Genomic DNA, 56189 nt, shown 5'->3' on the forward strand with positions numbered 1-56189 from the left:
CCGCCATGCCCGCCCCCGTGCCCACCGCCATGGCCGCCTTTCGCCAGTACCGCTCCCGCCAGCATGCACGCAAATGCCACCGCGGCAATTCGAATGACCGGTCGCACCATTGTACCCTCCCGCGCAGAACCCGGCCATAAGGCGTCGGAACTGGCGGGAATTGGAACCGGCAGGACTGCCGAAAGTTCCCGGTCGTTAGCTGCGCAGACTCTACGCCTCCGGAACAATCTTGCCGGGGTTGAAGATGTTTTGCGGATCGAGCGCCTTTTTCAGCGCCCGCATCGCGTCGATCGCCTCGGGGCCGAGCTCCGCCTTGAGATATTTCTGCTTGCCCTGGCCGATGCCGTGCTCGCCGGTGCAGGTGCCGTCCATCGCCTGCGCGCGCTCGACCAGCCGATGCATGAACTCCTCGCCGCGCGCCATCTCGTCGGCATCGTTGGTGTCGCAGACCAGCGAGCAGTGAAAATTGCCGTCGCCGACATGGCCGACGATCGGCGACAACAGGTTGAGACGCTTGAGATCTTCCTCGGTCTCGCCGACGCATTCGGCAAGCCGCGAGATCGGCACGCAGACGTCGGTCGCAACCACGCCGATGCTATCGCCCGGCCGCAGCGCCTTCACCGACCAATAGGCGTCGTGCCGCGCCTGCCACAGTTTTGTGCGATCCTCCGGCTTGGTGGTCCAGGAGAAATCGCCGCCGCCGCAGTCCTTTGCGATCTCGCCGAAGGCCTTCGATTGCTCGCCGACCTCGATCTCGGTGCCGTGGAATTCCATCAGCAGCAGCGGCGTTTCCGGCAGGGTCAACTTCGAATAGGCGTTGCAGGCCCGCACCTGCGCGGCGTTGAGCAGCTCGATGCGCGCCACGGGAATGCCGGTCTGGATCGCCAGGATCACGGCCTGACACGCCCCGTGCACGGTCTCGAACGACACCGCGCCGGCCGCGATCGTATCGGGGATGCCGCGCAGGCGGATGGTCAGTTCGGAGATGATGCCGAGCGTGCCCTCGGCGCCGACGAACAGATGCGTCAGGTCGTAGCCGGCGGATGATTTCTTCGCGCGCGTGCCGGTCGTGATGATCTCGCCGTCGCCGCGGACCACCTTCAGCGCCAGCACACTGTCGCGCATTGTGCCGTAGCGCACCGCGTTGGTGCCGGAGGCCCGCGTCGAGGCCATGCCGCCGAGGGAAGCGTCCGCGCCGGGGTCGATCGGGAAGAACAGGCCCTGGTCGCGCAGATGCTCGTTGAGCGCCTTGCGGGTGACGCCGGGCTGGATCACGCAGTCGAGGTCCTCGGCATGCACCGCGAGCACCTTGTTCATGTCGCGCAGGTCGATGCAGATTCCGCCGGCGGGTGCGTTGACCTGGCCCTCGAGCGAGGTGCCGGTGCCGAAGGCGATGACGGGCACGCCGTTTGTCGCGCAGATCCGCACCACGTCCTGGATGTCGGCGGTCTCCTGCGCCATCACCACGCCGTCCGGCGGCTGGTTCACGAGCCAGGTGGTGGTGTGGCCGTGCTGCTCGCGGACGGCCTGCGAGGTGATGAGGCGGTTGCCGAACCGTCCGGCAAGCTGCTCCAGCGCGCTCGCGAGGGCTTTCGGCGCCGGCCGCGGCGGATTATTGGTGATGGTCGTACCCACGGACGTTCCTCCCGACGAGACGAACCGTGGCAAAGGACATCTCACCGGTCAAGTCAAGCGACCGGACGCATAGCTGGGGAAGGACACATGCCGGAGACTGCTGCCACAACGATCGAGGGCGCGCCGTTCCGCGCCTCGATCATGCAGATCGAGCCGCAATGGATCGACTACAACGGCCACCTCAACATGGCCTATTACAACGTGATGTTCGACCGCGCGATCGACCAGATGTGGCTGACGCTTGGGATCGGGCCGGGCTATATGAAGGAGCGAGGCGGCTCGACCTTCACTGCCGAGTGCCACGTGCGGTATTTGCGCGAAATCCACTTGGGCGATCCCGTGCAGGTCTCGGTCTGGCTGCTGGAGGCCGACGACAAGCGGCTGCACACATTCCAGGAGCTGCGGCACGCCACCGAGGGCTGGTTGTCGGCGACCTCCGAAAACATGTCGCTTCACATCGACATGGGCTCACGAAAGGTGGCGGCGTTTCCGCCAGACATCCGCGAGCGCATCGCAGCGGTGGTCAAGGCCCACAGTGCCGTACCGCGGCCCGAGGGCATCGGCCGGAACGTGGCGATGCCCTCGAAGCGGTAAGCGCGCTAGACCCTGTTACGGCCGCGGGCCAGACCGACAACGGCCGAGACCAGGAACAGCACGACCGCGATGAAGAAGATGATCTTGGCGATTTCGATCGACGCGCCGGCGAGGCCGCCAAAGCCCAGGATACCGGCGATCAAGGCGATAACCAGAAACGTCACAACCCAGCTAAGCATGGTCCGAACCTCTGTTTCGATGTCTGTCTGCGATCGGCGCGGCTGACGCGCCTCACTTGCAGAACCAATCGCCAACTCGGAACAATGGTTCCGGGCCGCTGGCGCCGGAAATTCGCCTGACCCGCAGGAACAAATTGGCTTTCCGCGCACGTGGAAAACCCCCGTCCGCGGCCCCATATAGGGACCAATCCCTGTTAAGAAGGCTCCCCTTTCACCACCCCGCGGTGCCAACGTGGGGCAAATGATTCGCATGACCGAGCCGAGCAAGATCACGTCCCAGAGCGTCCCCGACCACCAGCCCGCAGCCGGCGGCATCGCCGCGCGTGCGCGGGCCTCGGTGGGCCCGCAATACCTGTCCGGGCTCAATCCGGAGCAGCGCGAGGCTGTGGAGACGCTGGACGGTCCGGTTCTGGTGCTGGCCGGCGCCGGCACCGGCAAGACCCGCGTGCTGACCACGCGCATCGCCCATATCCTGAGCCAGGGCCGCGCCCGCCCCTCCGAGATCCTGTCGGTGACCTTCACCAACAAGGCCGCGCGCGAGATGAAGCATCGGCTCGGCCAGATGCTCGGCCATGCGGTGGAAGGGATGCCGTGGCTCGGCACCTTCCACTCCATCGGCGGACGCATCCTGCGCACCCACGCCGAACTGGCGCAGCTCAAGTCGAACTTCACCGTGCTCGACGTCGACGATCAGGTGCGGCTCTTGAAACAGCTCCTGCAAGCCGACAACATCGACGACAAGCGCTGGCCCGCGCGCATGCTGGCCGGCCTGATCGACGGCTGGAAGAACCGCGGCCTGACGCCGTCGCAGGTGCCGTCGGGCGAAGCCGCCGTCTTCGCCAACGGCAAGGGCGGCAAGCTCTATGCGAGCTACCAGGAGCGGTTGAAGATTTTGAACGCCGCCGATTTCGGCGATCTGCTGCTCGAGGACATCCGCATCTTCCGCGAGCACCCGGATATCCTGCGGCAGTACCAGCAGCGCTTCAAATTCATCCTGGTCGATGAGTATCAAGACACCAACGTCGCGCAGTATTTGTGGCTGCGGTTGTTGTCGCAAGCGCCGACGAAGCCAACCTCGCCCACTGTCATTCCGGGGCGGCTCGAAGAGCCGAACCCGGAATCCGGAGATGAGTCCTCAGCTCGAGATTCCGGGTCTGCGCCTTCGGCGCATCCCGGAATGACGGCTGTCCCTGTAGGCCCCACCAAAAACATCTGCTGCGTCGGCGATGACGACCAGTCGATCTATGGCTGGCGCGGCGCGGAGGTCGACAACATCCTGCGCTTCGACCATGATTTCCCCGGCGCCAAGGTTATCCGCCTCGAGCGCAACTACCGCTCGACCGGCCACATCCTCGCCGCTGCCTCGCACCTGATCGCCCACAACGAGGGGCGGCTCGGCAAGACGCTGCGCACCGAGGACCATGACGGCGAGAAGGTCACGGTGACAGGCTCGTGGGATTCGGAAGAGGAAGCCCGCGGCATCGGCGAGGAGATCGAGCAGATCCAGCGCCAGGGCGACAAGCTCAACGAGATCGCGATCCTGGTGCGGGCGTCCTACCAGATGCGCGAGTTCGAGGATCGCTTCGTCACGCTCGGCCTGCCCTATCGCGTCATCGGCGGCCCGCGCTTCTACGAGCGCGCTGAAGTCCGCGATGCGCTGGCCTATCTGCGCGTCATCAATTCGCCGGCCGACGATCTCGCCTTCGAGCGCATCGTCAACACGCCCAAGCGCGGCCTTGGCGATGCCACCGTGCAGATGCTGCACGATCACGCCCGCAAGCGCCGCATTCCGCTGTTCGAAGCGGCGCGCGCGGTGGTCGAGACCGACGAGCTCAAGCCGAAGGCGCGCGGCTCGTTGCGCGACGTCGTTGCCCAGTTCGACCGCTGGCGGGCCCAGCGCGAGGTCACGTCGCACACGGATCTCGCCCAGATCGTGCTCGACGAGAGCGGCTACACCGAGATGTGGCAGAAGGACCGCTCGGCTGACGCCGCGGGCCGGCTCGAGAACCTCAAGGAGCTGGTGCGCTCGATGGAGGAGTTCGAGAACCTGCAAGGCTTCCTCGAGCACATCTCGCTGGTGATGGACCGCGACAGCGGCGCCGATGAGGACGCGGTGTCGCTGATGACGTTGCATTCGGCCAAGGGGCTGGAATTCGACAACGTGTTCCTGCCGGGTTGGGAGGAAGGTCTGTTTCCGAGCCAGCGCACGCTGGACGAACAGGGCCGAGCCGGCCTCGAGGAAGAGCGCCGGCTCGGTCATGTCGGCCTGACCCGGGCCCGCCGCCGCGCCAAAATCTATTTTGCCACCAATCGGCGGATCCATGGCACCTGGTCGACCACGATCCCCTCGCGCTTCCTCGACGAATTGCCCGCGGCCAATGTCGAGATCACGGAATCCAAGGGCGGCTCGGCCTGGGGCGGCACCGGCGGCTACGGCGCCTCCCGCTTCGACGACATGGAAGCGTTCGGCTCCACCTATTCGACCCCCGGCTGGCAGCGCGCCCAGGCCAATCGCAATCGCGGCGGCGGCGGGGGCGGCAATGGCGGCCGCGGCAGCTTCGAGGAACAGGCCTCGTCGTTTTCGTCCCAGTCGTCCTCGCCCGATTTCGGCAGCTTCTCCTCGCGCCGTCGGGGGCCCCTGACGATCGAGGGCGAGCTGGTGGCCAAATCCACCGGCACGACCTCGGAATTCGCCCTCTCCGACCGCGTCTTCCACCAGAAATTCGGCTATGGCCGCGTCACCAAGATCGACGGCAACAAGCTCACCATCGCCTTCGACAAGGCGGGGGAAAAGAAGGTCGTGGACAGTTTTGTGCAGCGGGCGTGAGGCCTGCATGCCGCACTACATCGCCATCATCGAGGATGCCGGCCCGGACGAGGCCGTAGGCGTGTGGTTTCCCGACCTGCCAGGCTGCATTTCCGGCGGCGACGACGTCGATGAGGCCCTGGAGAATGCGCCCGAGGCACTCGCGTTCTATGCACAGGAACTGATCGCGGACGGCCGCCAGCTTCCGCCGCCGCGGACATTGGACGAGCTCAAGGCCGACCCTGATGTGGCCGACGACCTCGCGAAGCACACGGTCGCCCTGGTCGAATGGCCGCCCCTTGCCGACGCCCCGGAGTGAGGACTGTTCGCCGCACTGGTCGGACTCTCGACAGTTCTCGCCCGAACGCCCCTTGACCCCCGCGAACTTCCCCGTATCAGATGCGGCCATGGTCCGGGGCTCCATCACACTGATCTTGCTGGCATTGGGTATGCCGTCGCTTGCGGCGGCGGAGACCATGAGCTTTGGCGATGCGATCGGGATGCTGGCGAAAAGTTGCGGTGCGGAAATCGTTGCCAATTGCCGCGGCGTCAACCCGGATTCGACCCGCCTGAAGGAGTGCCTGTCGCGCAACCGCGACGTGCTCTCGCAGCAGTGCCAGAGCGACTATCTCGGCGCCTTCGATGCCATCCAGAAGCGCGTCGCCGCGCGAGTCACGGTCGCGAACGCCTGCCAGCGCGAGATCGTCAAGGTCTGCGGCGGCTCGACCAAGGAGACCAGCAAGGCGGTCCCCTGCCTGGTATCGACCCCTAAAGGCATCAGCAACAACTGCCTGAAGGCCGTCGACGACGCGGGGTATCGGTGATGCCAGCGAACAGGCTTACCACCGCCGGAATATGCATCGCGCTTGGCCTCGCTTTGCTCGCGGGCACAGCCGAGGCGCAGACGGCGCCGCCGACCCGCGACGACATCGTCGGCAAGCTCAACCATTTCGAACACCCCGCCGAGATCGATATCCCCGCGCTGAAGCTGCAGGTGATGGAGCGGGCCAAGGCCAGGATCAAGAACGATCCGGGTCCGGTGAACCGGCCGTTGATCGCGCCTGATCTGGCCAGTTTGCCGACGTTCACCGCGCAGATCCAGTTCGACGCCGACACTCCGATCATCCAGCCGGCGTCCTACCAGACCGTCGGCCGCCTCGCCGACGCGCTGGTCCATGCATCGCTACTGCCCTACACATTTCTGATCGTCGGCCACGTGGAATCCAATGCGAAAACGCGCGAGGCCAACGCCATCCTGAGCCAGCGCCGGGCGGACGCGATTCGCGACGTGCTGGTGAACACGTTCAAGATCTCGACCAAGCGGCTGCATCCGATCGGCCTCGGCGAGGAGCAGTTTCTCGACCGGGCCAAGCCAGGCTCGGCTGTCAACGGCCAGTTGCAAATCGCGACCTACGCCAAGGTACCGGAGGAAGCGCCTGCGCATCCGGCTGCGACACCTGCGCCTGCGGCGAAAAAGCCCGCTAGGAAGCACTGAGCGGACGCGCCACGGCGCCTGACGGAACCCTTTGAAGTCCCGATCGTTTTGTGACCTGTCTCACAGCGCGACGGCGCGGCTTCGCGCGACAATCGCGCCGGTTTGTGCACCGCCCTATCAGGTGCTATAGGCTTTTTTCGTCCTCCCCGACCCCATGCTGCACGAGACCGAGATGGCCAGTTATTTTCAACACCAACTGGCCGACTACGTCGAATATCATCGCGATCCTTGGAACTGCGCGATGCACGTGGTCGGCATCCTCTTGCTCTTCACCGGTGCTGTGCTGCCGCTGACGCAGGTGCATTTCCCGCTGTTCGGGATCGAGGTCAGCCTGGCCGTAATTCTTGCCCTGCCGGTGCTGGTCTACTGGCTGATGCTGGACGCCGGGATCGGGCTCGGCATCCTCGCCGCGATGATCGTGCTGCTTTTGGTCGCAACCGCGATCGGCAATCAGGTCTCGATCGTCATGATGTGGTCGATTTTTGCGGTGCTGATCGGACTTGGCGTCACTGCGCAGGTCGTCGGCCACAAGGTTTTCGAGGAGCGGCAGCCGTCGATGGTCGACCACCCCACGCATTTCCTGCTTGGACCGATGTTTGTCATGGCAAAATTATTCATTGCATTGGGCTTCCGTCGCGACCTTGCCGCGATTCTGGCGCCTGTTCCGACCAATTCCCTTTCAACCCGATAGTTCTAGACGCGAAACAGCAAACCTTCTGCATGGCTCTCGTACTGGTTACCGGTGGCAGCGGCTTCATCGGACATCATCTCGTAGAAGCGCTCCGCGCCCGTGGGCAGCGGGTGCGTGTTCTCGATGTTCGTGCGCCGGCCACGCCGTATGCCGACGTTGAATATGCCCGTGGCTCGGTGCTGGACGGCGCCGCGGTCGGTGCCGCGATGGCGGGTGTGGATCAGGTCTATCACCTCGCCGGCCTGCCCGGCATGTGGGTCGCCGACAAGCAGGCCTTTCACGATGTCAATTGCCGCGGCACCGAGATCATGCTCGCGGCCGCGATGAAGCGCGGGATCTCGCGCTTCCTGCACTGCTCGACGGAATCGATCCTGTTCCCCTATTCCGACCTCAACGGTGTTCCCGCCGAAGAGGCGCTGCAGCCGGCCGATGCGATGCCGGGCGCCTACACGCGGTCGAAATCGCTGGCCGAGCATTGCGCCGCGAAGGCCGCAGCCGCAGGCTTCCCGCTGGTGATCGGCACCCCGACCATGCCGATCGGTGCTGCCGACCATAATCTGACGCCGCCGACCGCGATGCTGTGGTACTTCCTGCAGAAGAAAGTGCAGCCGCATCTCGACTTCCCGGTCAATCTCGTCGACGTCCGCGACGTCGCCATGGGCCTCGTGCTGACCATGGAACGCGGGCGTAACGGCCAGCGCTACATCCTCGGCGGCGACTGCGTCAGGCTCGGCCAGATTCTGCGGATGATGTCCGCGATGAGCGGCCGCCGGCAATTCCCGGTCGTCGTTCCCGGCAAGATGGCCGAGCTGTCGGGCATCATGCTCGAATATCTCTCCGATCGTATCACGCGCCGGCCGCCCAACGGCACTGCCGAGGGCGTGCGCATCGCGCTCGCCGCTAGCGACCTCTCGATCGGCAAGGCGCGCACCGAGCTCGGCTACGCGCCGCGCCCGATCGAGCCGGTCCTGCGCGAAACCATCACCCATCTTCTCGCCCGCGGCGGCGCGCTTGCCTCCGGCGCCATCGAGCATCACGCGCTCTCCTCGCGCGCCAGCTGAGCTGCCGCCCAACCCAAAGAACCTTTCCGCATGTCCTTCGATTTCAGCAAGCTTCTCTCTGTCGCCTGGGGTGGTTGGACCACGACCTGGCCGACGCAACTGCTCGCCCTGATCTGGCTCGCCTGGCTCGCAAGCTGGGTCGGCGCCTCGTTCTGGCAGGGCCGTACCCAGAAGCAGGTGATGACGCTGGAGTCCGGCCGCTATCGCATCCCGATCCTGGTCGGCGGCATCCTGTTCACGCCCTGGACCGCCGAGGTGCTCGGTGAGAAGCCGCTCTGGGTGTTCAGCAATACAGCCGTCTACGTCGTGGCGCTGATCGTGCTGGCCGGCATCTCCTTCACCTGGTGGGGACGGCTGCATCTCGGACAGTTCTGGTCCAACACCATCACCCACAAGCAAGACCACCGCGTCATCGACACCGGCCCGTACGGCATCGTGCGCCATCCGATCTACACCGGCCTGATCCTCGGCATGCTGGTGACCGGCATCGCGGTCGGCACGGTCACTGCGATGCTCGGCGCGATCCTGATCTCGCTCGGCATGTGGCAGAAGGGCCGAATGGAAGAAGTGTTCCTGTCCAAGGAGCTCGGCGAAGACGCCTACGGCGCTTATTGCCGCCGCGTGCCGATGATCATCCCGTTCCTGTCGCCGCGGTAAGAGCGGGTATCGCTTCAACGCTGTCATCGCAAGCGTAGCGCAGCTGCACCTCCGGAGTCGTCCTGGCGAAAGCTAGGACCCATTACCCCAGGGAGCGGTTTGGCGAGGATTGCCCGGAACTGAGGTCGCACGCAATCGATGGATTCCGCGGTATGGGTCCTGGCTTTCGCCAGGACGACGTTGAGGAAGCTGGGTGCGCAACACATCGGCCCCCTGCTGCCAGGAACCCCTGCTGCCTGCGCCCGTTAGCCCCTCGATACCTGCCACCACTCGCAGAGCATCGAGCCATGTCCGACGCCTACGATTATTTTCGCGAGCACGCGATCGCCGCCGTCCGCAAGGCGCGGGCGCTGCCGCCCGGGCGGCCGAAGCAGAAGCAGCGCACGGTGGCGCGCGTCTATCATCTCCTGTCCAGGGAGGCCGCGCTCGCGCCGAACATCCATCATCTCGATGATTTTCGCACGGCACGCCGGGCCGAGCGGCAGATCGGCCGCTGATCTCCGGGCCCAGCCTTCCGGCGTTCGTCCCATGCAAATTCGAACGTCTGCCATTCCACGGGAATAGAGCCCCGCGGCCCGTCGCACAGGTTGACGTCTGCCCCGCCAGCCCGTTGGATGCGCGCGCAAACAGGGGCCTCTCATGACTTTTTCCAGCATCTTTGCGCAGTTCGTTGCGCTTCTCGGCGGCATCGCGCTGCAATGGCGAAAGCTGTCGGGCACCGTGCCTGCGCCGGCCTGGGGCCAGTCGCCCGCTATTCCCGAAGCCAAGCCGCAGGGCGCCATCCCGACACTGAAGATGCCGACGGCGCGGGGCTGGAGCGAAGGACAGAAGCCGACGGTCGCACCCGGGCTCAAGGTCAATGCGTTCGCGACCGGCCTCGACCATCCGCGCTGGATCGAGGTGCTGCCCAATGGCGATGTGCTGATCGCGGAGGCGACGCAGATCGCGGGGGCGCCGAGATCGGTGTTTCATTACGCGATGCAGGCGACGATGCGGCGCGCCGCCGCGCTCGGCGTCAGTGCCAACCGCATCACGCTGCTGCGCGACAAGGATGGCGACGGCGTCGCGGAGTATCGCGGCGCGTTCATGGAAAATCTCAGCCAGCCGTTCGGCATGGCGCTGGTCGGCGACACCTTCTATGTCGGCAACACCGACGGCGTGATGGCCTTCCCGTACGTGGCGAACGCCGATCGCATTACCGCGCCGGGCAAGCGCCTCACCAATTTCAAGCCAAGCGGCCACTGGACCCGCAGCCTGCTCGCAAGCCCCGACGGCAAAAAACTCTATGCCGGCGTCGGCTCGCTCAGCAACATCGCCGAGATGGGCATGGAGGTCGAGGAAGGCCGCGCCGCGGTCTACGAACTCGACCTCGTCGCCGGCACGCACCGCATCTTCGGCGCCGGCCTGCGCAATCCCGTTGGTCTTGCCTGGGAGCCGACGACCGGTGTGCTTTGGACCGTCGTCAACGAGCGCGACGGCCTCGGCGACGAAACGCCGCCGGACTATCTGACCTCGGTGCGCGACGGCGGCTTCTACGGCTGGCCCTATTGCTACTGGGGCAAGACGGTTGACGAGCGCGTGCCGCAGGATCCGGCGATGGTCGCCAAGGCGCTCACGCCGGACTACGCGCTCGGCGGCCACACCGCTTCGCTCGGCCTGTGCTGGATGCCGGCGGGCACGCTGCCTGGCTTCCCCGACGGCATGGCGATCGGCCAGCACGGCTCGTGGAATCGCAGCACGCTGTCCGGCTACAAACTGGTGTTCATCCCGTTCGAGAACGGAAAGCCTTCGGGTCCCGCACGCGACATCCTGTCCGGCTTCCTGGCACCCGACGAAAAGGAATCCTACGGCCGCCCGGTCGGCGTCGTGATCGGTCCTGACAAGAAGTCGCTGCTGATGGCCGACGACGTCGGCAATGTGATCTGGCGTGTCACCGGCGCTTGAAGGTTATGTTCCAACACTGAGCGTGGCGCGCTGCTTGCGGAGCAGGGCGATCACGGACAGCGCCGTGATCAACCCGGTCTTGGGATTTTCGGAGGGGATGTTCTCGATTGACATCGAGAAGCGCGCCGAATCCGCCTCGACCTCGATGCGGTGAACATTGCGCGTCACGGTCGGGTCGGCCCAGATTTGCACCCGGGTGCGATCCGGCCCGACGCCCGCGAGCGACAGCGCGACCGCGACGTTGAGATTGGCCGGAAAGCCTTTTGCGGCCTCGCGCGCCGTGCCTTCGAACAGCTTCAGCGGCTCGCGCAGATTGTCGATATCGATGTTGTTCTGGACGATGAACGGCGCGCCCTTCAAGCCGTCGATCGGCTTGCGCGTCATCATCCTCACCGAATGAATGGTGCCGATCGCAGCCGCGTTGACGGCGTCGAGTCCGATCAGCGCGCCGGTCGGCACGAGGATGCGGCCGCCATTGGCGCGGGCGAGATCGACAAGATCGAAATTGTCGAGCAGCCCGCCGACACTGACGACGACCGCGGCCCTGCCGCGTTTCACCGCGGGCTCGACGATCGCACGCAGTTGGCTGCTCGGCGCGCATTCGACCACGATGTCGGCGGCGTCGCCGAGTTGGTCGAGCGGCAGGACGGATGGCGGACGACGCAGGCTGGCGAGGAACGTCTGATGCTTTGCGGGATCGCGCACCGCCACGGCAGAGAGCGTCAATCCTTCGATGCCCTGATCGAGCGCGGTCGCGATCTTGGTGCCGATCGAGCCGAGCCCCGCGATGGCAACCCGCAATTCGTTCGAAGCTCTCCGTTCCGTCATCGCATCACCCTTCTCGCCCAGCCGATGTCATAGCGCCTCAGGCGTCCCGCGCATAGCTGCGCAGGCGCGCCTCGAGCACGGACAGCATCGCGTCGCGGGCCGGGTCACGCGAGCCGCGCAGCCATGCGGCAGCGAGCGGCAGCCGGCCGACGGGTCCGATCTGCTTTGGCCGCAGCGGCACGAAGCGCACGCCGGATACCGCCATCCGGGTGGACCAACGCGGCACGATTGCGACACCGAGCCTGGTTGCGACGAGATTGATGATGGTCTGCTTCTCGTCGGCGACCTGCACGATGCGCGGCGTGAGGCCAGCCTGCTCGAACAGTTTCATGATGAGGTCGTGGCTGTGCGGCCGCGAGCGGCGATCAGGCACCAGCATCGCCTCCTCGGCAATCTCAGCCAGCGTGATCGACTTGCGTTTGGCCAGCGCGTGGCGCTGCGGGAATGCCACGATGGCTGTTTCCTGCAGCAGATCGCGGAATTCAAGCCGCTTGTCCGGCTGGGCCGGCGGACGCACGAAAGCGAGATCGAGCGCACCGGTCAGGATCTTTGGCAGCAGCCGGACGGTCTTGTCCTCGAGAAGCTGCACCGCGATGTCAGGATGTTTTGCACGGAAGTCGCGCAAGAGCGCCGGCAACAACCCGGCCGCAGCACTGTCGATGGCGCCGACCCGGAGTTTTCGAGCAGCCCCTGCGCGCGAGCGATTGCGCAGATTGCTCTCGACCGCTTCGACGCGGGCGAGGATGGCACGGGCATCGCGCAGCAGCATTGCGCCATCTTCCGTCAGCGACACCGCCCGCGTCGTCCGCGCGAACAGCCGCGTATCCAGATCCTGCTCCAGCAGCTTAATCTGGCGGCCGAGTGCGGAGGGCAGCATCTGGAGATGCTGCGCCGCGCGGCCGAAATGCAACTGCTCGGCCGCCGCCACGAAGCATCGCAACTGATGCAATTCCATTCACCGGTCCTCTGATCCTGTGACGGAATTATATCATTTTTTTGTATAAACCAGTGTCGATTGAGTCCCTGCCCCTCCCCGCCTAGGTTCCCTAGCGTCACGCAATCCCACCGACATCTGGACGGAGCACTTCATGCGCACCCATTCGATTGCAGCGATCCCCGCCGACGGCATCGGCCCCGAGGTCATCTCCGCCGGCGTTCGCGTGCTGGAGGCGCTGGCCAAACGTAGCGGCGATCTCGCCTTCAACATCAAGACGTTCGACTGGGGTTCGGACTATTACAAGAAGCACGGCGTCATGATGCCGGCCGACGGCCTCGCGGAGCTCAAGAAATTCGACGCGATCTATTTCGGCGCGGTCGGTGCGCCCGACGTGCCCGATCACATCACGCTGTGGGGCCTGCGGCTACCGATCTGCCAGGGCTTTGACCAATACGCCAATGTGCGGCCGACCAAGATCTTGCCGGGCGTCGCCTCGCCGCTGCGCAATGTCGGCGTCGGCGACCTCGACTGGGTGATCGTGCGCGAGAATTCGGAGGGCGAGTATGCCGGCATGGGCGGCCGCGCCCACAGGGGTCTCCCGGAAGAGGTCGGCACCGAGGTCGCGGTGTTCACCCGCGGCGGCGTGACGCGGATCATGCGCTATGCATTCGAGCTCGCCCGGTCGCGTCCGCGCAAATTCCTGACCGTGGTGACCAAGTCGAACGCGCAGCGCCATGGCATGGTGATGTGGGACGAGATCGCCGCCGAGGTCGCGGCCGAATTCCCTGATGTGACCTGGGACAAGATGCTGGTCGACGCCATGACGGTGCGCATGACGCTGCATCCGAAGAGCCTCGACACCATTGTCGCGACCAATTTGCACGCCGACATCCTCTCCGACCTCGCCGGGGCGCTGGCGGGCAGCCTCGGCGTCGCGCCGACCGCCAATATCGATCCGCAGCGCCGCTTCCCCTCGATGTTCGAGCCGATCCACGGCTCGGCCTTCGACATCACCGGCAAGGGCATCGCCAATCCGGTCGCGACGTTCTGGACCGGCGCGCAGATGCTGGAGCATCTCGGCGAGAAGGACGCGGCGGTGCGGTTGATGGCGGCGGTGGAGAAAGTATGTGCAGCCGGCGTGCTGACGCCCGATGTCGGTGGCACGGCGACGACGAAGGACGTGACGGACGCCGTGATCGAGGCGATCCACGGATCGAACGCGTAGTCCGAGGTGCGTCTCCCTCCCCGCCCGTTCTTGCGGCGAGAGGGTTAGGGAGGCGCGGGGGATTCCAAAAAATTTTGGACCCCCTCTTGAAACCAAAACAGGCTTTTTTTATTTTTCCGCTGCCGCCGAGAGGTGGCGTTCCCGACGCCTGGTGGGTCGGGAAGCTGAGACGGGCACCGGTCGTGTCCGGTGTCGTTCGTATCCATTTTGCTCCTTGGAGGATCTGGCTATGCGCACTTACGACTTCTCTCCCTTGTGGCGTTCGACCGTTGGTTTCGACCGCCTTTTCGACCTCGTTGAAACGGCACAGCGTGCCGGCGAGGACAACTATCCCCCCTACAACATCGAACGCATCGGCGAGGATCGCTACCAGATTTCGCTTGCGATTGCGGGCTTCGCACCCAACGAGGTCGCGGTGACGGCCGAGCAGAACGCGGTGACCGTCGAGGGAAACAAGCCGGACAGAACCGAACGCGAATATCTCTACCGGGGCATTTCCGCGCGGCCGTTCAAGCGGCAGTTTAACCTGGCCGATTATGTTCAGGTGCACAGCGCCTCGTTCGAGAACGGCCTGCTCAAGATCGAACTGGTCCGGGAAATCCCTGAAGCCATGAAGCCGCGGCGAATTGCCATCAATGCCGCGCCGTCCGGCAACGTGCATCAACTCGAAGGCAAAGCCGCCTGAATTTGGTCTGTCGGAGACCCGGTGATCCCGCCCGATCGTCGGGCGGGATCGACCATGGCCTTCGACCGGGCACCCGAATGCAAGTCAGAGGTTTAAAGAAAGGAGGAGGACCTCTCATGCTCGATCATGTCGACAACATCATCGATCTGAATGCGATATTGCACCCTGGCTCTGTCTATGATCATCCCCGCGACGTCCTAGCCGATCCAACTCTGTCGATCGGCGAGAAGCGTGCAATCCTCGCGTCCTGGGCTTCGGACGCAGCCAGTATCGCCTCGAGTCCGGCATTGCGCGAACTGCCCGGCTCGGGCAAAGCCGTCACCATCGACGAAATTCTGGAAGCGCTCGCGAGCCTCGACCACCATCCGAAAGGACCTCCGGGTGGCAAGCCGGTCCGCACGCGATCCGTCGAACGAACCGGCCTCGCAGCCTAGGCAACGACAGCTCAACGAGGATTGCGATGATGGTTGATGAAGAGCTGGCCTTGTTGCGCGGCCACCGCAGCAACATCAGCCGCTATCAGCGGTTGCTCAAGACCGAGCTGACCGAGTTCGAGCGGCGGTTCATCGAGAGACGTGTGTCCGAGGAGCGTTCGGCGATCGAGAAGCTCGCCCTCTCCGCCTTTCCGCTCACCTTTCAGGCCCCGAACGGCGCGATGGGGAACGCAATCACGCGCCGGGCGGCAAGCAGCCACGGCTAATTGACATGCCCGAACACCTCCCGACGTTCGAAGTGTTCCTGAAGAAATGCGGTCGAAGGACATGGCGATGGCATGTCTGTACGACGGAGGGACGCCTCGTCATGCACGGCTTCGAAAATGGCCGACCCGCCGCCAAATATGCGGCTGAAAGGGCATTGTTTCTGATGCTTCTCGCCGCGCCCTATCGCCCGGCGGGCCGGGCTTCCACCACGGCTCGCTCCTCCTTGGCGACATCCGCATCAAGATGGCTGCCGCGGCACAAGATGCGTGAATGACAGGTGCCGCGGGGATGGTGCCTGGCGGCAGCCAAGCTCCATCCCGGCCATCTCCGTTGCAGACCGCTTACCGCCGTCCGGGCGGTGGGGTGGCCATGGCGGCTGTCGGGTCCGGCGGCGTCAGGTGGCGCGGGACGATGATGGACTGGCCGGGGGTAAGCGTTGCGTTCTCCGGCAACGAATTGCTCTGCGCCAGCGACCACAGCGGCACGCGATTGGCTGCCGCGATGCTCTCCATGGTGTCGCCGCGGCGCACCGGTTGCCGCACGCCGCTGTCCCACAATTCGACCAGCGTATTCGCCGGCACGAGATAGCGCAGCGGCACGGCATCCACCTGCGTCTGGGGCGGAATGCGCGGCAACTGCGTGACCATGTCGACGATCTGACGGTGGATGTCGTCGGACTTCTCGATGTTGATGTGGCTGACCCGCGCGTTCTCCTTCAGGTCATAGCTCGCATAGTGACCGCGATAACCCGGCACCGCGACCACGTTGCCGCCGCCAAGCACGCTGTCGGAGAGGTAGATGTTGATGAAGCGCTCGACATTGAGCGGCACGTCGCCGGTCGCATGCGCGGGATCGATGGTGATGACGAGGCTGATCGGGATGTTCTCCTTGGCCGCCATCTCCGAGATGACGATCGAGCAAAGCCCGCCCATCGAATGCCCGATCAGCACGATCGGCGCCGGCGTTTCCTTGTAGCTGGAGATGGCACGATCGCCGATCCATCGGCAGATGGTGAATTCATAGACGTTGGCCGAAAAGCCGGCCTGCGTCAGCTTCTCTTCGAGCCGGTCCATGCCGGTGGAGAAGAACGGCCCCATGGCGCCCCGAAACAGGTAGATTTTCGGCGGCGGCAATGGCTCAAACGGTACGGGCGGTGGTGCGGCGGGTGCGGCGGGTGCGGCCGCGGCGGGCTTCGTCTTGGCAGGTGAGGCAACGGCCGGCCCGATGCTTAAGGCGAGCAGCGCAACGGCTGCCAGCGCGAGAAGTCGCCTCAAATCGATCATCAGTCCAGCAGTCCCACTCCGGGAGGCTGCAGCCTCCCCCAAAGGCGCTTAGTGACGGCCGATTGGGTGGAATTTGGGGCACGGAACCGGGGCTCGATCCGCGCTCATTCCAGCATCTCGACACCCAATCAATGCACGCTCTTGAGCCTGCTGCGGTGGGCAGCCTGTTTCGCGCGGTTGCCGCAGACCGCCATGATGCACCATCGCCGCGCGCGCCTGCGCGTGTGGTCGGCGAACAGCATGGTGCAGTTGTGCCCCTCGCACGCCTTGACGTTGGAAAAGTCCTCGTCGCATACGAACTTCGCCATGGCTTCGCCAACCGGCAGCAATAGCGCTTCCGGCGAGCGCCAGCGCCGTTTCATTCGCAATGCGAGAGCGCCGCCATCGTGAGGCCCGGGCTCGATCCGGCTGAAGGCTTCGTCGCGCTCCAGCAGGCTGTTCAATGGACCGAGCTCGCGCAATGCATCCCTCGTGAGCGGCCGGCCCGCATGCTTGCGCACGAATCCCCTGAACCATTCGCGCAAGGCGCGCGCCTGATCCGCGACCTTGTCCAGTTCGTCCGGCGTGGCGCGGGCCGTCAGCGCGTGCAGATCATCCGGCGGCACCAGCTTTGCCTGCGCCAGCCAGTCGATCAGGCCATGACCACCGTCGATCCAGTCCACCGGCGTATCGACCGGTGTCGCCACCGAGTTGAGAAAGTCGAGGCCGAGCGAGTCGGCGATGAACATGGCGGGCGGGCGATCCATGAGCGGTCCTTGGCCGGTCGGGAGAACATGGACCTACATAACCGGTTAAGGCGCCATTGACAAGTTACGACGGTGGACGTAACCTCTTAGCTAGCTTTAATAGGGTTACTACCAATGGAGAAGGTCATGTCAATCACGTACCGCAGCGCGGATGTCGACGGATTCAAGGTGGCCTATCGCGAGGCCGGCACTGTCGGAGCGCCAAAACTCCTGCTGCTTCACGGCTTCCCCAGCGCAGGCCACATGTTTCGCGACCTCATTCCGCTGCTTGCGGACAGGTTTCATATCGTGGCGCCCGACCTTCCCGGCTTCGGCCAATCCGGCATGCCTTCGCGCGAAAGCTTCCGTTACACGTTCGATAGCGTCGCACGCGTGATCGAACGCTTCACCGAGGTGATCGGCTTCGACCGGTTCGCGGTCTACGTCTTCGACTACGGCGCGCCGACTGGTTTCCGGCTTGCGCTCAGCCACCCCGAGCGGATCACGGCGATCATCTCGCAGAACGGCAATGCCTATGAGGATGGCCTTAGCGACAACTGGACTCCGCTCAAGGCCTATTGGCAGGATCCCTCGCCGGCCAATCGCGACGCGCTGCGCGCGCTCCTCACGCCGGAAGCCACGCGCTGGCAGTACACGCATGGTGTTTCCGATCCGATGACCGTGTCACCGGATGGCCAGAACCTCGACAATTTCTACCTTGCGCGCCCGGGCTCGGACGACGTGCAGCTCGACCTGTTCGGCGACTACAAGAGCAACGTCGCGCTCTACCCCGCCTTCCAGGACTATTTCCGCAAGCACAAGCCGCCGTTCCTGGCGGTCTGGGGCAAGAACGATCCGTTCTTCATTCCGCCCGGCGCCGAAGCGTTCAAACGCGACAATCCGAATGCCGTGGTGCAGTTCTTTGACACCGGTCATTTCGCGCTGGAGACGCACGCGAAGGAGATCGCGGACAGCATTCGCGCGTTCCTGACGTAACGGGGGCCGTCCTGCGCGATGTTTACGCCGCCAAACTCTGCTGATCGCGGAATGCGCTGATCGCCATGTGGACGAGATGCAGCTTGCCCTTGACCGCCGGCGATATGTCGAAGGGATATGCGTCGCTCATCCCAAGCGAGCGGTTGAGTTCGTTGATGCTGCGGGCAAGCGGCATCCACAGGGCCAGGAGTGCCTCGAAGTCGCTCTCGAGATAGGGATCCGTCAGGGTCTGGCGGGCGCGCTCGTCCAGCGACAACGGCAAACCTGCCAGCGAGTCGAGCGTCGACACAATGTGCAGGAAATGCGCGAACGTTTCCGCCCAATCCTCCCAGGGGTGGGACGTGGCGTACTCGCTGATGAAGCCGCTCCGGTCGTATGAACGGTCGGCGCGGCTGTAATAGGAGTTGATTGCGGCCTGATAGTCCTGCGCCTGGTCACCGAAGATCAGCTTGAACGGGGCCTGGAATGTCGTGCCGTCAACGAGCAGGTCCCAATAGAAGTGACCGATCTCGTGCCGGAAATGTCCGAGCAGCGTGCGGTACGGCTCCCGGAATGCCACGCGGCGAGATTCTCGTTCGACATCGTCGGCCTCGGCAAGGTTGAGCGTGATCAGGCCCGAGAGATGCCCGGTCAGGATCGGACTGACCTCGTCCGAGAGAATGTCGAAAGCCAATGGTTCGCCGCTGCGCGATGCGAGCGGAAGCCTGAGGCGGCTGAGATCATAGAGAAGACGGCGCTTGGCTTCCTCCATGCGGCGCCAGAGCATGACGTTTCTGGTGCTGCCGAGGTTCGGAATCGTGCGCGTGACGCGACACGAGCCGCAATACCAGTCCGCGCCCTCGACACACCAGTTGCAGCCGATGATCTCGCGGTTACGGCAAGCTTGATGGGATGCAAGTTTCGTCATCTCGATGCGCGAGGAATCGAATGCCAGCTCGGTGCTGCAATTCGCGCACGCGACGTGCTCGAACGAGACAGGATGGCGGCATGACGGGCACTGAAAAAACTTCACGTGGACTGGCCCCAGACAGACGGCACACCGGAACACCGGCCTGTCAATTCGAGGAACTCTTATTTCTTGCGACCGTCGCTGTTGCCTGCGAGCAGCGCCCGCTGCGTTCGCAGCGCGTGCTGTCTCAACAGGCCAGCTCGCGTCGCGCTCAACTGGCTCGATTGAGGCTGCGGCTTTTTCTCAAGGACGTTTTCGGAAACAGGGCGACCGGCCCACGCCCGCTCGGGCTGAACCGCCATGGGGCCGACGTTTCGTTTCCTTGTCATAGTGTGACAACACCAGATCGGGTGCCGAGTTCCCTTCCTCCGACCGGCAGGTGATCGAGTTTGGCTCTGCAGATACGACAATGCCGCCGTCTGAATGACGGCGGCATTGTCAATTCAGCGGCTTGCGGCGAAGGCTTAGTTCCGGGGAGCCGTTGCCGCCGCCGACCGCGCCGGCCTGGGCGCGCCGGGTTCGGCAACCGGAGCCGGTGCGCGCGAGCGCATGATTGCGGCGTCGATCTCGGCGATCACGCGGCGCTGGATCGCTTCGTTCTTGTCGATCGAGATGTGGCCGACACCGGAGCCGCGGACGTCGACATTGTCGAGCTTGCCGCGAAAACCGTCCGCGCGCTTCACCGGCTCGCCGGGGCCGTCGCCGATATAGATGTTGATGTAGCGTTCGGCGCCGGTCGACAGTTTGGTCTTGAACACGGAGTCGAGCCCGATCGCGAGCTTCACGGGCACGCCAAGGCGGTTGAGCTTGGCGATCATGTCCGGCAGCGCGGTTGCGCCGGAGGAGTGCCCGACCAGCACGATGGTCTTGAGCCGGCCGGCCTTGTAGGCGGTGGCGGCCTCATCCGCGAGCGAGGACCACGACACGAAATTCGCGACGGTCACCGGGATGCCCTGCGCCTGGAGCCGGGCGCCGATCGTGTCGAGCCCGAGCGAGAAGATGTTGAGCACGCCGCGGAGGAGGTAGACATGCGTGGTCGCGACCGCAGCCTGGCTCGGCGCCGCCTTGACGGTGGTCGGGCTGATGGCAACAGCTGACAGCAGAAGCAGGCCCATCGCCCATGCACGGAGGGCGGACAACTGGCTGGTGCCGGCGGTGTGACGGCCGTTCGGTCTCATCGATCTTTTCCTTGGGAATATGCTTCGGCCGGAATCGTAGCCATGGCCTGCTCGCAGACGCAACAAAGAGCCGCGTGAACGACGATCTTAGCAGCAAGCCGTGACCATCGCGCAACACTTGCTCGAAACCTGCCACGGAAGGGCCTGTTTTGAGGCCATTTTTCTCCGGCTAATTGCAGCCGGGCAAGGGCATTCCTATCTCAGGGCTCCGCTGACCCGTCCTCCCGGCAGGTTCCAGCCTCCCCTCCCCAGCCTTCGCCCCCCTCAGACTTGCGGCCATCATGTCCTCCATCATTTCCGTCGCCAATTTGTCGAAGACCTATGGGTCCGGCTTCAAGGCGCTCAAGAACGTCAATCTCGACATCAAGCGCGGCGAAATCTTCGCGTTGCTCGGCCCCAACGGCGCCGGCAAGACCACGCTGATCTCGATCATCTGCGGCATCGCCAATCCGAGCGAAGGCAAGGTCCTGGTCGGCGGCGAGAACATCCAGACCTCCTATCGCAAGGCGCGCTCGCTGATCGGGCTGGTGCCGCAGGAATTGCACACCGATGCCTTCGAGAGCGTGTGGGCGACCGTGAGCTTCTCCCGCGGGCTGTTCGGCAAGCCGAAGAATCCCGATCATATCGAGAAGGTGCTGAAGGACCTCGCGCTGTGGGACAAGAAGGACAGCAAGATCATCACGCTCTCCGGCGGCATGAAGCGTCGTGTGATGATCGCGAAAGCGCTGTCGCACGAGCCGCAGATCCTGTTCCTGGACGAGCCCACCGCCGGCGTCGACGTCGAGCTGCGCAAGGGCATGTGGGAGGTGGTGCGCACGCTCCAGCAATCCGGCGTCACCATCATCCTGACCACGCATTACATCGAGGAAGCCGAGGAGATGGCCGACCGCATCGGCGTCATCAACAAGGGCGAGATCGTGCTGGTCGAGGACAAGGCCACCTTGATGCAGAAGCTCGGCAAGAAGCGGCTGACGCTGCATCTGCAAGGCAAGCTCGATGCGCTGCCGGAGAGCCTCGGGCATTACGAGCTCGACCTCTGCGACGGTGGCGCGACCCTGGTCTACGACTACGACACCAAGGGCGAGCGCACCGGCATCACCAGCCTGCTCGGCGACCTCCGCACCGCCGGCATCCGTTTCAACGATCTCGACACGACGCAATCGTCGCTCGAGGACATCTTCGTCGATCTCGTGAGGGCGTCATGAACTACCGCGCTGTTCGCGCCATCTATCTGTTCGAAATGGCGCGCACCTGGCGCACGCTGCTGCAAAGCATCGTCTCGCCGGTGGTCTCGACCTCGCTGTATTTCGTGGTGTTCGGCGCCGCGATCGGCTCGCGCATCAGCCAGGTCGAGGGCGTCAGCTACGGCACCTTCATCGTGCCGGGCCTGATCATGCTCTCGGTGCTGACGCAGAGCATCGCCAACGCCTCGTTCGGCATCTACTTCCCGAAATTCACCGGCACGATCTACGAGATCCTGTCGGCGCCGATCTCCTATTTCGAGATCGTGCTCGGCTATGTCGGCGCGGCTGCGACCAAATCGATCATCCTCGGCCTGATCATCCTCGCCACGGCCGGCCTGTTCGTGCCGCTGCACATCCATCATCCGGTCTGGATGCTGGCCTTCCTGGTGCTGACGGCGGTGACGTTCAGCCTGTTCGGCTTCATCATCGGCATCTGGGCCGACGGGTTCGAAAAGCTGCAGATGATCCCGATGCTGGTGGTGACGCCGCTGACCTTCCTCGGTGGCAGCTTCTATTCCATCGACATGCTGCCGCCTGCCTGGCGCACGGTGGCGCTGCTCAATCCGGTCGTCTATCTGATCTCCGGCTTCCGCTGGAGCTTCTACGAGATCGCGGACGTCAGCGTATCCGTGAGCATCGGCATGACGACGGCGTTCCTGGCGATCTGTCTGGTCGTGATCTGGTGGATTTTCCGCACGGGGTATCGGTTGAAGAACTGACCCCGGCCGTCATTCCGGGGGCACGCGCGCGCCCCGGAATCGCCAGGGGTTACCGATAGCAGTGGAAGCGGTTGTATCCGTCGTAATAGCCGCGGCAGCGGCGGTGGCCGCGATGGGGAATGCCGAACACACCCTCGACTGCTCCCACGGCCCCGCCAACGCCGGCGCCGACCGCGCCACCGACCACGCCGCCCACAGGACCGGCGATACGGTTGCCTTCATAAGAACCTTCCTGGGCGCCGCGCACGATGCCCTGCGCGTGCCCGGCATGTGGCAGCGACAACAGCGCCAGCGCCATGGCGGCGGCTGCAAACAGCAGGCGGACGGGCAAACCGGCCGGCAATGACGCGGCGGTGATACGGGCTTTGTTCATTTTCGGTCCCAGGGACGGTGTAAGGGGCAATTGGCGGCGAACGCCGCCTGTCGAGGCAGGCATCTTCAACGCCGGGCGCGGCCAAATGGTTGCGCCTTTGTGACGAATTGTCGGCGTTGTGAACGCGTGCCCGCTCGCGAAAATGTCAGCATCGCCACGGGCGGCGCGGCACAAAGCGGCCTTGCTAACGCCCGCCGTCACGTTAACGATGGCCGGGCAGGCCGCTGGAACGAAAGCCGGATTGCAGGCATATTGCACGCCGGGGGACGGAGAGCCGCGGCGCCTAGCGTGAACAGGCCGGAGGCCAGAACTCAGATGCGTTCGTTTTTTATTGCTTTCACCTCCCTGATGCTTTTGAGCGCGGGCGCCGCGCAGGCCAAGGTCGAGATCACCGTCGACAAGGACAATCAGCAGATGACCGTCGCCGTCGACGGCATCGCGCGCTATCACTGGCCGGTGTCGACAGGCATCCCCTCCCGCGAGACGCCGAACGGCGCGTTCCGTGCCTTCCGCATGGAAGAGGACCACTACTCCAAGGAATTCGACGACGCGCCGATGCCGCATTCGATCTTCTTCACCAAGATCGGGCACGCCATCCACGGCACAGACTCGGTCGGCCGGCTCGGCACACCGGCGTCTCATGGCTGCGTGCGGCTGTCGCGGCAGAACGCCTCGACGCTCTACGCGCTGGTGCAGCAGCAGGGCGTGCTCAACACCACGGTGACGCTGACCGGCTCGTCGCAGGTGGCGCTCGCCCGCAACCCGCGCGGCCGCAACCCCACGGCTGTCGCCCGCGCACCGCAGCCGACCGAAGAGCAGTACGCCACATCAGGCGACCCCGTGAATCTCGCACCGACGGCCCAGCCCGCCCGCCGCTACATGCCCCAGGACGACAATTACATCTATCCAGCCGATGGCAGCGACACCGGCACGCGCTACCCGGCGCCGCGTGGCAGCCGCCCGCTCTATGACGCGCAGGTCTACCAGCAGCAGCCGCAGCAATATTACAATCAGGGCAACGGCACCTATTATCAGCCGCAGCCCCGGCAGGTTTACCAACCGCGTGGCTATTACTACCAGAACTGACGCTATCTGGACGCGGCGTTGCCGGGCAATCAAATCAGAAAGCCGCTGCCGCGACGGGCGCTTGCCGCAGTCGACCGCAGGAAATAGCGCCGGCCTGTGCACGGATTGGGCACCGGCCGACGCAAGGAAGCAACAGTCCACAACCTTCGACGCGGCGGCGTTCCGGCCAAATTGACAACCAGGGGGTCGCCCGTATTGTCGTTCCCATTGTTTCTGGGACATGACATGACACGCGAGCAGATTTCGGATTTCTGCGTTACCGCCCTGGCAAATATCCTGCGAATTTCGAGCGACCGCGTCGACATCGGCACGAAATTCAGCCGCCTCGGGCTCGATTCGGCGATGCTGGTCTACCTGATGATGGAACTCGAGGAGAAGCTCGACCTCGAACTATCGACGGACGACTTCTACGACCATCCGACCGTTGAGGCGCTGTCGCGATTTCTCGCCGACAAGCGCGCAATCCGCCCCGCCGCCTGAGGGCGGCTGAAGCCGGCGCAACCCATGGAAACCTTCCGCTCGCTCGTGGCACTGCTGGCCCGGCGTGCGGCGGAGCAGGCCGACGACCGCGTCTATGTCTTCGTCTCCGATCGCGGGACGGAGGAAGCTGCCCTCAGCTTTCGACAGCTGCACGATGCCGCGGGCGCGCTCGCGTTGCGACTGACCGTGGCCGCGCGTCCCGGCGACCGCGCCATCCTGGTGTTTCCGCCCGGCATCGAGTTCATGGTGGCGTTCTTCGGCTGTCTGATGGCCGGCATCATCGCCGTGCCGATGATGATGCCGCGGCGAAACAGCGCGCGCGATGCCAGCGCCGCGATCCTCGCCAATTGCACGCCGGCGGTGGCGCTGACCAATTCGGCCGTCGCGCTCCGTGGTGATCTGCGGGCACGCTTCGCGCATGAGAACATTCGCTGGATCGAGGTCGATCTCGCCGCGGACGATGGTGAGACAATCGAACTACCCGAGCCGGCGCCGGACGACATCGCCTTCCTGCAATACACCTCCGGCTCGACGTCCGCGCCCAAAGGCGTGATGGTGAGCCACGCCAATCTGCTCGCCAATCTCGAGATGATCCGGCTCGCGCTCGGCAACACCCGGCAATCGACTTACGTCAATTGGGTGCCGCTCTATCACGACATGGGGCTGATCCTGAACGCACTGCAGGCGCTCTATGTTGGGGCGACCTGCGTGCTGATGGCACCGAATGCGTTCATGCAGCGGCCACTCGGCTGGCTGCGCGCGATCTCGCATTTTCGCGCGGAAGTGGCGTGCAGCCCGAATTTCGGCTTCGATCTCTGCGTCAGCCGCTATCGCGCCGACCAGATGGAGGGCGTCGACCTGTCCTCGCTCAGGATCGCGCTGAACGGAGCAGAGCCGGTGCGTGCGGAAACCATCGAGCGGTTCGTCCAGACATTCGCGCCCCACGGCTTCGATCCGCGCGCGATGTATCCCGCCTACGGAATGGCGGAAGCGACACTCCTGATTTCCGGCGGACGCCGCGGCGGAGGTCATGTCACACGCAGCCTGAGCCGCACGGCGCTTCAGGCGCATGCGGCGGAAGCGCCTTCCAGCGCCGAAGACACGCAGATCGCCGTCGGCTGCGGGCGCGCGCTCACCGGCGAACGGATCGCGATCGTGGACCCGGACAATCGGACGCGCCTGCCCGCGGACCGGGTCGGTGAAATATGGGTGAACGGCGCCAATATTGCCCGCGCCTATTGGCGCAACGACGAGGCGACGCGCGAGGGGCTCAATGCGCAGATTGCCGCCGAAGACGGGGCATGGCTGCGCACCGGCGACCTCGGCTTCGTCGACGCCACGGGCGAATTGTTCGTCACGGGACGGATCAAGGACCTCATCATCATCCGTGGCATCAACCATTATCCCCAGGACGTCGAGCGCACCGTGCAATCGCTCGATCGAGCTTTGCGCGAAAATTGCGGCGCGGCGTTCTCGGTGCCGGACGAGACCGGCGAAGAAACACTCGTCATCGTCCAGGAAATCGAGCGCACTGCGCGCCACTCGATCGACACCGAAGCCATCAAGGGTCGGATTCGCGAGGCCGCCGCCGACAACCACGAGCTCTCCGCGCGCCACATCGCGCTGATCCGGCCCGGCACTCTGCCGAAGACCACCAGCGGCAAGATCCAGCGCAAGCTGGCACGCAAGCTCTGGCTCGATGGGGGATTCGAGCAGCTCGGCTGAGACGGTTCAGAAATCGATCTTCGCGCTCTCCCCATCGCGCAGGCTCGCAGCGATCCCCTGCTCGATCTTGCGCGCGAGGATGGGGCGATAATGGATGAAGTCGGCAAAATTGGCGCGGTCGCGCGTGAGATCGTTGTCAACGCGATAGCTGATGAAATTGCTACGCGGTCGGCCCGCGACCACTTTCTTCAGCGCCGCGTCGCAGGCGCTGCGCTCCAGGGCGGTTTCCGTACCGGGCTTCGGCACGGTGGTCGCGAAGGTCGGCGGCACGATGATGACGACGGGCACATCGGCCGACAATGTCCTGACGGTATCTGCGAGCACAGCGATCTCGGGAAATGTCGCCCGCATCTCGGTGGACGAGGACGGCGCCGGATCCCTGGGCCAGCCGACTTCCTTGAATTGACCCGGCGGCCAGATGTCCTCATAGCTGACAAAGCCGTCGGGGTTCATCCGTGGTCGGCGACCAAGCCCGATACTGATGCGCTGAAAAGCGTGCTCGATCGCCTGCCAGGAGATCAGCCGTGCAGCGTAAGTGACGACGCTTCTGTCGTAGAGCCAGTCGGGAAACGGGACGCCGCCCTCCTCCTTCGCCCGTGCATGCGCGCACCAGCCGGGGTCAGTCACGACCACCAGTGCACCAACATCCTTGTGATTTCGGAGGAAGAAGTCCAGCACCGCGAGCTCCTGGCGGGGAAACGCACCGGTCATGTAGAGCTGCACGAAGCGCAGGCCGGTTGCGCGCGACAATTCCGTCGGCTCGATCATCTGCGCCGTCGAATTACCCAGGATAGCGGCATTGAAATCCGGATTCCTCGCGCGGCTCGCGGCCGTGATCTGGGTCAGACGATTGTCGACGCCCTCGATGCCGAACAGACCGAGCTTGCCGCTGTCATAGGGATCGACCGCCACCATCAGTGCGAGCACCAGCAGCGCAGCGCCGATCAGCGTGCCCAGACACGCGAGCAAGCTCCGGCCCCAGCCGGGGTCGGTCTCAGAATTTGAAGTAGACGAACTCATGGAGATCCCGACCACCCATGTGAAGCAGCAATGCGAACAGCCCAAGACCGAGCAGACCTGCGAGCCACGGATTGGGACGGCGCGTGAGCACCGCCACAATGTCCTGGCTCGCCGGCAGCAGGAAGGCGAACAGCGGCGCTGCGATCAGCGGCCACAAATGCTTTCCGCGCTCGAGCGGCAGCGGCGAAACCAATCCGGCGAAGACATGCCATGCCGCCTCCACCGATCCCGCGCGAAAAATCACGCCGGTCGCGAGCACGAACAGGACGGTCAGCGCCCAGCCGAGCCATGACGGGAAATTCGGGCCATAGCGACGCCACAACGTGCAGGCGACCAGCGCAAGCCCGTGCAGCACGCCCCACAGCACGAAGGTCCAGCTCGCGCCGTGCCAGAGGCCGCACAGCGCCATCGTGATCATCATGGCGGCGAAAAACTGTACGGGAAGCCAGTGCCGCGGCAGCAGGCGGAGATTGACGAGCGGATAGAATACGTAGTCGCGCAGGAACAGCATCAGGGTGATGTGCCAGCGCTGCCAGAAATCCTGGATATTGGTCGAGCGCAGCGGGGCGTTGAAATTGTACGGCAGCTGTACGCCGAACAGCAGGCCGAGGCCGATCGCGATGTCGGAATAGCCGGAGAAGTCGAACAGGATCTGGAAGGAGAAGCAGAAGGCAAGCCAGGCGTCGCCGCTCGGGAGCGGCCCGTTCGCTGCCTGGGTGTAGATTGGATCGAGCAGATGCGCGAGGCCGTCGGCGATCACGATTTTTTCGAACAGGCCGATCGCGATGAAGCAGGTCGCGACGCAGAACTGGCGCTGCCAGCCCGGAACGTAGATCTGCCTGCCGAACTGATGCATCACCTCCGACCAGCGCGCCAGCGGGCCGGCGATCGCCTGCGGGAAGAAGGTGATGTAGAGCGCGTAGCGGTCGAGCGCATAGAGCGGCGCCCTCCCGCGCTTCAAGTCGACCAGATACATGATGTGGTGGAAGGTGAAGAAGGAGATGCCGAGCGGCAGTCCGACATCGAGCACCGGCAACGTCGTACCCAACACCAGACCGAGATTGGCGAGAAGGAAGTTGGCGTATTTGAACAACGCCAGCACCGCGAGATCGAGCATGAGCACCAGCGTCAGCACCGCCGGCCACTTCACGCGCCCATAGGCGACCGAGGCAAGCCAGTTGATCACGATCAAGCCGATCAGGAGCAGGATGAAGGACGGGCTGCCCCAGGCATAGAAGGCGAGCGAAAGCGCGACCTGCACGCCGATGCGCAGATGCGGATAGGGATCGGCCAAGCGATAGATCAGCAGCGCCGCGGGCAGGAAGACCAGGAGGAAGGGATAGTCGTTGAACAGCATCGGTTCAAAGCTGCGCCATCGCCGGCGTGAGCCGGCGGATGATGCTCAGCCCGTTTCGAGGTCGGGCGCAGCGTCGCCCGGCTGCCGCAGCATGCGTCGCGCAATCTTCTCCTCGCTCGGCACCTTGACGTCCCAGGCCAATCCGAGCGCTTCCAGGGCGCGGATGAAGATGAAGCCGGGATCGAATTCGAACCAGCGCAGGCCGAAGGCCGCGGAATAGGGAAAGGCGTGGTGATTGTTGTGCCAGCCCTCGCCCCAGGCAAGCCAGGCCATCACACCGAGATTGCGGCTATTGTCGTCGCGGGTGACGAAGGGCTGCGCGCCAAAGCTGTGCATCACGGAGTTGATGGCCGACATGGTCTGCTCGACCACGAACATGCGCACCACGCCGCCCCAGAGCAAGCCGGTCAGCGCGCCCCACAGGCTCATGGTGGCGACGCCGCCGATCGCGGCCGGCAGCACCAGGCCGAGACCGACCCAAGTGTAGTAGTAGCTGTTGACGGCAACCAGCCTGCGATCCGCCATCAGATCCGGGACATAGTGCGCAACGTTGGGATAATCGTGCTCGATCATCCAGGTCAAATGCGCGTGCAGGAAGCCGCGCAGGCGGCCGAACGGGCCCTCGCCGTGCAGCCGCGGCGAATGCAGATCGCCGTCGTGATCGGACAATTCGTGGTGCCGGCGGTGCATTGCCGCCCAGGACAGCATGGGACCGCGGCCGGCCATCGATCCCATCACGACCAGGATCGCACTCATCACCGTGGAGGTCGCAAAGGCGCGGTGGGTGAAGAGCCGGTGATAGCCGACGGTGAGGCCGAGGCCGGTGACCAGCCAAAAGCCGACGAACAGGCCAAGCTCCGCCGCGCCAATCGGGCGGTAGAGCAGAAGCACCAGCGCCAGCAGTGTGCCGACGAAGGGCAAAACGTCGAAGATGATGAAATGCCGGCGCTGCATCCGGCGAAAATGCCGGCTACGAATAATTCGATGATCGCGTTGCTGCTGCACGGGCGGGATTCCAGGGCGCCGACCATGGGTACATACCCCCGCGGCGGCCGCAACCCAAGCCACCGCCCAAGGTTTCAACAGCCACGAAAGCCTATACTATGGGCCGGACATGCCCAAATGCGTTCAAATATCCCTTTCCGCTTGCCCCACGAGCCGCCATGCCGTCACGTGCTGCGACGATCTTGACCGTACTGTCACTTCTCATTGCGGGACCGGCCATGGGGGCTGATTCGGCTTTCGACCTCGAGGCCCATCGCGGCGGGCGGGCACTGCTGCCGGAAAACACGCTTCCGGCCTTCGCCAACGCGCTGTCGATGGGCGTGGACACGCTGGAGCTCGACGTCGGCATCACTGCCGACGGCGAAGTCGTCGTCTCGCATGAGCGCGGGCTCAACCCTGATATCACGCGGGATGCGAGCGGCGCCTATGTCGCGGCTCCCGGCACGCCCTTCGTGAAGCTGCGGCTCGAGCAGGTCAGGAGCTACGACGTCGGCCAGATACGTCCGGACAGTCCTTACGCGAAGCAATTTCCCGATCAGCGCGCCGTGCCCGGGACTTGCATTCCGACCTTAAGCGAACTTTTCGCGCTGGTGCGCAAATCCGGCAACAATCGGGTGCGCTTCAACATCGAGACCAAGATCGATCCGAATCATCCGGACGAGACGCGCGATCCGCAAGCTTTCGTCACCAGGCTGCTCGCGCTGATCGAAGCCGAAAAATTCTCCGACCGCGTCATGATACAGTCGTTCGACTGGCGGACCCTGCTGCTCGTCCAGCAGCAGGCACCGAAGATGCCGACGGTGTACCTGACGCTCCAGCGCGGCTCGAGCCAGACGGTGGCGCTGGACAAGGCGACCAGCTGGACAGCCGGGTTCAGCCCGGCCGATCACGGCGGCTCCCTGCCGCGAACCATCAAGGCTGCGGGCGGCGCGATCTGGTCGCCCTATTTCGGCGATGTGACCGCGGCGCTGATCGCCGAGGCACACGCGCTCGGGCTGCACGTCGTGGTCTGGACGGTCAACAAGCCTGAGGACATGGCGCGGATGATCGAGATCGGCGTCGACGGCATCATCTCCGACAGGCCCGATTTGTTGCGGCAAGTCGCGGGCGAGAAGGCAATTGCGTTGCCCGCGGGGACACCGGTGACGCCGTGAGGCCGAGCCGCAGGCTTTCTGCTGTAGCCCGGATGGAGCGCAGCGAAATCCGGGGCCGTTAATCACCGCGAGGCAAGAACGTCCCGGATTGCGCTGCGCTCCATCCGGCTACGAAGTGCCCCTACTCCCCGTCCCGCAAACGCCGGTACAGCGCGCCCAGAATGTTGGAGTAATCGTCGGTCCAGACCCGCACCCGGTCGTCGGCTTCGGTCTGCTCCCATGATTTCGACGATGCGAGCCTGCCGACGTCGGCATTCTCGCGGGCGGAGATGACGACGTCGGTCGAGAAGATATAGTCGCCATCGCGCCCCGAATCCTCGTTGTAGACCCAGCTCTTGAGATCGTTGGCATCGGCGATGCCGACCACGACGGTCTCGAGATCGAGGTGGCGGTTGGACACGTGCATCACCACGGCGCCGTGCGGAGCGAGCTTGTCCTTGTAGATCTTCATCGCCTCTTCGGTCGCAAGATGGATCGGGATCGCATCCGACGAATAGGCATCGACGATGATGAGATCATAGGCGCCGTCCGGCTCCTTCGCGAAGGTGAGGCGAGCATCGCCGATCACCGGCTTCAGGCCCGGCATGCAACTCGAGATATAGCGGAAATTCTTCGGATCGCTTGCCGCGTCGACCATGGACTGATCGATCTCGAAGAAGGTCCAGCTCTCGCTAGGCTCGGCGGCGCAGGCGAGCGTGCCCGATCCGACGCCGATCGCCGCGACCTTCAAGGGCGCGCCCTTGCGCTCCCGGATCGCGGTCACGGCCTGACCGATGCCGCCATCCCTATGATAGTAGGTGATCGGCTCGGGCCGGCCGGTGACCGGCGTGCCGTCATTGTTGAGGAAACGCTCGGCGCCGTGGATCGTGGTGCCGTGCATCAGCACATGGAAATAGCCACCGGGCGTCACCACGATCTTGTGCACGCCGAAGAAGCTGCGCACCGTGGTGACGCGGCCTTCATCCGCCGGATAAACCCGGATCAACGCCAGCGCGAGCGCGACGGTGGCGAATATCTTCCAGCGGCCGGCGTTGACCGCCAGCGCCAGCAGGGCGGCGAGCACGCCAACGCCGCCGGCCACCCAGACGCGATGATCCTCGAACCAGGTCGACAGCCCGCCCGTCGTCATGGACGGCGCAACGAGCACGACGGCGAGCGCGGCAAGCGCCAGCCAGTACCATTTGATGATGCCCGCCAGCCGCTCGTTCGCGGGCGGCCGGCACAGCGCGGCAAGCGCGACCAGGATCGGATATTCGGCGATCCAGGAGAATGTGAACGGCGCAACGAGCCCTGCGAACAGGCCGCCGACCATGCCGCCGAACGACAGCGCGACATAGAATCCGGTGAGATATTTCGCGGCCGGCCGGGTCCGCGCCAATTCGCCGTGGCAGGCCATCGCGATGACGAAGAAGCACAATTGATGGCCGCCGAGCGTCAGCAGCAGGTTCTGTTCGCCGCCGAACGCCAGCAGGAAGACGACGCCCGCGATCGCGACCGGCTGGAGCATCAGCATCCATTTGTGCGGCAGCAGCGGCCGCGACTGGAACACCACCACCCAGGTCAAGAGATACAGCGACAGCGGCAGCACCCACAGCAGCGGCGCTGCCGCAACGTCGGTCGAGATGTGCGCGGTGACGGCGATGAGCAGGCCGGACGGCACTCCGGCGAGGAATATCCAGCGCAGCCGCGTCATGAAACCGGGCGCAGGCGCATTCAAATCCTCGGTTCGCACATCGACCATGGCGAGCTTCGGCGAGCGCAACAGCAGCACGCCGCAGGCGGCGATCAGGACGATCTGAATGCCGTAACCGCCGGTCCAGAGCCGGTTCTGCGTGTGCAGCGTGAACATCGGCTCCAGCAGGAATGGATAGGACAGCAGGGCGAGGAAGCTGCCGATGTTGGAGGACGCATAGAGGAAATAGGGGTCATGTCCGGCAGGATGCCCGGTGCGGACGAACCAGGCCTGCAGCAACGGATTGTTGGCGGCGAGCGCGAAGAACGGCAGTCCGATCGAGATCACGAACAGGCCAAGCAGCCAGATCGCGTAGCCCGAAGCGGGCGGATCGCCATAGGCGGACGCGATGCCGAGCGGCAGCGTGGCGAAGGCCGCGATCAGCAGCAGGAGATGCACCACCACCGGAACGATGCGATTCCTCACCTGCATCAACACATGCGCATAGGCGTAGCCCGCCAGCAGCAACGACTGGAAGAACACCATCGCCACCGACCACACCGCCGGCGAGCCGCCGAGCCGCGGCAGGACCATCTTGGTGAACAGCGGCTGCACCGAGAACAGCAACAGCGCGCTGACGAAGATCGCTGCGGTGTAGACCGTCAGCAGCAGCCGGTTGCGTGACGAGGATGACTGCTCCGTGGCGGCGGGTTGCACGATCGAATCCATGGAAGCTCCGGCATAATCCCGGCGGGTGCCGGGCGCGCGCAATGGAGCACAAGGCGCCTGAACGGGCAATAAAGGGTCTCGTGATGTTGCAGCGGGAAATGCTTGATATAAGACGGTCGTGCCGGGCGATGCGACGGGACCGCGAAGCGCGGCCGCAGCATCGAACCCGGAACCTCGAGATTCTCCGGTGCGGAGCCCGCACCACAGTTCGGGCTTCGCGAATCCCGGAATGACAGCACCAGGGGCGCATGACCGAAACCGACGTCATCATCATCGGCGCTGGCCATAACGGCCTCACCTGCGCGGCGTATCTCGCGATGGCCGGCTTGCGCGTGCGCGTGGTCGAGCGCCGCAAGGTGGTCGGCGGGGCCGCGGTCACGGAGGAATTTCATCCGGGCTTCCGCAATTCGGTCGCGGCCTACACTGTGAGCCTGCTCAATCCGCAGGTGATCCGCGACTTGAAGCTGGCCGAACAGGGCCTCAGGATCGTCGAACGGCGCGCGCAGAATTTTCTGCCCGCGGCAGACGGCAGCTATCTTCTCACCGGCGAGGGGCGGACGCAGGCGTCCGTCGCACGGCTGAGCGCGCGCGACGCAAACGCGCTCGACGGGTTTTCGCGCGAGCTGGAAGATATCGCCGACGTGCTTCGGCAGTTCGTGCTGCGCGCGCCGCCCAACCTGCTCGATGGTTTCGGCACGGCATCGATCCGCGAGGCCGTGAACGCATTCCAGAGCGCCAATATCCTGCGCGGGCTGTCGCTGGAGCAGAGCCGCAGCCTGCTCGATCTCTTCACCCGCTCGGCTGGCGAGATGCTGGACGAACGTTTCGAGCACGATCTGATCAAGGCGCTGTTCGGCTTCGATGCCATCGTCGGCAATTATGCCAGCCCTTACGCCGCGGGCTCGGCCTATGTGATGCTGCATCACGCGTTTGGCGAGGTGAACGGCAAGAAGGGCGTCTGGGGTCACGCCATCGGCGGCATGGGCGCGATCACGCAGGCCATGGCGCGCGCCGCACGCGACCGCGGCGTCGTGATCGACACCGATGCGGGCGTGCGCGAGGTCATCCTCGAGCGCGACCGCGCGGTCGGCGTAGCGCTGGAGAACGGCACGACCATCCGCGCGAGATATGTCGCATCCAACGTCAATCCGAAGCTGCTCTATACGCGGCTGGTCGCCGCCGATGCGCTTCCCCAAAACTTTCTCGACCGCATCCGGCACTGGAAGAACGGCTCCGGCACCTTCCGCATGAACGTGGCACTGGACCGCCTGCCCTCCTTCACGGCACTGCCGGGCGTCGGCGATCATCTCACCTCCGGCATCATCCTGGCTCCCAGTCTCGGCTACATGGACCGCGCCTTTCTCGATGCCCGCGCGCACGGCTGGAGCCGAGAGCCCGTCGTGGAAATGCTGATCCCCTCGACGCTCGACGATACGCTCGCGCCCGCAGGACAACATGTCGCGAGCCTGTTCTGCCAGCATGTCGCGCCGGAGCTTCCCGATGGAAAGTCGTGGGACGACCATCGCGACGAGGTCGCCGACCTCATGATCGCGACGGTGGACAAATACGCGCCGGGTTTTGCGACCAGCGTGCTCGGCCGCCAAATCCTGTCACCGCTCGATCTCGAACGGCAGTTCGGCCTGCTCGGCGGCGACATCTTCCACGGTGCGCTGACGCTGAACCAGCTGTTCTCGGCCCGGCCGATGCTGGGCCACGCCGATTATCGCGGACCCGTGAGGGGCCTCTATCACTGCGGCTCCGGCGCCCATCCCGGCGGCGGCGTCACCGGCGCGCCCGGCCACAACGCCGCGCAGGCAATCCTGAGGGATCACCGGTCGCTGTTCGGAAGTCGTGGATAAGCCCGTGGATAAGCTGTGGACAGCCTGTTGGCAGAGCTGTGAAAGGGCGCTGGGTTACGCCCCTCCAAGCTTGGTACAAATTGGTGGAAAATCCGGGGATGAACGGCGGGATAATCCGTGGACAAAGTCCGGAAAAACCAGCGGATAGCCTGTGGGCATTCTGTGCAAGCCAATTCCCAAAAACGACTTCGCCCGCCAGGGGGCAATTCCCCCGACGGGCGCGGCTCGAAAGCAGTCGTATGGAGAATTGGCCTCGCCGGGAAATGGAAGGCGGAAATTACTTCAAGGAGCTGCTAATCGAAGTGAACTTGTCGTTCAGGGTGGTGCCCAGGCCGTTCACCACGGTGATGATCGCCAGCGCGATACCGGCTGCGATCAGGCCGTACTCGATTGCGGTTGCACCTGAATCGTCGGTCCAGAACTTCAAAATCATGCGCTTCAAGTCTCGCCTCCTATTCCATTTCGAACTGTGTGGGTTGCCCAACACCCGCAAATCTACGTGGCACAACCTGAGGTCGGGTTAACCTCGTGAATGCAAGTTAAGCGAAAAATTGGGAACAAAAGTTCCAAAAATTGAACCGGACGGAACCCAGAGAATGCAGCCTTCCCCCACCCATCGCGCCAGTTTTTCGATCGGCGGCGAGATCGCCGCCAGGCGCATTGTCGACGTCCTCACCGAAATGTTCTTCGAGGACGATGCGGCGGTCGCCGCCTTCGAGCAGCCGAACGGACAGTGGGACGTTGCGCTGCATTTCGCGAACGCGCCGGACCGGGCTTGGCTGCGCGAACTCGTTGCAACCGCAGCAGGAAATGAGATCGCGGACACGCTGGTCTTCGACACCGTCGAAGCCAGGGACTGGGTCAAGGCGAGCCTGGAAGATCTCGTCCCGGTGCCGGCCGGACGCTTCGTCGTCCACGGCAGCCATGATCGCGACCGCGTGGCGCCGAACAAGCTCGCCGTCGAGATCGAGGCGGCTCTCGCCTTCGGCACCGGCCATCACGGTACCACGCGCGGCTGTTTACTCCTGCTTGACCATGTCCTGAAAAGCACCCGGCCCGGCCGCGTGCTCGACCTCGGCACCGGGACCGGCGTGCTGGGGATAGCGGCGGCGAAGGTGCTGCATCGCGCGGTGCTGGCCTCCGACATCGACCCGGCCTCGGTCAAGGTGGCAGCCGAGAACGCCGCGTTGAACGAGGTCGGTCACCATGTGCGAGCAATCCGCGCCACCGGCTTCGCGGCGGCTGATTTCGGCAGATGCGGCCCGTTCGACCTGGTGCTGGCCAACATCCTTGCCAATCCGTTACGGCAATTGGCGGGCCCGTTGACGCGGCACCTCGCACCTGGCGGGCGCGTCATCCTCTCCGGCCTGTTGACGCCCCAGGTCCCCGCCGTGATCGCCGCCTACCGCGCGCGCGGCCTCGTGCCTCTGAAGCACTTGCGGATCGAGGGGTGGAGCAGCCTGTTGCTGCGGAAGATGGGGTGAGTCGGGGGGCTGCCGTAGGTGCCGCTACTTTGCGGCCTTCTCGTCCCGGCGCATCGCGCGCTCGGCCTGCGAGGCGCGCCTCGCGCGGCGTTCAGCGAAACGGTCGATCATCTGGTTGATGAGGCCGCGCGGTTTCTTCGGTGCTGCCGGAGCCGGGGCGCGGCGCACCGGCGGCGTAATCTTCTCAAACGTGAACGCTGGCATCGAGTGTCCCCTCGTCGTTGAGATGAACAACTTGCTCGAATTTCCCTGTTATCCGGACGAAGCGCAACTGCCGCATCCTGTACTCCACTCAATTCGAATGGAACTTGTTCAAGCACAGTCCATGCCAGATGCGACCTCAAATGCGTCTACATTGCGGACTGATCCGCATGATCCTAAAGTGATCCACCATGTTCGAAGCGCACTTCCAGACATTCGAGGAGCCCGAGGCCGGCGTCGCATTGACGGCGCGGCTGGCCGCGCTCCGTGAAGAACTCGCCCGCCGCAAGCTGACCGGTTTCGTGATTCCACGCGCCGATCAGCAGCAGAATGAGTACGTGCCGCCGTCCGAAGAGCGTTTGGCCTGGCTGACCGGTTTTACGGGCTCGGCGGGACTGGCGGTGGTGCTGACGCACGAGGCCGCATTGTTCGTCGATGGTCGCTACACGATCCAGGCGGCCAAGCAGGTCGATTCAAGGGCGTGGGCCGTGGAATCTCTGATCGATCCCCCGCCGGAAAGCTGGATATCGGCACACCTGAAGGCCGGCGACCGCCTAGGATTTGATCCGTGGCTGCACACTTTTGCGGCAGCCGAGCGTTTGTCCGCCGCCTGCGCCAAGGCCGGTGCCGAATTGGTCGCCGTCGACAGCAATCCGGTCGATGCGATCTGGCAGGACCGGCCACAGCCGCCGATTGCGCCGGTCACGGTGCACGGGATGCAACATGCCGGCGTGACTGAAGCCGAGAAGCTGACGCAGATCAGAAGCGAGATCGGCAAGCTCGGCGTCGATGCGTTGGTGCTGTCCGACAGCCATGCCGTGGCCTGGACCTTCAACATCCGCGGCGCCGACGTCGCGCATACGCCGCTGCCGCTGTCCTATGCGCTGGTGCCGAAGGACGGTCGTCCCACCATCTTCATCGATCACCGCAAGCTCTCAAATTTGACCCGCGACCATCTCGAGCAGTCCGCCGAGGTGCGCGAGCCCGATGCGATGGCGCCGACGCTGATGGCGCTCGCCAAGAGCGGTGGATCGATCGCGCTCGACAATGCGACCGCGGCCGACGCCCTCAGCCGGTTAATCACGGGTGCTGGCGGCAAGCCGGTGCGCGGCAGCGATCCGATCGCGCTGCTCAAGGCGGTCAAGAACACGACCGAGATCAAGGGCACGCAAACGGCGCACCGGCGCGACGCCGTAGCGCTGGCACGCTGCCTCGCCTTCATCGACCGCGAGGCGGCAAGCGGCAAGCTCACCGAGATCGACGCGGTCGAGGCACTGGAGACGTTCCGCCGCGATACCGGCGCACTGAAGGACGTGTCGTTCCCGACCATATCGGGCACCGGCCCGAATGGCGCGATCGTGCACTACCGCGTCACCCGCAAGAGCAACCGGCGGATCGTACCCGGCGATCTGCTGCTGATCGATTCAGGTGCACAATACGAAGACGGCACCACCGACGTCACCCGGACCATGGCCGTGGGCGAGCCGACCGACGAGATGCGCGACCGCTTCACGCGTGTGCTGCGCGGTCACATCGCGATCGCGCGGGCGATATTTCCCGATGGCGCCACCGGCGCGCAGCTCGACACACTGGCACGGCAATATCTCTGGGCCGCCGGCGTCGATTTCGAGCATGGCACCGGCCACGGCGTCGGCAGCTATCTCTCGGTGCACGAAGGACCGGCGCGGATATCGAAGCTCGGCACCACGCCGCTGAAGCGCGGCATGATCCTGTCCAACGAGCCCGGCTACTACAAGACCGACGGTTTCGGCATCCGCATCGAGAACCTCGAACTGGTGGTCGCTGCCGACATCAAAGGCGCGGAAAAATCGATGAACGCGTTCGAGACGCTGACCCTGGCACCGATCGACCGCCGGCTGATCGATGTCGGCATGCTGGGCAAGGACGAGCTCGACTGGCTCAACGCCTACCACGCGCGCGTCAGGGCCGAGGTGCGGCCAGCGCTGGACGCGACGACGAAGGCCTGGCTGGACCAGGCCACGGCGGAGTTGAAGGCGTAAGCGCGTCGTTCACGGTCTCGACGCATAGCACCACGCGATTTGCGCAATGCTCATTTCCACCCCCGCTGTCATTCCCCGCGAAGGCGGGGAATCCAGTATTCCAGAGACAGCAAACGTATGCGGAGACGCCGCGGCGTACTGGATCGCCCGGTCAAGCCGGGCGATGATACCGAGTTTTTGACGCGAGCAGCGCGCCAAATCCGTCCTCATCGCGCCGCCATTATAACCGTCCCGGAATCCGTATAGCCGCATTCCGAAACGCCGATATGCGTCTTGCGCGAGCGCGCTACAGTCCGATTCGAATTTCTGCGAGACGGACACGCATGCACGGCATGATCAGCAAGCCGCCGGAAACGGCGCAACACAACCTCGCGACCTCGCGCGTGGTTTTGCTGCTGCTCGTCGTCATGACCGGCATCGCGCCGATCTCGCTTTACATGCTGGTTCCGGCGCTGCCGGTGCTGGCGACGACATTTGGCAGCGACATCTCGGCCGCGCAGATGACAGTCTCGCTGTACATGGTCGGCATCGCGCTGTCGCAACTGATCATGGGCCCGCTGTCGGACCGTTTCGGGCGACGACCGGTGCTGCTCGGAGGACTGGCGCTGATGGTGGTCGCCAGCGTCGCCTGCATCTTCGCGGAAACCCTGCCGCAGCTGATCGCCGCGCGCTTTTTCCAGGCGCTGGGCGGCGCAGCCGGCATGGTGGTGAGCCGCGCCATCATCCGCGACATCTACGAGCGCGATCGCGTCGCCTCGATGATCAGCCTCGTCATCGCGGCGCTGATGATCGGGCAGATGGTCTCCCCGCTCACCGGCGGCCTGATCGAGACCGCATTCGGCTGGCGCGCGATCTTCTACGCCATCACCGTCGCCGCGATCATTGTCGCCGTCGGCATCGCATTCGCGCTGCCTGAGACCCGCCGAGACCGCGCCGCCGGCAGCGGCTTTCGCGGCGACGTCGGCATCCTGATGCGCAACCGCGCCTTCGTCGGCTACGTGATGTGCCAGGTGCTGGCCTCGCAGATCATCTTCACCTTCGCCGGCGGCGGCCCCTATATCGTGGTGACGCAGATGGGCAGGACCAGCGCTGAATACGGCGCGTGGTTCGCGACGACGGGTTTTGCCTATCTCGTCGGCAATCTGCTCTGCGTGCGCTTCGCGCCCAGGCACTCGTTGGAGAAGTTGATCTGGTTCGGCCTCGCGCTCCAGCTTTGCGGCAGCCTGTTGAACCTGCTGTGGAGTTTCACCGGCTGGAACGAGGCACCCGCCTGGCTGTTCGGCACGCAGATGATCGTGATGGTCGGCAATGCCTTCGTGATGGCGAACTCCGCCGCCGGCGCGATCAGCGTCCGTCCCGAGGCCGCCGGCACCGCGTCAGGTGCGATGGGCTTTCTCCAGCAGGGCATCGGCGCGCTCATGTCGCAATTCGGCGCCTATCTCGGCGGCCATTCCGCGACCACGCTGCCGCTCACCGCCGCGGTGCTGGCGATCTCCCTGCTCTGCGCCTGCACGATGATCTTCGTCGTACCCCGCCGCGAGGTCATGGTGAGCGAGACGCTGATCGAGCAGGCGGAAGAGGAAGAGAGCGGGATGATGTGAGGGATGGCGAGCGACGGCCGTTCCAACACTCTCGGTGTCATGCCAGCGAAGGCGGGGATCCAGTACGCCGCTGCTTCTCCGTACCCTTGCACTGTCTCTGGAATACTGGATTCCCCGCCTTCGCGGGGAATGACGGCGGAGCGAGACGCGCCAGCGCGCCCCCTCACTCCCCGATCAGCGTCAGCCACTCGTCCTCGGTCAGCACCTTGACGCCATGCCTGGTGGCTTCCGCGAGCTTCGAACCCGCGCCTGGACCGGCGACGACGAGATCGGTTTTCTTGGACACCGATCCGGACACCTTTGCGCCTAACCGCTCAGCGGTGGCCTTGGCCTCGTCGCGCGTCATCTTCTCCAGCGAGCCCGTGAACACCACGGTCTTGCCGGCGACGGCAGAATTGCTCTTCGGCTTTTCGGCGTCGATGATCTCGACCTCTTTGGTCAGCCGCTCGACAATGCCGCGATTGTGGCTCTCGCCGAAATAGTCGGCGATGCTCTTGATCACGGTCTCGCCGATCTGGTCGAGCGCGTCCATCTCGGCCATCGCCTCCTCGTCGCCCTTGGCGACCTTGAGGCTGGCATCGTGGAAGGCGTCCCAGGAGCCGTAGCCGCGTGCCAGCGCCCGCGCCGTGGTCTCGCCGATATGGCGCATGCCGAGCGCATAGATAAAGCGCTCCAGCGCGATCTTCCGACGGCTCTCGATCGCGCCGAACAGATTGCGCACCGAGGTTGCGCCGTAACCCTCGATGTCCTCGAGCTTGAGTTTTGCGTTGCGCTTTTCCAGCGTGAAGATGTCGGCTGGCTCCTTCACAAAGCCCTCGTCGAAGAAGTACTGGAGCTGCTTCTCGCCAAGACCGTCGATATCGAAGGCGCGCCGCGACACGAACAGCTTCAGATGCTCGATCTTCTGATAGGGGCAGGCGAACTCGCCGGTGCAGCGGGCGCGTGAGCCCTCCTCGCCTGCCGCGGTCTCCCCGCGCACGACGTCGGTGTGCAGCGGGCACGGGCACTTCTTCGGAAATTCGAACTCCTTGGCAGCCTTCGGCCGCTTGTCGAGGACGACGTCCACCACCTGCGGGATGACGTCGCCGGCGCGCTGGATCACGACGGTGTCGCCGATCCTGATGTCGCGGCCCTCGCGCAGCACCTCGCCCTTGCTGCCGATGCCCTTGATGTAGTCCTCGTTGTGCAGCGTGACATTCTGCACGATCACGCCGCCGACGCCGACCGGTTCGAGCTTGCCCACCGGCGTGAACGAGCCGGTGCGACCGACCTGGATCTCGATGTCGCGCAACACCGTCGTGGCGCGCTCGGCCGGGAATTTGTGGGCGATGCCCCAGCGCGGCGTGCGCGAGACGAAGCCGAGCCGCTCCTGCCAGTCGATGCGGTCCACCTTGTAGACGACGCCGTCGATGTCGTAGTCGAGTTTTGCGCGCTGCTCCTCGATCGCATGATGAAACGCCAGCAGCTCCTCGACGGAGTGACAGAGCTTCGTCAGCGGGTTGGTCTTGAAGCCGCAGCGCTCGAACCAACCGATCATGCCGCTCTGCGTGCCCTCCGGCATCGCGCTCATCTCACCCCAAGCATAGGCGAAAAAGCCGAGGGGGCGCGAGGCGGTGATGGTCGGATCCTTCTGCCGGAGCGAGCCCGCGGCCGAATTGCGCGGATTGGCGAAGATGGTGCCGCCTTCCGCCTTCTGCCGCTCGTTGAGCGCCAGGAAGGCCTTCTTGGTCATGTAGACCTCGCCGCGCACCTCGCAGATGTCTGGGACGTTGCGGCCCTTCAGCTTTTGCGGCACGTCCTCGAGCGTGCGGATATTGGCGGTGACGTCCTCGCCGACCGCGCCGTCGCCGCGCGTCGCGGCGGTGACGAGCTCGCCGCCCTCATAGCGCAGCGACATCGAGAGGCCGTCGATCTTCGGCTCGGCGGAAAAATCGATTCTGTCGTCGTCGAGCTTCAGGAAGCGCACGATGCGGCCGACGAAGTCGCGCAGATCCTCTTCCGCAAAGGCGTTGTCGAGCGACAGCATGGGGACGGCATGCCGCACCTTCTTGAAGCGGCCTGATGGTGCAGCACCGACTTTCTGCGACGGCGAGTCCGCGCTGACGAATTCCGGAAACCGCTTCTCGATCGCGTTGAAGCGCTGGCGCAACGCGTCATACGCGGCGTCGGTGACGGTGGGCGCGTCGTCCTGATAGTAGCGTTCGTTATGCCCCTCGATCTCGAGCGCGAGCCGCATGTGCTCGACCTTGGCCTGCGCCTTGGTGAGGTCGGCGACGTCGCGAAGCGGTGCTGGTTTCGATTTTGCTGCTCTGGCCATGGTGCTTGGATACGATGGAGCGGGCGGGAGGGTAAAGGTGGGTTGAGGTCTCGCGCCCCGGACGCAGCGCAGCGCTTCTTTGGCGGTGCGCTGCAGAGCCGGGGCCCATCGGGGCGACATTCTGGGTCCCGGCTCGCGCTTGCGCGCGTCCGGGACACGAAATCAAGCCGTCGCCGCCTTGAGCAGCCGGTCCGCGGCAGCCCTCGCCTCGGCGGTGATCTCGGCGCCGGCGAGCATCCGCGCGATCTCCTCGCGGCGGTGGTCGGCGGCGAGCGCATTGACGCGGGTGGCGACGCGCTTGCCCTTGTCCAGCGCGTCCTTGGAGATCAGCAGATGCTGGTCGGCACGGGCGGCGACCTGCGGGGCGTGCGTCACGGCCATCACCTGGACCTTGCCGGCGAGCCGCGCCAGCCGTCCGCCGATCGCGTCCGCGACCGCGCCGCCGACGCCGGTGTCGATCTCGTCGAACACCAAAGTCGGCGCCGAGCCGCGGTCGGACAGCACGACCTTCAGCGCCAGCAGGAAACGCGACAGCTCGCCGCCGGAGGCGACCTTCATCATCGGCCCTGGCTTGGTGCCCGGGTTGGTCTGCACCCAGAACTCGACGCGGTCGAACCCTTGCGGGCCTGGAGCTGCCTCGTCGGTCTGGACCTGGGTCATGAACTTGGCGCGTTCGAGCTTGAGCGGCGCGAGCTCGGCATTGACCGCCTTGTTGAGCTTCTCCGCGGATTTCTGCCGCGCCATCGACAGCTTCTTGGCCGCCGCCGCATAGCGCGCATCGGCCTCGATCGCGGCCTGGTCCAGCTTCTTCAGCCGTGAGGCGCCGGCATCGATCAGAACGACATCGGCGGCATATCTGGCGGCAAGCGCGGCGAGCCCGTCGACCGGCGTCGAATATTTGCGCGAGGCGGCGCGCAACGCGAACAGGCGCTCCTCGATGCGTTCGAGCTCTGAGGGATCGAAATCGGTCGCGGCAAGCGCCGCCTGCAGATGCTGGTCGGCTTCCTCCAGCGCGTTGATCGCGATGTCGATCGCCCTCACCGCGGGCTCGACCAGCGCCGGCGCGTTGACGCCGCGGCGCTCCAGCCGGCGCACGGCGGCCGAGAGCGAGGCGACCGGCGAATGGTGGCCGCCGACCGCCTCCTGCGCCTCGCGCAGGTCGGAGGCGATCTTCTCGCCCTGCATCATGGTGGTCCGACGGGACGCCAGCGAGGTCTCCTCGCCATCCCTGGGCGCGAGCTGCTTCAATTCGTCGGAGGCGTGACGGAGGTAATCGGCTTCGCGCGCAGCGCGCTCCATGCCGGCGCGATGCTCCTCCAGCGCGGTGTTGGCGGTGCGGCGGGCGTCCCAGAGCGCCTCGACCGCCGAGACATCCTTTTCGAGACCGGCGAAGGCGTCGAGCAGGCGGCGGTGGGTGGCGGCATCGACCAGCGCGCGCTCGTCGTGCTGGCCGTGGATCTCGACCAGGGCAGCACCGACCGCCTTCAGCGTCTGCACGCTGATCGCCTGGTCGTTGATGAAGGCGCGGGTGCGGCCGTCGGCGAGCTGGACCCGGCGGAGAATCATCTCGCCGGTATCCTCCAGCCCGTTCTCCGCGAGGATCTTCGCTGCAGGGTGATTCTTGGGGATATCGAACACGGCAGTAACCTGCCCCTGCTCCGCGCCGTGGCGCACGAGGCCGGCATCGCCGCGGCCGCCGAGCGCCAACGCAAAGGCATCGAGCAGGATGGATTTGCCCGCACCGGTCTCGCCGGTCAAAACCGCGAGGCCGGTTGCGAATTCGATATCGAGCCGTTCGATCAGGACGATGTCACGGATCGACAGACGCGCCAGCATGGAATTCTATTTCCTAGCCGAGACCCATTTTCTTGAAGGTCTTGCTAATCCAGGACCCCTGATTCTCGCTCGGTTCGAGACCGCCTGATTTTACAAGATTATAGGCGTCCTTGTACCAGCGACTGTCAGGAAAATTGTGCCCGAGCACGGCGGCAGCCGTCTGGGCCTCGCCGACGATGCCGATCGCCATATAGGCCTCGGTCAGGCGGTACAGCGCCTCCTCGACATGGCGGGTGGTCTGGTACTGCGTCACCACGGCCTTGTAGCGGTTGATCGCCGCCGTGTAGTCGCGCTTCTGCGCGTAATAGCGGCCGACGTTCATTTCCTTGCCGGCGAGCTGGTCGCGCGCACCTTCGATCTTGGCCTTGGCCGAGGTCGCATATTCGGAGGTCGGATATTTGCGCACCACCTCTTCCAGCGAGGCGATCGCCTTCTCGGTGCGGGTCTGGTCGCGGCTGATGTCCGGAATCTGGTCGTAATGCGAGGCGGCAATCAGATATTGCGCGTAGGCCGCATCCGGGCTGCCGGGATGCAGCGTGACGTAGCGGGTGGCGGCGCCGATGCAACTGTCATAATCGCCGCCCTGGTAGGACGCGTAGGCCGACATCAACAACGATTTGCGGGCCCAGTCGGAATAAGGATGCTGGCGGTCGACCTCTTCGAACTTCTTGTTCGCCGCCTTCATGTCCTTCTTCTCGTTCATGAGGTACAGGCCCTCATTGTAGATCTTGTCAGCGGGCTCCTCGACGAAGGTGTCGTCCTTGGCGGTGAACTTGTCCCAAAGCGCGCCGGTGCCGCAGCCGGCCAGCGGCAGCGCGAGCACGAAGAGGGCGACAACCTGAAGCAGCCCGCGGACTCGAGACGAGACTTCTCGAGACGGGACTTGACGATATCCGCGCGTCATACGCTGTGCCGACATGAGTATTGCCCTGACGCCCTGTGGTGCGGTGTCCGCCAGCCCATGAACCCCGTCCTGGGCGCGAAATATAGCCGTGGTGCCTGCCGTGCGACCACGCCGGTGTAACCGAAAAACGATCTTCAACCAACCCGGATAGGCAGGCATTCCGCCCGGATTAAGGCGAACGCGCCGCAATCCTAGCCGATCATCGTTACCAGGAGTTTCCCGGGGAAAGCCGCCGCCAAACGCCTGTGGCGACGGGTCTGTTCAGGACCCGTCTCTCTTTTAGGAAACGTTCGCTTCAGGATCCGTCTCTCTTTTAGGAAACGTCTGGCCCGTAGACCGCGGCGACCCGGCCACCGACGATGCCGCGACCGGTTTCGGCCACCGGACGCGTGGTGCGGCGGGCTGCTTCGCCCTCGACCACCCGCCAGGCGGTGCGGTCGGCGAGCAGCGCGGTCAGGACGGCGTGATTGAGCTTGTGGCCGCCACGAACCGAGCGGTAGGCGCCGAGCAGCGGCAGACCCGCCAGAGCAAGGTCACCAATCACGTCCAGCACCTTGTGGCGGGCGCATTCGTCGGCGTAGCGCAGGCCTTCGGTGTTGAGCAGCCGCTCCTCGTCGAACACGACGGTATTGTCGAAGGAGGCGCCGAGCGCATAGCCGGCGCTCCAGAGCCGCGCAACGTCGCACATCAGACCGAAAGTCCGGGCCCGGCCGACTTCGCGGCGGAAACGCTCCGGGTTGAGGTCGAAGGCGTAGCTCTGCTGGCCGATGACAGGATTCGTGAAGTTAATCTCGACCTCGGCGCGGAACCCGTCGGCATAGGGCCGGATCTCGCCGAAGGAGTCGCCGATCTTGACCGAGATCGGCTTCAAAACCTGAACGAAGCGGCGCTGTGCCGGCTGGGTCACGATGCCGGCCTGGTCGATCGCCGCAACGAAGGCCGCGGCGCTGCCGTCCATGATCGGCACTTCCGGCCCGTCGATCTCGATGATGGCGTTGTCGACGCCCATGCCCCGCAGTGCAGCAAGCACATGCTCGGCGGTGGAAACCAGCGGACCGTCGCGATCACCGAGGACGGTGGCGAAATCGGTCGCGATCACCTGCTCGGCGGTGGCCTGAACTTCGCGGTCGCTTCCCTCAAGCCCGGTGCGGATAAAAACAAAGCCCGCGTCGACAGGCGCGGGTCCAAGCGTGAGCGTGACGGGAAGACCGGAATGAACGCCGACGCCTGCCACACTGGCTTGCGCACGAAGCGTTGTTTGCCGGCTAAATTTCATCAGGAACCGCCCCACTACGACCACCGTGACTTATACTGACCCGACTGAGCGGCCTAGACCGCTCGCTTCCGAATCCGTATCCCCAAGTCACGGCAAACCATAGTCACTGCCTCAAACAGCGCCAACTCACGCTTTTTTACCGATTGTTACCCCAAACCCGCCGTATTAGCGCCAAGGCTTAACCAAATTGGACCGGAGTTCGGGACCGTTTTCGGTAGTTTTACTGAACCATCGAATATGTAATTAATTATTTAAAATCAGTTGCTTGGCTACGCAATCCGGGTATGCACGGGGCAAAAGAAAAGGTCCCGGCAAGCTTCCCGCCGGGACCTTTTTTCGTCTGCCTTATTGTAACAATCCTCAGGTCGCCTGCCGCCGCAGGAAGGCCGGGATATCAAGATGGTCGTCTCCCTGTGGCGCCGGGGCAACAGGCGCAGGACGGCCGTGCATGTCCAGGCCCTGCGGCGCGGGACGACGGGCATACTCGGACACCGGCTCGGCGGAAGCGATTTGCTGCGCCACGGTCTTCTGAGGGCGGCGATCGGGCAGCGGCGGCATCGCGGGACCGGCGGTGCGGGCCGCGATCGGCGCCTCGCTCTCCTCGTCACGACGGCCGAGGCCGACATTGGCAAGGCGCTGCAGCAGCGACAGCCGGGTCTTCTGCGGGGTCTCCTCCTCGACCTCGCCGCGGGCCTGGCGAAGCTCGGCCTGGGCGGGCATCGGAAGTTCCTCGATACGCGGCATCCGCGGTGTACGGACCGGCGCACGCTCGGCCTGGGGCGGGATGAAGGTTTCCGGCGTCATCGGCTCATGCATGGCCATCGGCGCCTGCTCGGGCTCCGGGAACAGCGTGGGCTTCTGCGCGATCGGGCGCACGGTGACGTCGCCATAGGTCTGCATCGGCGCGGGAGCCTGCGGTACGTCGGCAACGGCGGCGGCGATGGCGGCAAGCGCAGCGCGCTCCACGTTCGGACGCGGAGCCGTGGGAGCGGCGGCAAACTGACCCGTTCCGGCGGCCGGGGTCTGCGCTTCGAACTTCTGGGCGCGCTCGGCCATGCGCTGATTGTCGGCGCGCAGCCGTGCGGTCAGATCGGCAAGACGGCTCTCGGCAGCCGCGGCCGGAGCAGCGGGAGCCTGCTGCGCCTGCGGAGCAGGATTCGCGACGGGAGCGCTGGTCGCCTGGCTGTTGCGCGCGATCGCGGCCTGTTCGATGCCGGTCGCGACGACCGAGACGCGGATCAGGCCGTCGAGGGCTTCGTCGAAGGTGGCGCCGACGATGATGTTGGCGTCCTGGTCGACTTCCTCGCGGATGCGGGTCGCAGCTTCGTCGACCTCGAACAAAGTGAGATCCTTGCCGCCGGTGATGGAGATCAGGAGGCCCTTGGCGCCCTTCATCGAGCTATCGTCGATCAGCGGGTTGGCGATCGCGGCTTCGGCGGCGGTCAGCGCGCGCTTGTCGCCGGAGGCTTCGCCCGTGCCCATCATCGCCTTGCCCATCTCGCGCATGACGGCGCGGACGTCGGCGAAGTCGAGATTGATCAGGCCTTCCTTCACCATGAGGTCGGTGATGCAGGCAACGCCCGAATAGAGCACCTGGTCGGCCATCGCGAAGGCGTCGGCGAAGGTGGTCTTCTCGTTGGCGACCCGGAACAGGTTCTGGTTCGGGATGATCAGCAGCGTATCGACGACCTTGTGCAGCTCGTTGATGCCCGCTTCCGCGGTGCGCATGCGGCGGCCGCCCTCGAAGTGGAAGGGCTTGGTCACGACGCCGACGGTGAGGATGCCCATCTCGCGCGCGATCTTGGCGATCACGGGAGCCGCACCGGTGCCGGTGCCGCCGCCCATGCCGGCGGTGACGAACACCATGTTGGCGCCCGAGAGATGGTCGCGGAGCTCGTCCATCACCTCTTCGGCTGCGGCCGCGCCGACGACCGGCTGCGAACCTGCGCCCAACCCTTGCGTGGCCGCCGTGCCCATCTGCACGATGCGCTGCGCCTTCGACATCGTCAGCGCCTGCGCGTCGGTGTTGGCGACCACGAAGTCGACGCCCTGGAGGCCCGCCGTGATCATATTGTTGACGGCGTTACCACCGGCGCCGCCGACGCCGAACACGGTGATGCGGGGCTTCAGTTCGTGAATATCAGGAACATTGATGCTGATGGTCATGTTTGCCTCTCGATCACGCGCGCGTGGGTTCGCCCCGGCCGGCGGCCGCGGGAGTTGGTGAAAATCGAATATTGCGGGAAGGAGTCATCAGAAGCCCTCGCGTAGCCATCGTCCGACCTTTCCGAAATACCCGCCGGTCCCCGTCCTGACCTGCTGCCGCGTATGCCGCGGTTCGACATGTTCGTGGTGAACATATTGCGGGTAGACGAGCAGTCCGGCCGGCACCGCGAAGGCGGCGTTCTTCGCCTCGTTGGGCAGCCGGCCGAAACCGAGCGGACGTCCGACCCGCACGGGCCGGCCGAGAATCTGCGTTCCGAGCTCAACGAGACCGGTGAGCTGCGAGGCCCCGCCTGAGAGCACGACGCGGCCGTTGGGCTCCGAGGCGAAGGGCGAATCCTTCAGCTTGTCCCGAACCATTTCGAAGACTTCCTCGGCACGATGCTTGACGATGTTGGCGATGGTAGCGCGGGAGACGATCTGCGGCAGATCCTGCTCGTCACCGGCTGTCGGTACAGACATCAGCTCACGCGAGTCCGATCCGCCGGTGATGACGGTCCCGTATAACGTCTTGATTCGCTCGGCATCGGCAATGGTCGCGGAGAGTCCGCGCGCCAGATCCATCGTGATGTGTTGCCCGCCGACCGCAAAACCCGCGGCATGCACGAAGCGGCCGCCGGAAAAGACCGCGATCGTGGTGGTGCCCGCGCCCATCTCGACGACGGCAGCGCCGAGGTCGGCCTCGTCGTCGGTCAGCACCGACAAGCCTGCCACATAGGGACTTGCCGCCATGGCTTCGACGTTGATGTGGCAGCGTTCCACCGCCAGCATCAGGTTCCGCGCCACCGTGGCGTCGCAGGTGACGACATTCATGTCGATGCCGAACTGATGCGCGACCATCCCGCGGGGATCGCGGATGCCCTTGACGCCGTCGAGCGTGTAGCCGATCGGCAGCGCGTGCAGCACGGTGCGGCCTTCGCCGGTGGCGTGGCGCATGCCGGTGGAGGTGACCCGGCTGACATCGGCCGGCGTCACGGCGCCGCCGCGGATGTCGGCCGCAGCTTCGACCAGCTGACCGGAGAGCCGGCCGCCGGAGACCGACAGCAGCACGGACTCGACCCGCACCTTGGCCATTTTCTCCGCAAGCCCGACGGCCTGTCGCACCGCCTGCTCGCATTCGCCGAGATCGATCACGGCGCCTGCCTTCATGCCGCGGGACTGGATCTGGCTGTAGCCGATCAGCTCCACCGCATGGGTCCGGTCGCGCAGGGCTTCGCTCGGCGCCGACGGCTTCAGCCGCGCGATCATGCAGGCGATTTTGCTGGTGCCGATGTCGAGGCAGGCGACGAGGCCGCCGCGCTTGTGCGGCATCGGGCGCGTCTTCGGTGTCTGGGTGCGATCAAGACCGGTCATGCAGCGTCCCCGGCCTTTTTCTTCTTCTTGTCCTTGAACAAATCGTCGCGCGCCTTGGCGGCGTCCTCGGACAGCTGCACCACCAGCCGATCGGGCAGGCGCAGGTCGACCGCGACGATGTCGCGGGAGAACAGCTTGTCCTCCTTGTCGAGCCTGGACAGCATCGCAAGCGCGTTGCCGACGTCTTGTTCGGGCAGGCGGATGTCCAGGCCGTCCTTGAGCCTCAGGTTCCAGCGCCGCTCCCCGACGAAGATCGCGGCCTTGGTGATGGAATTGACCTGCGGATAGCGCGCCAGCAAAGCGAGGAAATCGCGAGCCTGCGTCTCGGCACCCTTGCCGACCACGAGCGGCAGCGACAGGAAGCGGCGCGAGACATAGGGTTCGAGCACGGCGCCGTCATCGGCGATGACGGAGAGCCGGCCGGCCTCCTGCCACAGCGCGAACGCCTTGCGCTCGGTGAGCTCGATCATGAGCTGGCCGGGATACAGCTTCAGCACGGTCGCATCCGCGATCCAGGGATTGGCCTTGAGCTTGTCGCGCACGGCGTCGGCGTCGAGGAACAGCAGCGAGGATCGGCCGCTGACGCCGCCGATCGCAAGGATCTCGTCCTGGCTGAGCTGCTTGCGGCCGTTGATCACGACGGAGGTGATGCGGAAGCCGGCGGAATTGGCCAGCGCGTTACGGGTGTCGTTGACCGCCGTGATGAAATCCTGGAGATGGCCGCCTTTGACGATACCGAAGCCGCAGCTTCCGATCAGGAGCAGCACCGTCATGCTGATCCCGACCCGGCGCGGCAGATAGCGCTCGACCAGCGCGACCAACCGCGGCGGAGGCTCGCGTTCGATGACGGCTTTGGCCCGGGCTTTGGTTTTAATCTTTTCCTCGGCTGCAGCACGCGCGCCGTGAACTCGTTCCAGACGCTTGTCCTGCACCCACTCGCGCAGAAGCACGACCGCTCCGATAGCGGCCGCCTTCAGGTCAGCTTGGGGCCTCAGCGATCTGAAAAGCGACCGAGTGAGGCTTCCTGCTCCATCCATTGCACGAGCTCGTCAACAGTTTGCCCGCGACATCGCGCGGGTCCTGGCGAACATGACGTCTCGGACTTGCCGGGCCGGGTGCTGGTCTTCAGCAGAAGAAAACCTCTCCCCTTCAGAGCGTTCGCCGGAGGTGACAACACCCGCAACGGTCCACGCGCCGGCAGCCAAAGCGTCATATACGCCGCCAGCGTTAACCTTCGGACGTCCTGGTAAACAAAAGGTAAAGTTCGTTAACGACGTGAGCTTTTTGCCCAGGCCTGTGAGGCATTTATGCCGCAATATCCGGCATTTTACCGGTTTTGGGTTCCAAAACCGGCCGTTTCGCCGGTTCGGCCGTTAACCAGTCCTAATTATTTTCGCACACCGGCCACAGCGAGCTCGACCAGGCCGCGCAGGAAGTCGACGAACGCGATGCCCTCGGCCTTCAGCGCCTTGGGGTAGAGCGAGGACTTGGTCAGCCCGGGCAGCGTGTTGGTTTCGAGATAGATCAGCCCCTTGTCCGAGACGATGAAATCCGAACGGGAATAGCCGGTACACGACATCGCCCGGTGCGCCAGCATCGCCTGCTGCTTCAGTGCGGCGGTGATTTCGGGTGCGAAGCGGCCGGGACAGATCTCCTGGGTCGACTTCAAAAGATATTTCGCCGCGTAGTCGAAACTGCCCTCGCCCGGAATGATCTCGATCGGCGGCAGCGACATGATCGTGCCGTCCGGCCGCTCCAGCACGCCGCAGGTCGCCTCGACGCCGGCGATGTAAGGTTCGATCACGTACTCTTCGTGCTTCGCGGCATTGCGGACGGCGACGAGATCCTGCCTGGCGTTGACGAAGATCAGGCCGTAGCTCGAGCCATCCCTCGCAGGCTTTGCGATCAGCCGGCCGTACTCGGCGAAGGCCTCGTCGATCTGGTCCAGCGCAATGTTGGCCGGCGGCGTCACGCCGCTAAGCGTGGCGAAATGCTTGGCCGCGAACTTGTCGAACGCGAGATGCGAGGAGGCCGAGCCCGAACCGGTGAAAGGCACGCCGCGCGCTTCGCACATCACCTGCAATTCGCCGTTCTCGGCACGCCCGCCATGCAGGCTGAGCACCAGCACGCGGTTCTCCGCCCTGGCCTGGTCGAGCGCCCGCTCCAGCGGAATGCCTGACGTGCCCGGCTTGAACTCGTCCTCGAACGGGCGGGCATGTTCGAGCAGCTGTCTGGACTGCACGACATGCACCTTGTCCTCGACGTCCCACCACCAGAGATCGGCCTCGGGCAGCGCCTGATGCAGCGCCTGGGCTGAAGCGACCGAAACCAGACGTTCGCGGTTGGAGCCGCCGAAGAGGATGGTGATGCGCATGTTCTTTGGTCCGTCACCTGTCTGTGTTCGTCATTCCGGGGCGATGCGAAGCATCGAACCCGGAATCTCGAGATTCCGGGCTCTCGCTTCGCGAGCCCCGGAATGACACTCACGCGGAAATTCCAATCCGCTTGATTTCCCAGTGTAGCTCAATTCCGGAATTTGCCTTCACACGTTCTCGCACGGTCTCGCCCAGCGTCTCGATGTCGTGCGCGGTGGCATTGCCCGTATTGATCAGGAAATTGCAGTGCATCTCGGAGACCTCGGCCCCGCCGACGCGCAGGCCGCGGCAGCCGGCGGCGTCGACCAGCTTCCAGGCGGAATGGCCGGGCGGATTCTTGAAGGTCGAGCCGCCGGTCTTTTCGCGGATCGGCTGCGCGGTCTCGCGATGGGTTTGCACTTCCGCCATGCGCGCGCGGATCGCCTCGGCATCCCTGATCTCACCGCGGAAACGCGCGGAGGTGAAGATGACCGAGGGATCGACGCCGCTGTTGCGGTAGACGAACTTCATGTCGGCATTGGAGAAGACGTGCTTCGTGCCGTCGCGCCCCACGCCTCGGGCCTCGATCAACACGTCCCTGGTCTCGCCGCCATTGGCGCCCGCATTCATGCGCAACGCGCCGCCGATCGTGCCGGGAATGCCGAAATAGAATTCGAGCCCGCCGATATTGGCGGACGCGGCGACTTCCGCCACGCGCTTGTCGAGCGCGGCCGCGCCCGCGGTGACGACATCGCCGCTCGCGCTCGCCTCGCCGAAGGCGCGCGGCGCCAGACGGACCACCACGCCAGCCATGCCGCCGTCGCGCACGATCAGGTTGGAGCCGACGCCGACGACATAGACGGGAATGTCGCTTGCGAGATGCGCGAGGAAGTAAGCGAGATCGTCCTCGTCCGCCGGCGTGAACAGCACCTGCGCCGGACCGCCGACGCGAAACCAGGTGAGTTCGGCCAGCGACTGGTTCGCCAGCAGCCGACCGCGAAGATCGGGCATCGCGGCTTTGAGGTCGGGTGTGATGTCGGGGAAGCCCACTGCCCTACCCCAGCGCCTTCAATTCGCCGGGCAGCGCATATGCCCATTGCGTGATGTTGCCGGCGCCAAGGCACACGACGAGATCGCCCGACTTCGCCACGCCCTTGACGATGCCAGCGAGATCGGACGCCGTCGGCAGCGGGATGACCTCGCGGTGGCCGTGGGCGCGCAGGCCCGCGGCGAAATGGTCGCGGTCGATGCCCTCGATCGGCGTTTCGCCTGCAGCATAGACATCGGCGACGACCACCGCATCCGCATCGTTGAAACAGGTGCAGAATTCCTCGAACAGCGACTGCAGGCGGGTATAGCGATGCGGCTGCACGACGGCGACGATCTTGCCGTTGGTGGATTCCCGCGCCGCCTTCAGCACCGCCGCGATCTCGACCGGATGATGGCCGTAATCGTCGATGACGGTGACGCCGTTCCATTCTCCGGTCTTGGTGAAGCGGCGCTTGACGCCGCCGAAGCCGGCGATCGCCTTGCGGATTGCCTCGTCCGACACGCCGAGCTCGCGCGCGACCGCAATCGCGGCCGTCGCGTTGGAGGCGTTGTGGCGTCCCGGCATCGGCAGCATGAGATCGGAGATCTCGTGCACGGCGCCCGTCTTGCGATCGCGGAAGGCAACCTTGAACTTCGATCCGCCGCCCATCGGGGTGAGGTCGACGAAGCGCACATCGGCCTGCGGATTCTCGCCATAGCTGATGATGCGCCGATCCTCGATCTTGCCGACGAGAGTCTGCACCACGGGATGATCGATGCACATCACGGCAAAGCCGTAGAATGGCAGGTTCTCGACGAAATGGCGGAATGCGTCCTGCACCGCCTCGAAGGTCTTGAAGTGATCGAGATGCTCGGGATCGACATTGGTGACGATCGCGACCTCGGTCGGCAGCTTCAGGAACGTGCCGTCGCTCTCGTCGGCTTCGACTACCATCCAGTCGCCCGCACCGAGACGTGCGTTGGAGCCGTAGGCGTTGATGATGCCCCCGTTGATCACGGTGGGATCGAGGCCGCCGGCGTCGAGCAGCGTCGCGACCATCGTGGTCGTGGTGGTCTTGCCGTGGGTGCCCGCGATGGCAACGCAGCTCTTCAGCCGCATCAGCTCGGCCAGCATCTCGGCGCGGCGCACCACAGGGATACGCCGTTCGCGCGCCGCGGTCAGTTCCGGATTGTCGCGCTTGATCGCGGTGGAGACCACGACGACCTCGGCGCCGTCGACGTTCTCCGCCTTGTGGCCGACCGAGACCCTCGCGCCGTTCTTGCGCAGGCGGTCAAGATTGTAATTGTCGGAGGCGTCGGACCCCTGCACGGAATAGCCGAGATTGAGCAGCACTTCTGCGATGCCGCTCATGCCGATCCCGCCGATCCCGACGAAGTGGATGGGTCCGATCTCGCGCGGCAGTCTCATGCTCTATTCCCTGACCTCGCCGCCGGAGAAGGCGGCATCTGGCGAAGGTCACGGCAAATCAGCCGCGCGCCTTTCCTACTGGATGCCCCGCTTTAGAAGGCGAAGACAAGGGCTTTTTCGCGTCAGATTCCCGCGATTTTGGCCACCAGATCGGCCAGCCGCTCAGCCGCATCGAGCCGGCCGGCGCCGCGGGCGGCCTGCGCCATGGTGGCAAGGCGCGCGGGCTCGGCGGCGAAGGCGGAGATCTCGGCGGCGAGGCGATCGGAGGAAAACTCGGTCTGCGGAATGCGGATCGCACCGTCGACTTTGGCCAGCACGCCGGCATTGGCGAACTGGTCCTGGTCGATCGCGCCCGGTAGCGGCACCAGGATCGAGGGCCGCCCGATCGCGGCGAGTTCGGCCACGGTGCCCGCGCCTGAGCGCGACACCACCAGATGGTTGGAGGCCAGCCGTGCCGGTAGATCGGTGAAAAACGGCGCAAGCTCGGCCTTGATCTTCAGCCTGTCGTAGACCGCACGCACGCGCGCCATGTCCTCGTCACGCACCTGCTGGGTGAGGACGAGCCGGCCCCACAGTGCGGGCTCGAGGCGCTCGATCGCGCCCGGAACGATGTCGGCCATGATGCGCGCGCCCTGGCTGCCCCCAACGACGAGCAGCCGCAGCGGGCCGTTCACTTCAGGCGCAACGTATGGCACGCCAGCTGCGGCGAGAATCGCCGGACGCATCGGCGTGCCGACCGTCGTGGTCTTGCCTGATAGCGCCGGATCGCGATCGAGCACGCCAGGCAATGAAGTGGCGATGGCGCGGACGCGGCTCGACAGGAACCGGTTGGCGCGGCCGAGCACCGCATTGGCGTCATGGATGATGCCGGGCACGCCCGCGAATTTTGCCGCGACCAGCGGCGGCAGCGTCGGATAGCCACCGAAGCCGACGACAGCGACCGGCTTCAATCGCTTGATCAAGCTGTAGGCGGACAGCGTGCCGGCCGCGAGCGTCAGGCCGGCATAGGCGAGCTGCAGCGGATTGCGTCCACGCGCAGTCTCGCTCGAGACGACGTCGATCATGTCCTTGGTGAACAGCCCACTGTAGCGCAGCGCGCGCTCGTCGGTGACGAGGCGGACACGGAATCCGCGCCGGATCAGCTCGACGCCGAGCGCCTCGGCCGGAAA

General features: G+C 64.9%; 51 protein-coding genes (1 of these 51 running past the window's edge). 25 read left to right on the forward strand and 26 right to left on the reverse strand.

The genetic code is table 11. The annotated features are described in order from the left end of the window. Nucleotides 1-210: 210 nt before the first annotated feature. A complete protein-coding gene (locus tag AC0L30_RS24105) occupies nt 211-1635 on the reverse strand; it encodes an FAD-binding oxidoreductase (RefSeq protein ID WP_219683452.1) in 1425 nt (474 codons plus the stop codon). Nucleotides 1636-1722: 87 nt separating this feature from the next. Here AC0L30_RS24105 and AC0L30_RS24110 point away from each other — a divergent pair, with 87 nt between their 5' ends. Next, entirely contained in the window at nt 1723-2229 is a 507-nt protein-coding gene (locus AC0L30_RS24110) for a thioesterase family protein (RefSeq protein WP_473405339.1), read from the forward strand. A 5-nt stretch (nt 2230-2234) separates the two neighbouring features. Here AC0L30_RS24110 and AC0L30_RS24115 read toward each other — a convergent pair whose 3' ends face one another. Continuing rightward, the gene (locus AC0L30_RS24115; protein WP_007600914.1) at nt 2235-2408 is read right to left on the reverse strand and encodes a DUF1328 domain-containing protein; all 174 of its coding nucleotides are present in this window, start codon (nt 2406-2408) and stop codon (nt 2235-2237) included. Between the two features lie 241 nt (nt 2409-2649). Between AC0L30_RS24115 and AC0L30_RS24120 the strand changes: the two genes are divergently transcribed. The 9 genes from AC0L30_RS24120 to AC0L30_RS24160 all read left to right on the forward strand — a co-directional run bounded on the left by AC0L30_RS24120 (nt 2650) and on the right by AC0L30_RS24160 (nt 11062). Beyond that, nucleotides 2650-5235 (forward strand): ATP-dependent helicase, encoded by a 2586-nt coding sequence (locus AC0L30_RS24120; RefSeq protein ID WP_473405340.1) that lies wholly within the window; start codon nt 2650-2652, stop codon nt 5233-5235. Between the two features lie 7 nt (nt 5236-5242). Then, nucleotides 5243-5533, forward strand: coding sequence for a type II toxin-antitoxin system HicB family antitoxin (locus tag AC0L30_RS24125; protein WP_473405341.1), 291 nt, complete (start codon nt 5243-5245; stop codon nt 5531-5533). Between the two features lie 88 nt (nt 5534-5621). Next, the gene (locus AC0L30_RS24130; protein ID WP_473405342.1) at nt 5622-6038 is read left to right on the forward strand and encodes a hypothetical protein; all 417 of its coding nucleotides are present in this window, start codon (nt 5622-5624) and stop codon (nt 6036-6038) included. Continuing rightward, complete coding sequence (locus AC0L30_RS24135; protein WP_473405343.1) at nt 6038-6709, forward strand: OmpA family protein; 672 nt, start codon at nt 6038-6040, stop codon at nt 6707-6709. Before AC0L30_RS24130 ends, AC0L30_RS24135 begins: the two co-directional genes overlap by 1 nt. A 154-nt stretch (nt 6710-6863) precedes the next feature. Beyond that, on the forward strand, nt 6864-7400 hold the full coding sequence (locus tag AC0L30_RS24140; protein ID WP_007600909.1) for an Mpo1 family 2-hydroxy fatty acid dioxygenase: 537 nt from the start codon (nt 6864-6866) through the stop codon (nt 7398-7400). Between the two features lie 29 nt (nt 7401-7429). Continuing rightward, the gene (locus tag AC0L30_RS24145) at nt 7430-8461 is read left to right on the forward strand and encodes an NAD-dependent epimerase/dehydratase family protein (RefSeq protein WP_473405344.1); all 1032 of its coding nucleotides are present in this window, start codon (nt 7430-7432) and stop codon (nt 8459-8461) included. Between the two features lie 30 nt (nt 8462-8491). Continuing rightward, complete coding sequence (locus tag AC0L30_RS24150; RefSeq protein WP_007600907.1) at nt 8492-9118, forward strand: methyltransferase family protein; 627 nt, start codon at nt 8492-8494, stop codon at nt 9116-9118. A 287-nt stretch (nt 9119-9405) separates the two neighbouring features. Beyond that, nucleotides 9406-9615 (forward strand): hypothetical protein, encoded by a 210-nt coding sequence (locus AC0L30_RS24155; protein WP_247358734.1) that lies wholly within the window; start codon nt 9406-9408, stop codon nt 9613-9615. 142 nt (nt 9616-9757) lie between these two features. Continuing rightward, nucleotides 9758-11062: a PQQ-dependent sugar dehydrogenase gene (locus AC0L30_RS24160; protein WP_007600905.1), complete on the forward strand. Its 1305-nt coding sequence runs from the start codon at nt 9758-9760 to the stop codon at nt 11060-11062. 3 nt (nt 11063-11065) lie between these two features. Here the strand turns inward: AC0L30_RS24160 and AC0L30_RS24165 are convergent, their stop codons facing one another. Both AC0L30_RS24165 and AC0L30_RS24170 read right to left on the reverse strand, forming a co-directional pair. Next, on the reverse strand, nt 11066-11890 hold the full coding sequence (locus AC0L30_RS24165; protein ID WP_473405345.1) for an aspartate dehydrogenase: 825 nt from the start codon (nt 11888-11890) through the stop codon (nt 11066-11068). A 37-nt stretch (nt 11891-11927) separates the two neighbouring features. Beyond that, nucleotides 11928-12845 carry a LysR substrate-binding domain-containing protein gene (locus AC0L30_RS24170; RefSeq protein ID WP_473405346.1) on the reverse strand — a complete coding sequence of 306 codons (918 nt, stop codon included), beginning with the start codon at nt 12843-12845 and terminating at the stop codon, nt 11928-11930. Nucleotides 12846-12978: 133 nt separating this feature from the next. On the opposite strand from AC0L30_RS24170, the gene AC0L30_RS24175 reads away from it, so the two are divergent. From AC0L30_RS24175 to AC0L30_RS24190, 4 genes are all read left to right on the forward strand, one after another. Continuing rightward, entirely contained in the window at nt 12979-14052 is a 1074-nt protein-coding gene (locus AC0L30_RS24175) for a tartrate dehydrogenase (protein ID WP_473405347.1), read from the forward strand. A gap of 229 nt (nt 14053-14281) precedes the next feature. Beyond that, nucleotides 14282-14737, forward strand: coding sequence for a small heat shock protein HspD (hspD, locus tag AC0L30_RS24180; RefSeq protein ID WP_035994254.1), 456 nt, complete (start codon nt 14282-14284; stop codon nt 14735-14737). A 116-nt stretch (nt 14738-14853) separates the two neighbouring features. Continuing rightward, entirely contained in the window at nt 14854-15171 is a 318-nt protein-coding gene (locus AC0L30_RS24185; protein WP_007600899.1) for a hypothetical protein, read from the forward strand. Nucleotides 15172-15197: 26 nt separating this feature from the next. Beyond that, nucleotides 15198-15437: a hypothetical protein gene (locus AC0L30_RS24190; protein WP_007600897.1), complete on the forward strand. Its 240-nt coding sequence runs from the start codon at nt 15198-15200 to the stop codon at nt 15435-15437. Nucleotides 15438-15779: 342 nt separating this feature from the next. On the opposite strand, the gene AC0L30_RS24195 is transcribed toward AC0L30_RS24190, so the two are convergent. Further along, nucleotides 15780-16721: a LysM peptidoglycan-binding domain-containing protein gene (locus tag AC0L30_RS24195; RefSeq protein WP_473405348.1), complete on the reverse strand. Its 942-nt coding sequence runs from the start codon at nt 16719-16721 to the stop codon at nt 15780-15782. A 128-nt stretch (nt 16722-16849) separates the two neighbouring features. Further along, on the reverse strand, nt 16850-17467 hold the full coding sequence (locus tag AC0L30_RS24200) for a CGNR zinc finger domain-containing protein (protein ID WP_473405349.1): 618 nt from the start codon (nt 17465-17467) through the stop codon (nt 16850-16852). Nucleotides 17468-17593: 126 nt separating this feature from the next. Between AC0L30_RS24200 and AC0L30_RS24205 the strand changes: the two genes are divergently transcribed. After that, nucleotides 17594-18442, forward strand: coding sequence for an alpha/beta fold hydrolase (locus AC0L30_RS24205; protein ID WP_007600892.1), 849 nt, complete (start codon nt 17594-17596; stop codon nt 18440-18442). A gap of 22 nt (nt 18443-18464) precedes the next feature. Here the strand turns inward: AC0L30_RS24205 and AC0L30_RS24210 are convergent, their stop codons facing one another. Both AC0L30_RS24210 and AC0L30_RS24215 read right to left on the reverse strand, forming a co-directional pair. Beyond that, the gene (locus tag AC0L30_RS24210) at nt 18465-19454 is read right to left on the reverse strand and encodes a zinc-binding metallopeptidase family protein (RefSeq protein ID WP_473405350.1); all 990 of its coding nucleotides are present in this window, start codon (nt 19452-19454) and stop codon (nt 18465-18467) included. Between the two features lie 401 nt (nt 19455-19855). After that, complete coding sequence (locus AC0L30_RS24215; RefSeq protein ID WP_007600890.1) at nt 19856-20569, reverse strand: hypothetical protein; 714 nt, start codon at nt 20567-20569, stop codon at nt 19856-19858. Nucleotides 20570-20850: 281 nt separating this feature from the next. On the opposite strand from AC0L30_RS24215, the gene AC0L30_RS24220 reads away from it, so the two are divergent. Next, complete coding sequence (locus tag AC0L30_RS24220; RefSeq protein ID WP_473405351.1) at nt 20851-21774, forward strand: ABC transporter ATP-binding protein; 924 nt, start codon at nt 20851-20853, stop codon at nt 21772-21774. Further along, nucleotides 21771-22532, forward strand: a complete 762-nt coding sequence (locus AC0L30_RS24225; protein ID WP_473405352.1) for an ABC transporter permease — start codon at nt 21771-21773, stop codon at nt 22530-22532. The genes AC0L30_RS24220 and AC0L30_RS24225 overlap by 4 nt, the downstream gene beginning before the upstream one ends. Before the next feature lie 49 nt (nt 22533-22581). Here the strand turns inward: AC0L30_RS24225 and AC0L30_RS24230 are convergent, their stop codons facing one another. Further along, nucleotides 22582-22905, reverse strand: coding sequence for a hypothetical protein (locus AC0L30_RS24230; RefSeq protein ID WP_007600887.1), 324 nt, complete (start codon nt 22903-22905; stop codon nt 22582-22584). 315 nt (nt 22906-23220) lie between these two features. Between AC0L30_RS24230 and AC0L30_RS24235 the strand changes: the two genes are divergently transcribed. The 3 genes from AC0L30_RS24235 to AC0L30_RS24245 all read left to right on the forward strand — a co-directional run bounded on the left by AC0L30_RS24235 (nt 23221) and on the right by AC0L30_RS24245 (nt 26196). Beyond that, nucleotides 23221-23991, forward strand: coding sequence for a L,D-transpeptidase (locus tag AC0L30_RS24235; RefSeq protein WP_007600886.1), 771 nt, complete (start codon nt 23221-23223; stop codon nt 23989-23991). A gap of 225 nt (nt 23992-24216) precedes the next feature. Next, nucleotides 24217-24471 carry an acyl carrier protein gene (locus AC0L30_RS24240; RefSeq protein ID WP_018454262.1) on the forward strand — a complete coding sequence of 85 codons (255 nt, stop codon included), beginning with the start codon at nt 24217-24219 and terminating at the stop codon, nt 24469-24471. 24 nt (nt 24472-24495) lie between these two features. Next, nucleotides 24496-26196 (forward strand): fatty acyl-AMP ligase, encoded by a 1701-nt coding sequence (locus tag AC0L30_RS24245; RefSeq protein WP_473405353.1) that lies wholly within the window; start codon nt 24496-24498, stop codon nt 26194-26196. Between the two features lie 6 nt (nt 26197-26202). Here AC0L30_RS24245 and AC0L30_RS24250 read toward each other — a convergent pair whose 3' ends face one another. Genes AC0L30_RS24250 through AC0L30_RS24260 form a run of 3 tightly spaced genes read right to left on the reverse strand, consistent with a single transcriptional unit; the run spans nt 26203 to nt 29578 of the window. Continuing rightward, nucleotides 26203-27165: a hypothetical protein gene (locus AC0L30_RS24250; RefSeq protein WP_473367748.1), complete on the reverse strand. Its 963-nt coding sequence runs from the start codon at nt 27163-27165 to the stop codon at nt 26203-26205. 25 nt (nt 27166-27190) lie between these two features. Continuing rightward, the gene (locus AC0L30_RS24255) at nt 27191-28573 is read right to left on the reverse strand and encodes an MBOAT family O-acyltransferase (RefSeq protein ID WP_473405354.1); all 1383 of its coding nucleotides are present in this window, start codon (nt 28571-28573) and stop codon (nt 27191-27193) included. 45 nt (nt 28574-28618) lie between these two features. Further along, entirely contained in the window at nt 28619-29578 is a 960-nt protein-coding gene (locus AC0L30_RS24260) for an acyl-CoA desaturase (RefSeq protein ID WP_311985886.1), read from the reverse strand. 158 nt (nt 29579-29736) lie between these two features. Between AC0L30_RS24260 and AC0L30_RS24265 the strand changes: the two genes are divergently transcribed. Continuing rightward, complete coding sequence (locus tag AC0L30_RS24265; protein ID WP_473405355.1) at nt 29737-30732, forward strand: glycerophosphodiester phosphodiesterase; 996 nt, start codon at nt 29737-29739, stop codon at nt 30730-30732. Between the two features lie 121 nt (nt 30733-30853). Here AC0L30_RS24265 and AC0L30_RS24270 read toward each other — a convergent pair whose 3' ends face one another. Next, entirely contained in the window at nt 30854-33133 is a 2280-nt protein-coding gene (locus AC0L30_RS24270) for a spermidine synthase (RefSeq protein ID WP_473405356.1), read from the reverse strand. A gap of 248 nt (nt 33134-33381) precedes the next feature. Here AC0L30_RS24270 and AC0L30_RS24275 point away from each other — a divergent pair, with 248 nt between their 5' ends. Beyond that, complete coding sequence (locus AC0L30_RS24275; protein ID WP_007600878.1) at nt 33382-34992, forward strand: phytoene desaturase family protein; 1611 nt, start codon at nt 33382-33384, stop codon at nt 34990-34992. Nucleotides 34993-35269: 277 nt separating this feature from the next. Here the strand turns inward: AC0L30_RS24275 and AC0L30_RS24280 are convergent, their stop codons facing one another. Beyond that, nucleotides 35270-35425 (reverse strand): Flp family type IVb pilin, encoded by a 156-nt coding sequence (locus AC0L30_RS24280; RefSeq protein ID WP_007600877.1) that lies wholly within the window; start codon nt 35423-35425, stop codon nt 35270-35272. Between the two features lie 163 nt (nt 35426-35588). Between AC0L30_RS24280 and AC0L30_RS24285 the strand changes: the two genes are divergently transcribed. Then, nucleotides 35589-36476: a 50S ribosomal protein L11 methyltransferase gene (locus AC0L30_RS24285; RefSeq protein WP_473405357.1), complete on the forward strand. Its 888-nt coding sequence runs from the start codon at nt 35589-35591 to the stop codon at nt 36474-36476. A gap of 24 nt (nt 36477-36500) precedes the next feature. Here the strand turns inward: AC0L30_RS24285 and AC0L30_RS24290 are convergent, their stop codons facing one another. Next, on the reverse strand, nt 36501-36680 hold the full coding sequence (locus AC0L30_RS24290; protein ID WP_007600875.1) for a hypothetical protein: 180 nt from the start codon (nt 36678-36680) through the stop codon (nt 36501-36503). A gap of 188 nt (nt 36681-36868) precedes the next feature. On the opposite strand from AC0L30_RS24290, the gene AC0L30_RS24295 reads away from it, so the two are divergent. Then, entirely contained in the window at nt 36869-38698 is a 1830-nt protein-coding gene (locus tag AC0L30_RS24295) for an aminopeptidase P family protein (RefSeq protein WP_473405358.1), read from the forward strand. 323 nt (nt 38699-39021) lie between these two features. Beyond that, the gene (locus AC0L30_RS24300; protein WP_354201125.1) at nt 39022-40299 is read left to right on the forward strand and encodes a multidrug effflux MFS transporter; all 1278 of its coding nucleotides are present in this window, start codon (nt 39022-39024) and stop codon (nt 40297-40299) included. Nucleotides 40300-40462: 163 nt separating this feature from the next. Here the strand turns inward: AC0L30_RS24300 and ligA are convergent, their stop codons facing one another. The 11 genes from ligA to murG form a co-directional block, all read right to left on the reverse strand. After that, nucleotides 40463-42616, reverse strand: coding sequence for an NAD-dependent DNA ligase LigA (gene ligA / locus AC0L30_RS24305; RefSeq protein ID WP_473405359.1), 2154 nt, complete (start codon nt 42614-42616; stop codon nt 40463-40465). Nucleotides 42617-42778: 162 nt separating this feature from the next. Further along, the gene (gene recN / locus AC0L30_RS24310; RefSeq protein WP_473405360.1) at nt 42779-44452 is read right to left on the reverse strand and encodes a DNA repair protein RecN; all 1674 of its coding nucleotides are present in this window, start codon (nt 44450-44452) and stop codon (nt 42779-42781) included. Nucleotides 44453-44465: 13 nt separating this feature from the next. Then, complete coding sequence (locus tag AC0L30_RS24315; protein ID WP_007600868.1) at nt 44466-45371, reverse strand: outer membrane protein assembly factor BamD; 906 nt, start codon at nt 45369-45371, stop codon at nt 44466-44468. A gap of 298 nt (nt 45372-45669) precedes the next feature. Further along, nucleotides 45670-46632, reverse strand: a complete 963-nt coding sequence (lpxC, locus tag AC0L30_RS24320; protein WP_007600866.1) for a UDP-3-O-acyl-N-acetylglucosamine deacetylase — start codon at nt 46630-46632, stop codon at nt 45670-45672. 360 nt (nt 46633-46992) lie between these two features. Continuing rightward, nucleotides 46993-48798: a cell division protein FtsZ gene (gene ftsZ, locus AC0L30_RS24325; RefSeq protein WP_007600865.1), complete on the reverse strand. Its 1806-nt coding sequence runs from the start codon at nt 48796-48798 to the stop codon at nt 46993-46995. An 87-nt stretch (nt 48799-48885) separates the two neighbouring features. Further along, a complete protein-coding gene (ftsA, locus tag AC0L30_RS24330; RefSeq protein ID WP_007600863.1) occupies nt 48886-50208 on the reverse strand; it encodes a cell division protein FtsA in 1323 nt (440 codons plus the stop codon). After that, entirely contained in the window at nt 50205-51245 is a 1041-nt protein-coding gene (locus AC0L30_RS24335; RefSeq protein ID WP_219683429.1) for a cell division protein FtsQ/DivIB, read from the reverse strand. The genes ftsA and AC0L30_RS24335 overlap by 4 nt, the downstream gene beginning before the upstream one ends. 350 nt (nt 51246-51595) lie before the next feature. Beyond that, entirely contained in the window at nt 51596-52582 is a 987-nt protein-coding gene (locus tag AC0L30_RS24340) for a D-alanine--D-alanine ligase family protein (RefSeq protein WP_219683428.1), read from the reverse strand. Between the two features lie 109 nt (nt 52583-52691). Beyond that, a complete protein-coding gene (gene murB, locus AC0L30_RS24345) occupies nt 52692-53612 on the reverse strand; it encodes a UDP-N-acetylmuramate dehydrogenase (RefSeq protein ID WP_473405361.1) in 921 nt (306 codons plus the stop codon). Nucleotides 53613-53616: 4 nt separating this feature from the next. Next, nucleotides 53617-55020 (reverse strand): UDP-N-acetylmuramate--L-alanine ligase, encoded by a 1404-nt coding sequence (gene murC, locus AC0L30_RS24350; RefSeq protein WP_473405362.1) that lies wholly within the window; start codon nt 55018-55020, stop codon nt 53617-53619. A 122-nt stretch (nt 55021-55142) separates the two neighbouring features. Continuing rightward, nucleotides 55143-56189, reverse strand: the 3' portion of a protein-coding gene (murG, locus tag AC0L30_RS24355; protein ID WP_473405363.1) for an undecaprenyldiphospho-muramoylpentapeptide beta-N-acetylglucosaminyltransferase. 54 nt of this gene lie beyond the right edge of the window; the window shows 1047 of its 1101 coding nt (coding positions 55-1101); its start codon lies beyond the right edge, outside the window — the gene reads right to left on this strand; it ends in the stop codon at nt 55143-55145.

The organism is Bradyrhizobium sp. MI1.11 (assembly GCF_055811255.1).

Excerpts from the sequence above, each read along its gene's own strand:
- AC0L30_RS24110 (WP_473405339.1), top strand. The coding sequence starts at position 1,723 with ATGCCGGAGACTGCTGCCACAACGATCGAGGGCGCGCCGTTCCGCGCC.
- AC0L30_RS24115 (WP_007600914.1), bottom strand. The coding sequence starts at position 2,408 with ATGCTTAGCTGGGTTGTGACGTTTCTGGTTATCGCCTTGATCGCCGGT.
- AC0L30_RS24120 (WP_473405340.1), top strand. The coding sequence starts at position 2,650 with ATGATTCGCATGACCGAGCCGAGCAAGATCACGTCCCAGAGCGTCCCC.
- AC0L30_RS24125 (WP_473405341.1), top strand. The coding sequence starts at position 5,243 with ATGCCGCACTACATCGCCATCATCGAGGATGCCGGCCCGGACGAGGCC.
- AC0L30_RS24130 (WP_473405342.1), top strand. The coding sequence starts at position 5,622 with ATGGTCCGGGGCTCCATCACACTGATCTTGCTGGCATTGGGTATGCCG.
- AC0L30_RS24135 (WP_473405343.1), top strand. The coding sequence starts at position 6,038 with ATGCCAGCGAACAGGCTTACCACCGCCGGAATATGCATCGCGCTTGGC.
- AC0L30_RS24140 (WP_007600909.1), top strand. The coding sequence starts at position 6,864 with ATGCTGCACGAGACCGAGATGGCCAGTTATTTTCAACACCAACTGGCC.
- AC0L30_RS24145 (WP_473405344.1), top strand. The coding sequence starts at position 7,430 with ATGGCTCTCGTACTGGTTACCGGTGGCAGCGGCTTCATCGGACATCAT.
- AC0L30_RS24150 (WP_007600907.1), top strand. The coding sequence starts at position 8,492 with ATGTCCTTCGATTTCAGCAAGCTTCTCTCTGTCGCCTGGGGTGGTTGG.
- AC0L30_RS24155 (WP_247358734.1), top strand. The coding sequence starts at position 9,406 with ATGTCCGACGCCTACGATTATTTTCGCGAGCACGCGATCGCCGCCGTC.
- AC0L30_RS24160 (WP_007600905.1), top strand. The coding sequence starts at position 9,758 with ATGACTTTTTCCAGCATCTTTGCGCAGTTCGTTGCGCTTCTCGGCGGC.
- AC0L30_RS24165 (WP_473405345.1), bottom strand. The coding sequence starts at position 11,890 with ATGACGGAACGGAGAGCTTCGAACGAATTGCGGGTTGCCATCGCGGGG.
- AC0L30_RS24170 (WP_473405346.1), bottom strand. The coding sequence starts at position 12,845 with ATGGAATTGCATCAGTTGCGATGCTTCGTGGCGGCGGCCGAGCAGTTG.
- AC0L30_RS24175 (WP_473405347.1), top strand. The coding sequence starts at position 12,979 with ATGCGCACCCATTCGATTGCAGCGATCCCCGCCGACGGCATCGGCCCC.
- hspD (WP_035994254.1), top strand. The coding sequence starts at position 14,282 with ATGCGCACTTACGACTTCTCTCCCTTGTGGCGTTCGACCGTTGGTTTC.
- AC0L30_RS24185 (WP_007600899.1), top strand. The coding sequence starts at position 14,854 with ATGCTCGATCATGTCGACAACATCATCGATCTGAATGCGATATTGCAC.
- AC0L30_RS24190 (WP_007600897.1), top strand. The coding sequence starts at position 15,198 with ATGATGGTTGATGAAGAGCTGGCCTTGTTGCGCGGCCACCGCAGCAAC.
- AC0L30_RS24195 (WP_473405348.1), bottom strand. The coding sequence starts at position 16,721 with ATGATCGATTTGAGGCGACTTCTCGCGCTGGCAGCCGTTGCGCTGCTC.
- AC0L30_RS24200 (WP_473405349.1), bottom strand. The coding sequence starts at position 17,467 with ATGGATCGCCCGCCCGCCATGTTCATCGCCGACTCGCTCGGCCTCGAC.
- AC0L30_RS24205 (WP_007600892.1), top strand. The coding sequence starts at position 17,594 with ATGTCAATCACGTACCGCAGCGCGGATGTCGACGGATTCAAGGTGGCC.
- AC0L30_RS24215 (WP_007600890.1), bottom strand. The coding sequence starts at position 20,569 with ATGAGACCGAACGGCCGTCACACCGCCGGCACCAGCCAGTTGTCCGCC.
- AC0L30_RS24220 (WP_473405351.1), top strand. The coding sequence starts at position 20,851 with ATGTCCTCCATCATTTCCGTCGCCAATTTGTCGAAGACCTATGGGTCC.
- AC0L30_RS24225 (WP_473405352.1), top strand. The coding sequence starts at position 21,771 with ATGAACTACCGCGCTGTTCGCGCCATCTATCTGTTCGAAATGGCGCGC.
- AC0L30_RS24230 (WP_007600887.1), bottom strand. The coding sequence starts at position 22,905 with ATGAACAAAGCCCGTATCACCGCCGCGTCATTGCCGGCCGGTTTGCCC.
- AC0L30_RS24235 (WP_007600886.1), top strand. The coding sequence starts at position 23,221 with ATGCGTTCGTTTTTTATTGCTTTCACCTCCCTGATGCTTTTGAGCGCG.
- AC0L30_RS24240 (WP_018454262.1), top strand. The coding sequence starts at position 24,217 with ATGACACGCGAGCAGATTTCGGATTTCTGCGTTACCGCCCTGGCAAAT.
- AC0L30_RS24245 (WP_473405353.1), top strand. The coding sequence starts at position 24,496 with ATGGAAACCTTCCGCTCGCTCGTGGCACTGCTGGCCCGGCGTGCGGCG.
- AC0L30_RS24255 (WP_473405354.1), bottom strand. The coding sequence starts at position 28,573 with ATGCTGTTCAACGACTATCCCTTCCTCCTGGTCTTCCTGCCCGCGGCG.
- AC0L30_RS24265 (WP_473405355.1), top strand. The coding sequence starts at position 29,737 with ATGCCGTCACGTGCTGCGACGATCTTGACCGTACTGTCACTTCTCATT.
- AC0L30_RS24270 (WP_473405356.1), bottom strand. The coding sequence starts at position 33,133 with ATGGATTCGATCGTGCAACCCGCCGCCACGGAGCAGTCATCCTCGTCA.
- AC0L30_RS24275 (WP_007600878.1), top strand. The coding sequence starts at position 33,382 with ATGACCGAAACCGACGTCATCATCATCGGCGCTGGCCATAACGGCCTC.
- AC0L30_RS24280 (WP_007600877.1), bottom strand. The coding sequence starts at position 35,425 with ATGATTTTGAAGTTCTGGACCGACGATTCAGGTGCAACCGCAATCGAG.
- AC0L30_RS24285 (WP_473405357.1), top strand. The coding sequence starts at position 35,589 with ATGCAGCCTTCCCCCACCCATCGCGCCAGTTTTTCGATCGGCGGCGAG.
- AC0L30_RS24290 (WP_007600875.1), bottom strand. The coding sequence starts at position 36,680 with ATGCCAGCGTTCACGTTTGAGAAGATTACGCCGCCGGTGCGCCGCGCC.
- AC0L30_RS24295 (WP_473405358.1), top strand. The coding sequence starts at position 36,869 with ATGTTCGAAGCGCACTTCCAGACATTCGAGGAGCCCGAGGCCGGCGTC.
- AC0L30_RS24300 (WP_354201125.1), top strand. The coding sequence starts at position 39,022 with ATGCACGGCATGATCAGCAAGCCGCCGGAAACGGCGCAACACAACCTC.
- ligA (WP_473405359.1), bottom strand. The coding sequence starts at position 42,616 with ATGGCCAGAGCAGCAAAATCGAAACCAGCACCGCTTCGCGACGTCGCC.
- recN (WP_473405360.1), bottom strand. The coding sequence starts at position 44,452 with ATGCTGGCGCGTCTGTCGATCCGTGACATCGTCCTGATCGAACGGCTC.
- AC0L30_RS24315 (WP_007600868.1), bottom strand. The coding sequence starts at position 45,371 with ATGTCGGCACAGCGTATGACGCGCGGATATCGTCAAGTCCCGTCTCGA.
- lpxC (WP_007600866.1), bottom strand. The coding sequence starts at position 46,632 with ATGAAATTTAGCCGGCAAACAACGCTTCGTGCGCAAGCCAGTGTGGCA.
- ftsZ (WP_007600865.1), bottom strand. The coding sequence starts at position 48,798 with ATGACCATCAGCATCAATGTTCCTGATATTCACGAACTGAAGCCCCGC.
- ftsA (WP_007600863.1), bottom strand. The coding sequence starts at position 50,208 with ATGACCGGTCTTGATCGCACCCAGACACCGAAGACGCGCCCGATGCCG.
- AC0L30_RS24335 (WP_219683429.1), bottom strand. The coding sequence starts at position 51,245 with ATGGATGGAGCAGGAAGCCTCACTCGGTCGCTTTTCAGATCGCTGAGG.
- AC0L30_RS24340 (WP_219683428.1), bottom strand. The coding sequence starts at position 52,582 with ATGCGCATCACCATCCTCTTCGGCGGCTCCAACCGCGAACGTCTGGTT.
- murC (WP_473405362.1), bottom strand. The coding sequence starts at position 55,020 with ATGAGACTGCCGCGCGAGATCGGACCCATCCACTTCGTCGGGATCGGC.